At 57.7% G+C, this 57458-nt stretch carries 55 protein-coding genes and 1 riboswitch (2 of these 56 only partly in view); of the genes, 38 read left to right on the top strand and 17 right to left on the bottom strand.

The window, feature by feature from the left end:
- From ybeY to cmk, 7 genes are all read left to right on the top strand, one after another.
- Window positions 1-253: the 3' portion of an rRNA maturation RNase YbeY gene (gene ybeY / locus ACR0I1_RS07345; protein WP_170404552.1), read on the top strand. It extends 242 nt beyond the left edge of the window; the window shows 253 of its 495 coding nt (coding positions 243-495); its start codon lies off the left edge, out of view; the stop codon is at window positions 251-253.
- A gap of 36 nt (window positions 254-289) precedes the next feature.
- Entirely contained in the window at window positions 290-1174 is an 885-nt protein-coding gene (locus ACR0I1_RS07340) for a hemolysin family protein (protein ID WP_480705650.1), read from the top strand.
- The gene (gene lnt / locus ACR0I1_RS07335; RefSeq protein WP_170636459.1) at window positions 1171-2703 is read left to right on the top strand and encodes an apolipoprotein N-acyltransferase; all 1533 of its coding nucleotides are present in this window, start codon (window positions 1171-1173) and stop codon (window positions 2701-2703) included. The genes ACR0I1_RS07340 and lnt overlap by 4 nt, the downstream gene beginning before the upstream one ends.
- Before the next feature lie 15 nt (window positions 2704-2718).
- A riboswitch (SAM-SAH riboswitch) is annotated at window positions 2719-2767 on the top strand.
- Window positions 2768-2772: 5 nt separating this feature from the next.
- Window positions 2773-3954, top strand: coding sequence for a methionine adenosyltransferase (metK, locus tag ACR0I1_RS07330; RefSeq protein WP_480561127.1), 1182 nt, complete (start codon window positions 2773-2775; stop codon window positions 3952-3954).
- Between the two features lie 93 nt (window positions 3955-4047).
- Window positions 4048-4758 (top strand): tRNA (guanosine(46)-N7)-methyltransferase TrmB, encoded by a 711-nt coding sequence (gene trmB / locus ACR0I1_RS07325; protein ID WP_480705648.1) that lies wholly within the window; start codon window positions 4048-4050, stop codon window positions 4756-4758.
- Between the two features lie 69 nt (window positions 4759-4827).
- Window positions 4828-6174, top strand: a complete 1347-nt coding sequence (gene aroA / locus ACR0I1_RS07320; protein ID WP_480705646.1) for a 3-phosphoshikimate 1-carboxyvinyltransferase — start codon at window positions 4828-4830, stop codon at window positions 6172-6174.
- Window positions 6171-6785: a (d)CMP kinase gene (gene cmk / locus ACR0I1_RS07315; RefSeq protein ID WP_480705644.1), complete on the top strand. Its 615-nt coding sequence runs from the start codon at window positions 6171-6173 to the stop codon at window positions 6783-6785. Before aroA ends, cmk begins: the two co-directional genes overlap by 4 nt.
- 26 nt (window positions 6786-6811) lie before the next feature.
- Here cmk and ACR0I1_RS07310 read toward each other — a convergent pair whose 3' ends face one another.
- Window positions 6812-7288, bottom strand: coding sequence for a YHS domain-containing (seleno)protein (locus ACR0I1_RS07310; RefSeq protein ID WP_223117646.1), 477 nt, complete (start codon window positions 7286-7288; stop codon window positions 6812-6814).
- A gap of 219 nt (window positions 7289-7507) precedes the next feature.
- Here ACR0I1_RS07310 and ACR0I1_RS07305 point away from each other — a divergent pair, with 219 nt between their 5' ends.
- The 9 genes from ACR0I1_RS07305 to ACR0I1_RS07265 all read left to right on the top strand — a co-directional run bounded on the left by ACR0I1_RS07305 (window position 7508) and on the right by ACR0I1_RS07265 (window position 15890).
- A complete protein-coding gene (locus tag ACR0I1_RS07305; RefSeq protein ID WP_170404529.1) occupies window positions 7508-8044 on the top strand; it encodes a hypothetical protein in 537 nt (178 codons plus the stop codon).
- Between the two features lie 200 nt (window positions 8045-8244).
- Window positions 8245-9930, top strand: a complete 1686-nt coding sequence (locus ACR0I1_RS07300; RefSeq protein WP_170404526.1) for a tryptophan halogenase family protein — start codon at window positions 8245-8247, stop codon at window positions 9928-9930.
- Window positions 9931-10266: 336 nt separating this feature from the next.
- Window positions 10267-11943: a 30S ribosomal protein S1 gene (gene rpsA / locus ACR0I1_RS07295; RefSeq protein WP_039532111.1), complete on the top strand. Its 1677-nt coding sequence runs from the start codon at window positions 10267-10269 to the stop codon at window positions 11941-11943.
- A gap of 270 nt (window positions 11944-12213) precedes the next feature.
- Window positions 12214-12498 (top strand): integration host factor subunit beta, encoded by a 285-nt coding sequence (gene ihfB / locus ACR0I1_RS07290; protein ID WP_050603110.1) that lies wholly within the window; start codon window positions 12214-12216, stop codon window positions 12496-12498.
- Between the two features lie 7 nt (window positions 12499-12505).
- Window positions 12506-12856: a LapA family protein gene (locus ACR0I1_RS07285; RefSeq protein ID WP_170397774.1), complete on the top strand. Its 351-nt coding sequence runs from the start codon at window positions 12506-12508 to the stop codon at window positions 12854-12856.
- A gap of 9 nt (window positions 12857-12865) precedes the next feature.
- Window positions 12866-13510: a phosphoribosylanthranilate isomerase gene (locus ACR0I1_RS07280; protein WP_170424387.1), complete on the top strand. Its 645-nt coding sequence runs from the start codon at window positions 12866-12868 to the stop codon at window positions 13508-13510.
- Window positions 13511-13543: 33 nt separating this feature from the next.
- Complete coding sequence (locus tag ACR0I1_RS07275; RefSeq protein ID WP_480705641.1) at window positions 13544-13891, top strand: hypothetical protein; 348 nt, start codon at window positions 13544-13546, stop codon at window positions 13889-13891.
- Between the two features lie 67 nt (window positions 13892-13958).
- Window positions 13959-15206, top strand: a complete 1248-nt coding sequence (gene trpB / locus ACR0I1_RS07270; RefSeq protein WP_170397508.1) for a tryptophan synthase subunit beta — start codon at window positions 13959-13961, stop codon at window positions 15204-15206.
- Window positions 15207-15257: 51 nt separating this feature from the next.
- Window positions 15258-15890: a class I SAM-dependent methyltransferase gene (locus ACR0I1_RS07265; protein WP_480705639.1), complete on the top strand. Its 633-nt coding sequence runs from the start codon at window positions 15258-15260 to the stop codon at window positions 15888-15890.
- Here ACR0I1_RS07265 and ACR0I1_RS07260 read toward each other — a convergent pair.
- From ACR0I1_RS07260 to ACR0I1_RS07230, 7 genes are all read right to left on the bottom strand, one after another.
- Window positions 15887-16267 (bottom strand): DUF2237 family protein, encoded by a 381-nt coding sequence (locus tag ACR0I1_RS07260; protein WP_170397502.1) that lies wholly within the window; start codon window positions 16265-16267, stop codon window positions 15887-15889. The genes ACR0I1_RS07265 and ACR0I1_RS07260 overlap by 4 nt on opposite strands.
- A 9-nt stretch (window positions 16268-16276) precedes the next feature.
- Window positions 16277-17440 (bottom strand): serine hydrolase domain-containing protein, encoded by a 1164-nt coding sequence (locus ACR0I1_RS07255; RefSeq protein WP_480705637.1) that lies wholly within the window; start codon window positions 17438-17440, stop codon window positions 16277-16279.
- Window positions 17441-17512: 72 nt separating this feature from the next.
- On the bottom strand, window positions 17513-18196 hold the full coding sequence (gene pth, locus ACR0I1_RS07250) for an aminoacyl-tRNA hydrolase (protein WP_480705635.1): 684 nt from the start codon (window positions 18194-18196) through the stop codon (window positions 17513-17515).
- Window positions 18197-18326: 130 nt separating this feature from the next.
- A complete protein-coding gene (locus ACR0I1_RS07245) occupies window positions 18327-18980 on the bottom strand; it encodes a 50S ribosomal protein L25/general stress protein Ctc (RefSeq protein ID WP_170397494.1) in 654 nt (217 codons plus the stop codon).
- Window positions 18981-19234: 254 nt separating this feature from the next.
- Window positions 19235-20401 carry an alpha-hydroxy acid oxidase gene (locus ACR0I1_RS07240; RefSeq protein ID WP_170397492.1) on the bottom strand — a complete coding sequence of 389 codons (1167 nt, stop codon included), beginning with the start codon at window positions 20399-20401 and terminating at the stop codon, window positions 19235-19237.
- 163 nt (window positions 20402-20564) lie between these two features.
- A complete protein-coding gene (gene trpA, locus ACR0I1_RS07235) occupies window positions 20565-21356 on the bottom strand; it encodes a tryptophan synthase subunit alpha (RefSeq protein ID WP_170397490.1) in 792 nt (263 codons plus the stop codon).
- 79 nt (window positions 21357-21435) lie between these two features.
- Window positions 21436-21921 carry an acyloxyacyl hydrolase gene (locus tag ACR0I1_RS07230; protein WP_170397488.1) on the bottom strand — a complete coding sequence of 162 codons (486 nt, stop codon included), beginning with the start codon at window positions 21919-21921 and terminating at the stop codon, window positions 21436-21438.
- Window positions 21922-22123: 202 nt separating this feature from the next.
- Here ACR0I1_RS07230 and ychF point away from each other — a divergent pair, with 202 nt between their 5' ends.
- Window positions 22124-23221 carry a redox-regulated ATPase YchF gene (ychF, locus tag ACR0I1_RS07225; RefSeq protein ID WP_480705633.1) on the top strand — a complete coding sequence of 366 codons (1098 nt, stop codon included), beginning with the start codon at window positions 22124-22126 and terminating at the stop codon, window positions 23219-23221.
- Window positions 23222-23249: 28 nt separating this feature from the next.
- Here the strand turns inward: ychF and ACR0I1_RS07220 are convergent, their stop codons facing one another.
- Window positions 23250-23678 carry a DUF4275 family protein gene (locus tag ACR0I1_RS07220; protein ID WP_480705631.1) on the bottom strand — a complete coding sequence of 143 codons (429 nt, stop codon included), beginning with the start codon at window positions 23676-23678 and terminating at the stop codon, window positions 23250-23252.
- 269 nt (window positions 23679-23947) lie between these two features.
- On the opposite strand from ACR0I1_RS07220, the gene ACR0I1_RS07215 reads away from it, so the two are divergent.
- The 3 genes from ACR0I1_RS07215 to fdhF all read left to right on the top strand — a co-directional run bounded on the left by ACR0I1_RS07215 (window position 23948) and on the right by fdhF (window position 29416).
- Window positions 23948-24829: a LysR family transcriptional regulator gene (locus ACR0I1_RS07215; RefSeq protein WP_170404498.1), complete on the top strand. Its 882-nt coding sequence runs from the start codon at window positions 23948-23950 to the stop codon at window positions 24827-24829.
- 85 nt (window positions 24830-24914) lie between these two features.
- Complete coding sequence (locus ACR0I1_RS07210; protein WP_480705629.1) at window positions 24915-26618, top strand: NAD(P)H-dependent oxidoreductase subunit E; 1704 nt, start codon at window positions 24915-24917, stop codon at window positions 26616-26618.
- A gap of 11 nt (window positions 26619-26629) precedes the next feature.
- Window positions 26630-29416 (top strand): formate dehydrogenase subunit alpha, encoded by a 2787-nt coding sequence (gene fdhF, locus ACR0I1_RS07205; protein WP_480705627.1) that lies wholly within the window; start codon window positions 26630-26632, stop codon window positions 29414-29416.
- Window positions 29417-29464: 48 nt separating this feature from the next.
- Here the strand turns inward: fdhF and ACR0I1_RS07200 are convergent, their stop codons facing one another.
- The 3 genes from ACR0I1_RS07200 to ACR0I1_RS07190 form a co-directional block, all read right to left on the bottom strand.
- The gene (locus ACR0I1_RS07200) at window positions 29465-33547 is read right to left on the bottom strand and encodes a translocation/assembly module TamB domain-containing protein (RefSeq protein ID WP_480705625.1); all 4083 of its coding nucleotides are present in this window, start codon (window positions 33545-33547) and stop codon (window positions 29465-29467) included.
- On the bottom strand, window positions 33547-35352 hold the full coding sequence (locus ACR0I1_RS07195; protein WP_480705623.1) for an autotransporter assembly complex protein TamA: 1806 nt from the start codon (window positions 35350-35352) through the stop codon (window positions 33547-33549). Before ACR0I1_RS07195 ends, ACR0I1_RS07200 begins: the two co-directional genes overlap by 1 nt.
- 153 nt (window positions 35353-35505) lie before the next feature.
- A complete protein-coding gene (locus ACR0I1_RS07190) occupies window positions 35506-36729 on the bottom strand; it encodes a urate hydroxylase PuuD (protein ID WP_170799770.1) in 1224 nt (407 codons plus the stop codon).
- Window positions 36730-36824: 95 nt separating this feature from the next.
- Here ACR0I1_RS07190 and ACR0I1_RS07185 point away from each other — a divergent pair, with 95 nt between their 5' ends.
- Window positions 36825-37739 carry a LysR family transcriptional regulator gene (locus tag ACR0I1_RS07185; protein ID WP_170511345.1) on the top strand — a complete coding sequence of 305 codons (915 nt, stop codon included), beginning with the start codon at window positions 36825-36827 and terminating at the stop codon, window positions 37737-37739.
- Between the two features lie 2 nt (window positions 37740-37741).
- Here ACR0I1_RS07185 and uraH read toward each other — a convergent pair whose 3' ends face one another.
- On the bottom strand, window positions 37742-38098 hold the full coding sequence (gene uraH / locus ACR0I1_RS07180) for a hydroxyisourate hydrolase (protein WP_480705621.1): 357 nt from the start codon (window positions 38096-38098) through the stop codon (window positions 37742-37744).
- Between the two features lie 163 nt (window positions 38099-38261).
- On the opposite strand from uraH, the gene puuE reads away from it, so the two are divergent.
- From puuE to ACR0I1_RS07165, 3 genes are all read left to right on the top strand, one after another.
- Window positions 38262-39680 (top strand): allantoinase PuuE, encoded by a 1419-nt coding sequence (gene puuE, locus ACR0I1_RS07175; RefSeq protein ID WP_480705619.1) that lies wholly within the window; start codon window positions 38262-38264, stop codon window positions 39678-39680.
- Window positions 39677-40162, top strand: a complete 486-nt coding sequence (locus ACR0I1_RS07170) for an ureidoglycolate lyase (RefSeq protein ID WP_170564627.1) — start codon at window positions 39677-39679, stop codon at window positions 40160-40162. The genes puuE and ACR0I1_RS07170 overlap by 4 nt, the downstream gene beginning before the upstream one ends.
- Before the next feature lie 67 nt (window positions 40163-40229).
- Window positions 40230-41657 (top strand): nucleobase:cation symporter-2 family protein, encoded by a 1428-nt coding sequence (locus tag ACR0I1_RS07165; protein ID WP_170397461.1) that lies wholly within the window; start codon window positions 40230-40232, stop codon window positions 41655-41657.
- Between the two features lie 39 nt (window positions 41658-41696).
- On the opposite strand, the gene ACR0I1_RS07160 is transcribed toward ACR0I1_RS07165, so the two are convergent.
- From ACR0I1_RS07160 to ACR0I1_RS07150, 3 genes are all read right to left on the bottom strand, one after another.
- Window positions 41697-42686, bottom strand: a complete 990-nt coding sequence (locus ACR0I1_RS07160) for a type I glyceraldehyde-3-phosphate dehydrogenase (protein WP_480592099.1) — start codon at window positions 42684-42686, stop codon at window positions 41697-41699.
- A gap of 54 nt (window positions 42687-42740) precedes the next feature.
- Window positions 42741-43064 carry a hypothetical protein gene (locus ACR0I1_RS07155; RefSeq protein ID WP_170397457.1) on the bottom strand — a complete coding sequence of 108 codons (324 nt, stop codon included), beginning with the start codon at window positions 43062-43064 and terminating at the stop codon, window positions 42741-42743.
- A 102-nt stretch (window positions 43065-43166) separates the two neighbouring features.
- The gene (locus ACR0I1_RS07150) at window positions 43167-44000 is read right to left on the bottom strand and encodes a bifunctional allantoicase/(S)-ureidoglycine aminohydrolase (RefSeq protein WP_480705617.1); all 834 of its coding nucleotides are present in this window, start codon (window positions 43998-44000) and stop codon (window positions 43167-43169) included.
- A gap of 176 nt (window positions 44001-44176) precedes the next feature.
- On the opposite strand from ACR0I1_RS07150, the gene ACR0I1_RS07145 reads away from it, so the two are divergent.
- The 5 genes from ACR0I1_RS07145 to ACR0I1_RS07125 all read left to right on the top strand — a co-directional run bounded on the left by ACR0I1_RS07145 (window position 44177) and on the right by ACR0I1_RS07125 (window position 48447).
- Window positions 44177-44533 (top strand): hypothetical protein, encoded by a 357-nt coding sequence (locus ACR0I1_RS07145; RefSeq protein ID WP_170404458.1) that lies wholly within the window; start codon window positions 44177-44179, stop codon window positions 44531-44533.
- Window positions 44534-44755: 222 nt separating this feature from the next.
- Window positions 44756-45991, top strand: a complete 1236-nt coding sequence (locus tag ACR0I1_RS07140; protein WP_480705615.1) for an acyl-CoA dehydrogenase family protein — start codon at window positions 44756-44758, stop codon at window positions 45989-45991.
- Window positions 45992-46006: 15 nt separating this feature from the next.
- Window positions 46007-46807, top strand: a complete 801-nt coding sequence (locus ACR0I1_RS07135) for a thioesterase family protein (protein ID WP_480705613.1) — start codon at window positions 46007-46009, stop codon at window positions 46805-46807.
- A gap of 69 nt (window positions 46808-46876) precedes the next feature.
- Complete coding sequence (locus tag ACR0I1_RS07130) at window positions 46877-47524, top strand: DUF1007 family protein (protein ID WP_480705611.1); 648 nt, start codon at window positions 46877-46879, stop codon at window positions 47522-47524.
- Complete coding sequence (locus tag ACR0I1_RS07125) at window positions 47509-48447, top strand: nickel/cobalt transporter (protein WP_480612719.1); 939 nt, start codon at window positions 47509-47511, stop codon at window positions 48445-48447. Before ACR0I1_RS07130 ends, ACR0I1_RS07125 begins: the two co-directional genes overlap by 16 nt.
- 2 nt (window positions 48448-48449) lie before the next feature.
- On the opposite strand, the gene truA is transcribed toward ACR0I1_RS07125, so the two are convergent.
- On the bottom strand, window positions 48450-49217 hold the full coding sequence (truA, locus tag ACR0I1_RS07120) for a tRNA pseudouridine(38-40) synthase TruA (RefSeq protein ID WP_480705609.1): 768 nt from the start codon (window positions 49215-49217) through the stop codon (window positions 48450-48452).
- A gap of 107 nt (window positions 49218-49324) precedes the next feature.
- On the opposite strand from truA, the gene ACR0I1_RS07115 reads away from it, so the two are divergent.
- From ACR0I1_RS07115 to ileS, 9 genes are all read left to right on the top strand, one after another.
- Entirely contained in the window at window positions 49325-50740 is a 1416-nt protein-coding gene (locus ACR0I1_RS07115; RefSeq protein ID WP_480705762.1) for a YcjX family GTP-binding protein, read from the top strand.
- Window positions 50737-51192 (top strand): N-acetyltransferase family protein, encoded by a 456-nt coding sequence (locus ACR0I1_RS07110; RefSeq protein WP_480705607.1) that lies wholly within the window; start codon window positions 50737-50739, stop codon window positions 51190-51192. Before ACR0I1_RS07115 ends, ACR0I1_RS07110 begins: the two co-directional genes overlap by 4 nt.
- Window positions 51185-52174, top strand: a complete 990-nt coding sequence (locus tag ACR0I1_RS07105) for a YcjF family protein (protein WP_170636443.1) — start codon at window positions 51185-51187, stop codon at window positions 52172-52174. The genes ACR0I1_RS07110 and ACR0I1_RS07105 overlap by 8 nt, the downstream gene beginning before the upstream one ends.
- A 54-nt stretch (window positions 52175-52228) precedes the next feature.
- Complete coding sequence (locus ACR0I1_RS07100) at window positions 52229-52939, top strand: VIT1/CCC1 transporter family protein (RefSeq protein ID WP_480705605.1); 711 nt, start codon at window positions 52229-52231, stop codon at window positions 52937-52939.
- Between the two features lie 86 nt (window positions 52940-53025).
- Window positions 53026-53226 (top strand): NAD-dependent epimerase/dehydratase family protein, encoded by a 201-nt coding sequence (locus tag ACR0I1_RS07095; RefSeq protein ID WP_170397433.1) that lies wholly within the window; start codon window positions 53026-53028, stop codon window positions 53224-53226.
- A complete protein-coding gene (locus ACR0I1_RS07090; protein ID WP_480705603.1) occupies window positions 53223-53519 on the top strand; it encodes a DoxX-like family protein in 297 nt (98 codons plus the stop codon). The genes ACR0I1_RS07095 and ACR0I1_RS07090 overlap by 4 nt, the downstream gene beginning before the upstream one ends.
- Window positions 53519-53998 carry a DUF2269 family protein gene (locus ACR0I1_RS07085; RefSeq protein ID WP_480705601.1) on the top strand — a complete coding sequence of 160 codons (480 nt, stop codon included), beginning with the start codon at window positions 53519-53521 and terminating at the stop codon, window positions 53996-53998. The genes ACR0I1_RS07090 and ACR0I1_RS07085 overlap by 1 nt, the downstream gene beginning before the upstream one ends.
- Window positions 53999-54099: 101 nt before the next feature.
- Window positions 54100-56808 (top strand): DUF2339 domain-containing protein, encoded by a 2709-nt coding sequence (locus tag ACR0I1_RS07080; RefSeq protein WP_480705599.1) that lies wholly within the window; start codon window positions 54100-54102, stop codon window positions 56806-56808.
- A gap of 164 nt (window positions 56809-56972) precedes the next feature.
- On the top strand, window positions 56973-57458 hold the 5' end (the start) of the coding sequence (gene ileS / locus ACR0I1_RS07075; RefSeq protein ID WP_480705597.1) for an isoleucine--tRNA ligase. The gene runs 2424 nt beyond the window's last position; only the first 486 of its 2910 coding nucleotides appear in the window; its start codon is at window positions 56973-56975; its stop codon lies beyond the right edge, outside the window.

The following is a 57458-nucleotide window of genomic DNA, read 5'->3' as shown; positions in this document are numbered from 1 at the left end:
TCCGCCGGCTCCGCAACCTGACTTTACTGGCGAAATCGTGCTGGGCGACATTGCGATCTCTTATGACACCTGCGCGCGCGAAGCAGCTGAAGCCGGCAAAAGCACCGACGATCACGTGACGCATCTGATCGTTCACGGTACACTACATTTGCTGGGGTATGATCACATTCGTGACCTCGACGCCACTTTGATGGAAAGGGTCGAGGTCGAGATACTTGGCAAACTGGGTATAGATGACCCATATAATGTATGACATGGGCACCTTTGCCCGATCATTTGGAACAGGATAATGGGCGAAACAGACGGCAGTTCTAGGGCGGCGCATGGCGCGCATTCTCAGAACAGCAGCAATGACAGCGACGAAAGAGGCGGGCTTTTTTCTCGACTCATCGACGTATTTTCTTCTCAGGGCGAAGAGACCAGCCAGCTAAACGGGGCAGAGGTCGTCAGCGCTCAGCCAAGGGGCATGATCAACCTGCGCAGAATGCGGGTCGAAGATGTTGCGATCCCAACAGCCGAAATCGTATCGGTCCCCTCGACAACCCCGAAAGACGAACTTGTCCAGATTTTCCGCGACAGCGGCTTGTCACGCATTCCGGTTTACGATGGCACTTTGGATACGCCATTGGGGTTTGTGCATCTCAGGGACTTTGCGCTGACTCATGGCTTTAACGGCAACTCTTCCGAGTTCGATCTGAGTTCGATGCTGCGGACATTGCTGTTCGTGCCACCATCGATGCCAATTGGCGTTTTGCTGACCAAGATGCAGACAGAACGTCGCCATATGGCTCTGGTGATCGATGAATACGGTGGAGTCGATGGTTTGCTGACTATCGAAGATCTGATTGAACAGGTTGTCGGAGAAATCGCCGACGAACATGATGCCGACGAAGATCAGCTATGGATACAAGAGAAACCCGGCTGCTACGTGGTTCAGGCGCGTGTACCACTTGAAGAGTTCGAGGCCGAGATTGGCCGCTCTCTGACCAGCCACGAAGATGTAGACGAAGAAGAGATCGACACATTGGGCGGTTTGGTCTTCATGCTCTCGGGGCGGGTTCCGGCGCGTGGTGAGGTTGTATGCCACCCCGAAGGGCCCGAGTTCGAGGTCATTGACGCAGACCCGCGCCGCATAAAACGGTTGCGTGTCATGCTGCCGGATATTGTTGCATGAACCCTGCCGAGGGGTGGCCCTTTTGGCTGCGGTTGGTGCTGGCGGCGCTGTTGGGTGTCGCAGCGGCCAGTGGTCAGGCACCATTGGGATATTGGCCAATAAGCTTGCTGTCGCTGGTGCTGATAGCGCCGTTGTATCTGAGCACTGAGACAAATCGTCGAGCGGTTTTGCTGGGTTGGGTCTTCGCAACGGGCTATTTTGCGCACGCATTAAGCTGGATTATCGAGCCGTTTCTGGTTGATGTCCAACGCCATGCGTGGATGGCCCCTTTTGCTCTGATCTTCTTGTCGGGCGGGTTGGCCTTGTTCTGGGCGTTGGCCTTCGGAGTTTCGAAACGCATCGGTGGAGCGCCCGTCTTGCAGGGGGCATTGCTGTCTGTAACGCTGGCGCTGGTCGAGTTTGCGCGTGGCTACATTCTGACCGGATTTCCTTGGGCAGGCATCGCGCAGATTTGGGTAGATACGCCATTTGCCCAGACTCTGTCACTTGTCGGCCCTTATGGATTGGGAGCGCTGACACTGCTTGCCACAGTGCCATTGGGCGCAGCCTTGTTCAGCAATCGTACCCGAAGCGGCATCGTTGTACCTATCGCGTTGACCGCAGGCTGTGCGGCCTTGGCTTTGCTCTATGCAGCGAACCGACCTCCAGTCATGCCCTCTGGTCATATCGTGCGGCTGATTCAACCCAATGCACCCCAGCACCAGAAATGGGATCCTGCCTATGCGTCAGTGTTTTTCGCACGCCAACTTGAATTCACAGCGGCCGAGCCCCGCCCGGACCTAATCGTCTGGCCGGAAACCTCGGTCCCAGCATGGCTGGGCAGCGCACAGCCCTATCTTTCAGCAATTGGCGAAGCGGCACAGGGCGCCCCGGTAGTCCTGGGCATTCAGCGTGCCGATGGGCAGCAGATCTATAACTCGATGATCTATCTAAATGAGGAGGGTCAGCAAGACGGGCTATACGATAAACATCACCTGGTGCCCTTTGGGGAATACGTGCCATTTGGTGAAGTGATGGCACGGTTCGGTATCTACGGGATGGCCGCAACCACAGGGAATGGCTTTAGCGCGGGGCCAGGTGCCGCATTGATGGATGTAGGCGTGCTTGGCAAGGCGCTGCCGCTGATCTGCTACGAGGCGGTATTCACGCAGGATATTTTATCCGCGCCGGATCGTGCGGATTTTCTTTTGCAGATTACAAACGACGCTTGGTTCGGAACGCGTTCCGGCCCGTATCAGCACCTCGCCCAGGCGCAGATGCGTGCAATCGAACAAGGCCTACCGATGTTGCGCTCGGCCAATACCGGAGTTTCGGCAATGATTGGCCCATTGGGGCGGATCACCGAGGCGCTGGCGCTTGGGCAGGCGGGGTTTATCGACGCCGAATTGCCGCGTCCTCATGCCCCTACCGTTTATTCTCGAATTGGAGACAGTCCGGTATTTTTAGCTTTGTTGGTGCTATTTGCGCTGCTATGTCGGTACGCCCGGCGCGTAAACGACCAATTTCCGATTGACCCTGTCAAACGCTAAGCGTATTCGATCACACGCCTGCCACAACGGCTTCCTGACGTGGTGGGGAAATCTTAATGGAGCACTTTCATGTCCCGACAGAATTATATTTTTACTTCGGAATCCGTTTCCGAAGGGCACCCGGATAAGGTCTGCGATCGTATTTCCGATGCAGTACTAGACGCATTCCTGCGCGAAGAACCCGAGGCCCGCGTGGCCTGTGAAACATTTGCCACTACCGATCGTGTGGTTATTGGCGGCGAAGTGGGTCTGTCGGATCAGGACAAGCTGCATGATTATATGGCGCATATCGACGATATCGCGCGGGCATGTATCAAAGATATCGGCTACGAGCAGGACAAGTTTCACCACGAAACCGTCGAAGTGACGAACCTGTTGCACGAGCAGTCGGCTCATATCGCGCAAGGCGTGGATGCTGCCGATAACAAAGACGAAGGTGCAGGCGATCAGGGCATCATGTTCGGCTATGCCACGACCGAGACGCCAGCGCTTATGCCTGCACCGATCCAATACTCGCATGCTATCCTTCGCCGTCTCGCTGAAGTTCGCAAAAATGGCAGTGAACCCGCCCTTGGCCCGGATGCAAAATCACAGTTGTCTGTTATCTATCGCGACGGCACGCCAGTCGGTGTCAGCTCAATCGTGCTGTCGACGCAGCACATGGATGAGGCGCTGACCTCGGGTGATATTCGCGCCATTGTCGAGCCCTATATCCGTGAAACCCTCCCTGACGGCTGGCTGACCGCCGAAACCGAATGGCACGTGAATCCCACCGGCAAGTTCGTCATCGGCGGTCCGGATGGTGATGCGGGTCTGACCGGTCGCAAGATCATCGTCGACACTTATGGCGGTGCAGCACCTCACGGTGGTGGCGCATTCTCGGGCAAAGATCCAACCAAGGTGGACCGCTCGGCGGCTTATGCAGCGCGTTATCTGGCCAAGAATGTCGTTGCTGCAGGGATGGCAGAGCGCTGCACCATTCAGTTGAGTTATGCGATTGGGGTGTCAAAGCCCCTATCGATCTATGCCGACACGCATGGAACTGGCCAGATTGCCGATGCAGTGATCGAAAAAGCAGTTGGGCAGGTGATGGACCTGACTCCGCGCGGAATTCGCCAACATCTGCAACTCAACAAGCCGATTTATCAGAGGACCGCTGCTTATGGCCACTTTGGTCGTGAACCCGATGCGGACGGCGGATTCAGCTGGGAGCGCACCGATCTAGTGGACGCGCTGAAACAGGCGGTCTGATCAAAAAATTAGAAAAACGCGCCGGTTTCGGCGCGTTTTTTGCAAGCGGGCGACCACTTGCAACAATTTCAGCCCCGCAGTATGGGCTGCGCCATGAGTACAAAGAGCCCAAAACGCCCGCGCAGAAATTTTTATGGCCGCTTTAAGGGCAAAACCCTGAAGCCCAGTCAAAAGGCTTATCTGTCGGAAGACCTTGCTGCCTTGTCCCCCGGTGCGGTGGATTGGGACGGTAATCCTGAACGCGATCCGCTTGATCTCGACGGTCTATTCAGAGGCAAGCCTGTTTGGCTTGAGGTCGGCTTTGGCGGCGGTGAGCATCTGGTGCATCAGGCTCAGCAAAACCCGGATATCGGCATCATCGGAGCCGAACCCTATATAAATGGTGTTGCGATGCTGTTGGGTAAAATCCGTCAGGCCGGTGTTGAAAACCTTGCCGTACATCCCGGGGACGCGCGAGACTTGTTCGACGTTTTGCCAGAAGCCAGCATATCGCGCGCTTTTCTGCTCTATCCCGATCCATGGCCCAAAACACGGCATCACCGCCGTCGGTTTGTCACACCTGAACATCTGGAGCCTTTAGCGCGCGCGTTAAAGCCAGGCTCAATCTTTCGCGTTGCCACAGACATCCCTGACTATGTGCGCCAAACGCTGGAAGAGGTGCCGCGGGCAGGCTTCGAATGGCTGGCCGAGCGCCCCGCCGACTGGCGGGAGCCGTGGGATGACTGGATTTCCACGCGCTACGAACAGAAGGCGCTGCGCGAAGGCCGTACACCCCATTACCTGACCTTCCGCCGCAAAAACTGATTGTCGCTGGACCAACCGGCCCCAATTCGCTAATCGGCCTGAGGACTGATAGCGAAAACAGGAGCCCCCATGTCCGGACACGGCACGCCCATCCCGATGACTTCGCAGCCTTGCGGCCCGCTGACAGGCACCGCAGAGGTGCCCGGGGACAAGTCGATCTCGCACCGGTCCCTGATCCTGGGGGCAATGGCTGTGGGAGAAACCAAGATATCGGGCCTGCTGGAAGGCGAGGACGTATTGGACACCGCTAAGGCCATGCGTGCCTTTGGGGCCGAAGTAACGGATCATGGCGGTGGTGAATGGTCGGTGCATGGCGTGGGCGTTGGTGGTTTTTCCGAACCAGATCAGATAATCGATTGTGGCAATTCGGGCACTGGCGTGCGCCTGATCATGGGGGCGATGGCGACTTCTCCGATCACAGCGACCTTCACCGGAGATGCGAGCCTGAACAAACGTCCGATGGCGCGCGTCACCGATCCGCTGGCGCTGTTCGGAACCCAATCTGCCGGCCGAGACGGTGGACGTCTGCCGATGACCATTATCGGTGCTGCGGACCCCACCCCGGTGCGCTATGAGGTGCCTGTGCCGTCGGCGCAGGTGAAATCCGCCGTCCTGCTGGCAGGGCTTAACGCCCCCGGCAAGACCATCGTGATTGAGAAAGAAGCGACTCGCGATCATTCCGAACGGATGCTTGCGGGCTTCGGCGCAGAAATCACGGTCGAGGACACGGATGAAGGGCGCGTCATTACGCTGACCGGTCGGCCCGAGCTGAAGCCACAAGTCATCGCCGTGCCGCGCGACCCGTCCAGTGCGGCCTTCCCCGTCTGTGCCGCACTGATCACACCGGGCTCGGACGTGTTGGTCCCCGGTATCGGCCTGAACCCGACCCGCGCAGGCCTGTTCACCACGCTGCGCGAAATGGGTGCCGATCTGACCTACGAAAACGAGCGCGAAGAGGGGGGTGAACCGGTTGCCGATCTGCGTGCAAAATACTCGCCCAACATGAAGGGGATCAACGTCCCGCCCGAACGCGCGGCGTCGATGATCGATGAATACCCGGTGCTGTCTGTTGTGGCCGCAAATGCGACCGGCACAACAATGATGGGCGGCGTGAAAGAACTGCGCGTCAAGGAAAGCGATCGGATTGACGCGATGGCCCGTGGCCTGCGCGCCAACGGTGTGACCGTGGACGAGGGTGACGAATGGTGGTCAGTCGACGGTCTCGGCATCGGCGGTGTGCCCGGTGGTGGGACCTGCGAAAGCTTCTTGGACCACCGCATTGCCATGTCGTTCATGGTCATGGGGATGGGGGCTAAAAAGGCGGTTTCGGTGGATGACGGCGGACCGATCGCAACGTCGTTCCCGATTTTTGAGCCTTTGATGGCCGCGCTCGGTGCCAAGGTCGAGCGTACATGAGATTCACCGTAGCTATCGACGGCCCTGCGGCGGCGGGCAAGGGGACGATTTCCAAGGGCGTTGCCGCGCATTTCGGGTTTGCGCATCTGGATACCGGTCTTCTCTATCGCGCGGTGGGGCGTCGTATGCTGCAAGGTGACGAACCGGTTGCAGCGGCAGGGTCCCTGACAGCAGAAGAATTGCAGCAGGGTGATCTGCGTACGGCTGAGATCGCACAGGCGGCCTCGAAAGTTGCGGTCATTCCTGAAGTCCGAAGTGCACTCGTTGATTTTCAACGGGGGTTTGCCCGTCGCGCCGGAGGCGCCGTGCTGGACGGGCGCGATATTGGAACCGTGATTTGCCCAGACGCTGAGGTCAAACTGTTTGTCACCGCCAGCCCCGAAGTGCGGGCGGAACGGCGATATCTTGAGCTTTCGGCCAAAGGTGCGGACGTGTCACGCGAACAGGTGCTCGCGGATGTCAAAGAGCGTGACGCACGTGACGCGGATCGCAGCACCGCACCGATGAAACCTGCAGATGACGCCGTGCAGCTTGATACGTCAAACCTGAGCATTGAGGCCGCGCTGGCACGGGCGCTCGAAACAATTGAACAGAACCTGCCCGCAGCCTGAAGTGGATGCGGACAGGTGTCCGTTAACTACAATTCACCAACTGCGATGCTCTTGATGTTGGTCCACTGGTCATCTGCGGTTTTAGCGGTGCCGGTGACGTCTTTCAGGAAAGCAGCGCGGGTATCAGCATTCAGGAACAGATACAGCTTGCCGTCTGCGAACAGGTACTGATCCGGGTCGCCGTCGAACTTTTTGCCAACAGACACCCCGAACGAACAATAGCCACCGTGCTGGGGCAAGTAAGCCGCCGGATTGGCCTCGAACGCTTCAAGGTTTTCCGCGCTGGTGAAGTAATAGGATGCGCCGTCATAAGTCGCCGAATGATTGGCGAAGCCTTCTACCGGATTGCCATTGTTGACAAGCGCGACCAGATCGACGCCATGGGCTGCCAGGGGTGCACCAGCCGCCGACAGGCCTTTGGAGACGTTGATTTCGTCTGCGGCAAAAGCCGGAGCTGCCAGGGCCAGAGTTGCGGCTAATGCAGTAAGTGCGAGCGATTTCATAGTAGGGGTCCTTTCCCTTTTTGGTTCAAGGCTCGGGTCCGCCCCAAGCCGATGTAACTAAGTTAGAAAAGGTTATTCGGACGGGTAATCGCAGATAGGTCATGAGATTTTGCAGATCGTCCAAAGATCAGTGCGTTTTGCAAAAACTGTTCACATAGCTTTGTTTGGCCACCTGTCCGATGGCCGCCTAAGCTTGCTGGACAACCGTAGGAGTGGCCCATGATCAGACTAGCCCTGTTTTTGTTCTTTCTTGCAGGTAGCGTAGCTGCGCAGCAATCAGATACGCCGGTGCCCGAGGCCGAACCTCCGATGACTTACGAGCGTCTGGGAAAAATCATCTTTGCGCTAGATCCCGAGGCGCAACCGATCGGGCCGGGGTTTGAGTTGACGATATCTGATGTGACGGTGCTGGTTGTCACCGATACCAATGCTGATCGCATGCGGGCGATGGTCGCGATCGGCAGTGCTGCGGATTTGTCGCCAGCCGATTTGCAACGGATGATGCAGGCAAATTTCGACAGCACGCTGGATGCGCGCTATGCGATCGCAAATGGCACCTTATGGGCTGCGTTCATTCACCCGCTTTCGCTGTTGCAAAGGGATCAGTTGATCTCGGGGCTGGCCCAGACTGTGAATATCGCCAACACCTATGGCACATTGTACACCGGTGGTGCGGCGGAATTCGGAGGGGGCGACAGCCATGATCTGCAGCGTGAGCTGATCGAAGAACTTCTGAAGAAGGGTGAGGAAATCTGACACTTGTCCAAAGTAGGCGCACAGCCTGAATTCTGATGACGAATGTGCCAGCGACCATGGGTGTCATAGGCTCTAGCTGGATGCTTGAAAGCTGTTATAGTCTTCCCACAGCTAAATAAGGGAAAGCTGCTGTTAAATCCCCATCACTCAAAAAAAAGGGGAGGCAGCTACAAAATCCCAAGCCAACAGGGACAAAAAATATGAATAATCGTTTGCGTAAGATCACCATCGTGGGTGGTGGTACGGCGGGTTGGATGACTGCGCTGATCCTGGACATGGTGTTCTCCCGCACGTCAGCACCCAAGGATCGCCCACGCATTTGCTTGATCGAAAGCCCCAACATCTCGACTGTGGGTGTCGGTGAAGCGACGGTGCCGCGTATGCCGGTCACGCTCCGTCAGGCGGGCATATCAGAGCGGGATTTCTTCCGCGAAACCAACGCATCGTTCAAGTTGGGAGTTAAGTTCTGCAATTGGAACAACGACGCCAAGGGCAATCGGATTGACTACGTAAACCCGTTTGCCCATGGTCAATTGCTGGAGGGGTTGGAGGCTGCCGAGTATTTTCTGCGTTTTGGTAACGGGGATCGGGATTTCACGCAGTCAATCTCACCGCATGATGATCTGGCCCGGTTGTGCAAGGGTGCGCGCCCGTTGGGTGCACCTGAGTTCGAACAGCGGTTTGGCTATGCCTATCATCTGGATGCCGTGAAATTTGCGGGCATGCTGACAAAGGTCTGCGCCAAGCGCGGCGTCGAGCATATTCAGGATGAGGTGCAATCGGTCGAACTGGACGAGCAGGGCAATGTCAGCCACCTGATGTTAGAGCGCAAGGGACGCCATGACATTGAGATGGTCATAGATTGCACCGGTTTCCGGGGGTTGATCATCAATCAAGCGTTGGGCGAGCCGTTCATGGATTACTCGGACTACTTGCCCAACGACCGTGCCATGGCCTTGCAGATCGAGCACCCTAACCCCGAAAAGATCGAAAGCGTTACACGCTCGACCGCGCTTGGTGCGGGTTGGACGTGGCGTGTGCCGCTCTACAATCGTGTAGGTACGGGATATGTGTATTCATCCGCGCATCGGACCGATGATCAGGCGGCCGACGAATATCTTGAGTGGTTGGGCGACAGCGGCAAGGGGCTGACACCGCGCGTGATCCCAATGCGTGTTGGTCGTGTACGCAATGCCTGGGTTAAGAACTGCTTGGCGATCGGTTTGTCTGGTGGATTTATCGAACCGCTTGAAAGTACCGCGATCCACATGATCGATCACGCGATCCGCTGGTTTGCCGAGCATCTGCCGACCCGCGATATCGAGCCCGCGCTGCGCAACCGATATAACCGGCAGATGAACAAGCTTTATGACGAGGTACTGGATTTTATCTGCCTGCACTACCGGTTGGGTAACCGCACCGATGATCAATATTGGATCGACGCCCGCACCGAGATGAAGATTCCGGATCGGTTGGCCGAGAACCTTGAGCTGTGGCAGCATCGTCTGCCGATGGAACACGATATCGAGTTTGCGACGCTGTTCAATTTCCGCGTCTATCAGACGGTTCTTCTGGGCAAACAGGTGTATGATACGGGCTATGGCGAAGGTATCCGTGATCGTCTGCGACCGCTGAAGAAACCGATTTGGTTCCAGTGGTGGAAGGGGGCAAAAATGGACCTTGCGCAGATCCTCAAGACCATGCCAGATCACAAAACCCTGCTGCGAGATATCCGGGGCGAGTTGGAGAAGCCTGCCTTTGGCAAGGCCGCAATGGGGCAGCCGACTGTCGCAATGCCGGGCGCGAAACCGGCACCCGTGGTGATCGAGAACATGCCAAACCTCGCTGAGATTCAAAGCGGCAAGAAGGATCTGCAACTGTTCTAGCGCCGCATGGTATCATTCGGCAGAACTGACAAAGAAGGCCGGGGATCGGATCGCGTTTGCTTCGATGCCCGGACCCGATGTTCGGATTTTGTGGGATTGGCCAGTGTTTAAGGGCTTTGCTCTTGCACATGACACGGAATCCGCCTATACGCGCGCTGTCTGAACAAGGGCGGTTAACGTCCGGATGACGTATCTGAGCAGGGCCGGGTTACCTCGGCCCTTTGTGTTTGTTAGCTCGGGCGCGTTCTGGATCACGCATTCAGGCATCATGAAACAAGACCGGCGGAGACAACCGCTCGGCCAGCAAAAACGTTATGTAAAGGAAAACAACGCCACATGGCTAACGCATCCATGGAGGAATTCGAAGCCCTCCTGAATGAAAGCTTCGAAATGGACACACCCGAAGAGGGTTCTGTTGTCAAAGGCAAGGTTCTGGCGATCGAAGCCGGCCAAGCCATCATCGACGTAGGCTACAAAATGGAAGGCCGCGTTGATCTGAAAGAATTCGCAAATCCCGGCGAAGCCCCTGAAATCGCTGTAGGCGACGAGGTCGAAGTGTACCTGCGCGCCGCAGAAAACGCCCGTGGCGAAGCTGTCATCTCGCGCGAGATGGCCCGCCGTGAAGAGGCATGGGACCGTCTGGAAAAAGCATATGCCGACGACCAGCGCGTCGAAGGTGCAATCTTTGGTCGCGTCAAAGGTGGCTTCACCGTCGATCTGGGTGGCGCAGTTGCGTTCCTGCCCGGCTCGCAGGTTGACGTTCGCCCCGTGCGCGACGCTGGCCCGCTGATGGGTCTGAAGCAGCCGTTCCAGATTCTGAAAATGGACCGCCGCCGTGGCAACATCGTTGTTTCGCGTCGCGCTATCCTGGAAGAATCGCGTGCCGAACAGCGTGCCGAAGTTATCGGCAACCTGTCCGAAGGTCAGACCGTCGAGGGTGTTGTCAAGAACATCACCGAATACGGCGCATTCGTTGATCTGGGCGGCGTTGACGGCCTGCTGCACGTCACCGACATGGCATGGCGCCGTGTGAACCACCCGTCCGAGATCCTGACGATCGGCGAAACCATCAAGGTTCAGGTCATCAAGATCAACAAAGAAACCCACCGCATCAGCCTGGGCATGAAGCAGCTGCAGGAAGATCCGTGGGATCTGGTTGCTGCGAAATACCCGCTGGGCTCGGTCCATCAGGGTCGCGTCACCAACATCACCGACTACGGCGCGTTCGTCGAGCTGGAAGCCGGTGTCGAAGGTCTGGTGCACGTGTCCGAGATGTCCTGGACCAAGAAAAACGTCCACCCCGGCAAGATCGTTTCGACCAGCCAGGAAGTCGACGTCATGGTTCTGGAAATCGACGGCGCCAAGCGTCGCGTGTCTCTGGGCCTGAAGCAGACCCAGCGCAACCCATGGGAAGTGTTTGCAGAAACGCACCCCGAGGGCACCGAGGTCGAAGGCGAAGTCAAGAACATCACCGAATTCGGTTTGTTCATTGGCCTCGAAGGCGACATCGACGGCATGGTTCACCTGTCCGACCTGTCCTGGGACGAGCGTGGCGAAGATGCGATCCAGAACTACCGCAAAGGCGACATGGTTTCGGCCGTCGTCTCGGAAGTTGACGTTGAGAAAGAGCGTATCTCGCTGTCGATCAAAGCCCTGGGCGGTGACAAGTTCGCCGAAGCCGTGGGCGGCGTGAAGCGTGGTTCGGTCATCACCGTCGAAGTGACCGCGATCGAAGATGGCGGCATCGAGGTCGAGTACGAAGGCATGAAGTCGTTCATCCGTCGTTCGGACCTGTCGCGTGATCGTGCTGAGCAGCGCCCCGAGCGTTTCTCGGTCGGCGACAAGGTCGACGTCCGCGTCACCAACGTCGACAGCAAGACCCGCCGTCTGGGCCTGTCGATCAAGGCACGTGAGATCGCCGAAGAGAAAGAGGCCGTGGAACAGTACGGTTCTTCCGACTCGGGCGCGTCGCTGGGTGATATCCTGGGTGCAGCACTGAAGTCGGGCGACTAAGTCCGGGGCGTATCCCAAACATGAAATTCGGCCTCGCACCATGGTGCGGGGCCGTTTTTGTTGCGAATCAATATCTTCCAAATAGTCGGTTTAATTTGCCTATCGTTCGCGCATGAAGTGTGGAAATCAGGCCAACGGGCAAAAATTCGCGTGAGATTGTCGCAAAATGCCGCCTTTGCTGGCAGAGTATCCGTTCCCCCGATCCGGGTTTTTTCCTATACTGTCAGAACTATAGGCTTGTCACATCGTCCGCCTGGGAGGGTATTGCGTATGATCCGTTCAGAATTGATTCAGAAAATTGCCGACGAAAACCCGCATCTCTATCAACGCGACGTCGAGCGGATCGTGAATACCGTTTTTGAAGAAGTGACCGACGCCATGGCACGCGGCGACCGTGTAGAGCTGCGCGGTTTCGGCGCGTTTTCGGTGAAAAAGCGTGACGCACGTGTAGGCCGCAATCCTCGCACTGGTGAGACTGTGCAGGTTGAAGAAAAATGTGTTCCATTTTTCAAAACTGGCAAGTTGCTAAGGGACCGTTTGAACGGTAAAGCCTAGCCTCATGATGCGCTACATTCGTTATGCTTTTCTGGCTGCATTGGGGATCGTTCTGGTCTCGGTTTCGCTGGCCAATCGCCAAATTGTTGAACTTAAGCTTATGCCGGATGCTTTGTCCGAGTTGCTGGGGTTCAACCTGTCAACCTCCTTGCCGCTGTTTCTGGTCGTGCTGGGTGGGGTTGTTGCCGGCCTGGTCATCGGCTTCCTGTGGGAATGGCTGCGCGAGCACAAGCACCGCAAGGATGTGACCGTGAAGCAAGGCGAAGTGCGCAAGCTTGAGCGTGAAGTTAAGAAGCTCAAGAAAAAGCAGAATGAAGGTCAGGATGATGTGCTGGCCATTCTGGATGAGGCAAGCTGAGGCCCTAAGATGCCCGCTGATATCCGAGTTAAAATCTGCGGCCTGACCGCCCCTGACCACGTGCGCGCTGCTGTGGATGCGGGCGCGGGTTATGTTGGTTTTGTGTTTTTCCCCAAATCCCCGCGGCATGTTGAGCCCCAGACAGCTGCGACATTGGCACAGGAGGTGCCTGCGGGCGTCGCCAAGGTGGCGCTGACAGTGAATGCGACGGACGAGGATTTGGATCACATTCTTTCGATCGTGCCTCTGGATATGTTGCAACTGCATGGCAAAGAAAGTCCTGAGCGTGTGCAGCAAGTGCGAGACCACTTCGGCCTGCCAGTAATGAAGGCCATTGGTGTGGCCGAGGCCGAAGACCTCGCGGCCATCGATCTCTATTCAGATGTGGCGGATCAGCTGTTGATCGACGCAAAGCCACCGCGAAACGCGGAGCTGCCTGGTGGTAACGGTTTGTCTTTTGATTGGCGCCTGCTGGCAGGTCGTAAATACTGGCGTAGGCCATGGATGCTGGCCGGAGGTCTGACCCCTGACAATGTCGCAGAAGCGGTGCGAATGACCGGCGCTCAGCAGGTGGATGTCTCATCCGGCGTCGAAAGCTCTCCGGGTGTCAAGGATGCCGGGCTGATCCGCGCCTTTATCGACGCGGCAAGTTGATCTGATCTGCACGAACCTGCGTATCTCCTCAAAATGGGGGAGAGCATGCTGGCGGTGATCGGCGGAGTTTCACTTAAACGATGGTATCACGGGCCCGAGTTCTTCTGGCGCGCTCATCAATCCTTGCGGCAGGCACGCGGTGACGCGCTGTGCCTGCATGCCGAGGTATTTGTGCGTCAAGGCTGTTATTTTTCATACACAGTCTGGCATGATGTCGAAGCTATGCTGACATTCGCACATTCCGGCCCTCATCGTCGTGTAGTACGCGCGTCGACCCGTCTGGCAGATATCAATGTGTTCTGTCAATTTCCCTGCATTGCTGTTCCAAGTCGAGTTCAGGCACTTCAGGTATGGGAACAGCGCGCTCAGGCGGCGGAATGATACGTTTTGCGATGGCAAATCACTCCATCACCTCCTATGAACATCGGGTACGACGAGGGAGACTTCCATGGCCAACGATCTTTTTAATTCCTTCATGTCCGGCCCCGATGAACAAGGCCGCTTTGGCATCTTCGGCGGGCGCTTTGTCAGCGAAACGCTGATGCCGCTGATCCTGTCACTGGAAGAGGAATATGACAAAGCCAAGGATGACCCCACATTTTGGGCCGAGATGGACGATCTGTGGGCAAACTACGTGGGTCGCCCTTCGCCGCTCTACTACGCGGAACGCCTGACCGAACATCTGGGCGGCGCAAAGATATACTTGAAACGTGACGAACTGAACCACACCGGCGCGCATAAGATCAACAATGTGCTGGGCCAGATCATTCTGGCGCGGCGCATGGGAAAGACCCGGATCATCGCCGAGACCGGGGCAGGGCAGCACGGCGTGGCCACAGCCACCGTCTGCGCCAAGTTCGGCCTGAAGTGCATTGTCTACATGGGTGCCCATGACGTTCAGCGTCAGGCCCCGAACGTGTTCCGTATGCGCCTGCTGGGAGCCGAAGTGATCCCGGTGACATCCGGCAGGGGTACGCTGAAAGATGCGATGAACGACGCTCTGCGCGACTGGGTGACCAATGTGCGCGATACCTTTTACTGCATCGGCACCGTTGCTGGCCCGCATCCTTACCCGGCGATGGTGCGCGACTTTCAGTCGATCATCGGCAAGGAAGCCAAGGAACAGATGCAAAAGGCCGAGGGCCGTTTGCCCGACACCATCATCGCCGCCATCGGAGGTGGTTCGAATGCGATGGGCCTGTTCTACCCGTTCCTCGACGACAAGGATGTGAATATCATCGGTGTTGAAGCGGGCGGCAAGGGCGTGAACGAGAAGATGGAGCATTGCGCCTCATTGACTGGAGGTCGTCCGGGCGTGCTGCACGGCAACCGCACCTATCTGCTGCAGGATGATGACGGGCAGATTCTCGAAGGCTATTCGATCTCGGCCGGTCTGGACTATCCGGGCATTGGCCCCGAGCATTCCTGGCTGCACGACATCGGTCGCGCGAACTACGTCTCGATCACGGATAAAGAAGCGCTTGAAGCGTTCCAGTTGTGCTGCGCCACCGAGGGTATCATCCCTGCGCTGGAGCCCTGCCATGCGCTGGCGCATGTTATGAAAATCGCGCCGGAATTGCCCAAGGACCACCTGATCTGCATGAATATGTGTGGCCGGGGGGATAAGGATGTGCAGACCGTCGCACGGTACCTGAACTTTGATATGTCGGATACCGAAGGTCGCGCAGCGGACTGATTAGGCCTAACAGGCTTTGCGCCTTTGAGGAACTGTGCCAGTTTACATTGCATGTGCAGTGTTTCCTCAAAGGCCGGACCCGACCGACTTGACCAGAAATACGATCAGGCCGCCCCGGGCTGGGCAGACAAGATGCGTCTGCTGGGGTATTTCGATGCCTATCTGGGTTTTCTGTCCTCGGACCCGCAGGTCGAATTGGGCCGTAACGCACTGGATATCGGGTGCGGTACGGGAGCCTTTGCCGAAGCACGCGCCGTGATCCGGCGCGAAGGGCATGTGACGCTTTTGGAACCTTCGGCCCGAATGCTGCAACTGGCAGGGTCAGCGTTGCAAAGGCGCGGTGGAAACGCCGAGACTGTCCAATCGCGCTTGGAAGAGTTCCATCCGGCATCCCGTTTTGACTGCCTGTTGGCTGCGCATGTTCTGGAGCATTGCGTTGATCCGATAGATGCTTTGCGCCGCATGCGCGATCTGGTTGAACCGGGTGCAACGCTTTGGTTGGTAGTCAGCAAGCCACATTGGTGTAATGCGATCATCTGGTTCCAATGGCGGCACCGAACCTATCGACCGGATATTGTGGCGGAGATGCTCGCGCGTTCGGGCTGGGATCTGCAGGCCGAGCATGGCTTTCCAACCGGGCCGCCGTCGCGCACGTCTCGCGGATATCGGGCGATCGCCATCTAGTGCTCGTCTTCAGCGCGCTGCATTTTTAGAATATGGAGAGGTACGATATCCAGCGCCCTCTGGTGCGTGGCTTCAAGGTGCACCTTGGGCGCGCATCCCTCGTCATGGGCTTGCAAAAAGCGCCCCGCACACAAGCACCAGCGATCACCAGGCTTGAGCCCAGGAAAATCGAATTCAGGCCGGGGTGTGCTCAGGTCATTTCCGACATATTTCGAATATGCCAGAAACTCTGCCGTCATCACGGCGCAGACCGTATGGCTTCCCTGATCCTCGGGGCAGGTGTTGCAGGCACCGTCGCGAAAGAAACCGGTTAGTGGTTTGCGCGAACAGGGCGCGAGCACGCCGCCCAGAACATTGATGCTGTCTTGCTTCTGCATGATGGTATCTTACAGGCTTCGCGCAATTTTGCGGAACATTTCTATGTTCTGCTCACCGACACCTGGATCGCGGAACTTTCGGTCTGCGCCCGTCGTGACAATCAGAACACCACGTGGCTGGTCGAAGTAAATGTACTGCCCATACACGCCCCGCGCCATGAATTCACCTTCATGGGCACCGATCGGAATCCACCATTGATAGCCATACCCTATCTTGCCCGGTTCGGTCGGTGCGCTTGGCCAAGTAGCGGCGTCGATCCAATCCGCGGGTACAATCTGCCGTCCATCGCGTTCGCCATCCTGCAAAATCAACTGCCCGAACCGGGCAAAATCGCGCGTTGTGAAGTTGAGACCACCCAGAACAAATGCAACGCCTGCTCCATCGGTGATGTAGTAGCCTTCTCGCTCCAATCCCAGCGGTGTGATCACTTTCTCGGTCAGTAACTCTGCAACGCTGCGTCCTGTTGCCCCCCGGATGACCATTCCGATCACATGAGTATCGATCGACACATATTGCCACGTTTCACCCGGCGCGACGAAACTGTCCGTCAACGAAGCCGCGAAGTCGTCCAGTTCACCTCCCAGCGCCACGACGCGGCCCATGCGATTGATGTCGGAATTATAGTCCAGATAATCCTCGTCAAAGGTCACGCCGCTGGCCATGTTCAACACGTTGCGGATCGTGGCGGTCTCATAGGCGCTGCCCTTGAGGTCGGGTGCGTATTGCACAACCGGATCGTCGAGCGAATTGATCGCGCCTTCATCCAGCAAAATACCGAACAAGGCAGACAAATAGCTTTTAGCAATTGACCAGGAGATCCTGCGATCATCCGGCCCGGTGTCCAGATAGTATTCTTCGAAACGAATTTCTCCGTCCTGCATCACCAACAGGGATGTTACCGAGCGATCTTCGATCCACTGGTCTGTTACATCGGGAAGATCGAAGCCAGGCCCATACGGCAGCTCCCAAGTCGGGCCATTGCCACGCGGCAGAGTGACCGTCAGAAAGGCTTCGTCCATATGCGAAAAGTTGTGGACGATCTTTTCTTCTGAAAACAGCGAATTCACCGCCATCAGGCGCTGGATTTCCTCGTGTTTCCAAAATCCAACAACCGCCGCTGCCAATGCCAAGGTCAACAGGATACGCAGCAGCCATCTGAGCGCTGTTTTCATTCGACACCTCCCTTTGCCTCTGACATTGGACTTTGGCCTGAGGCTTTGCGCAAGCGCAACGTTGCGGAATGATTATCTGAATTTATCCAGCAGCTTTTGCATGGCCGAACGCTCATCGGGCGCTAAAACGGCTTCGGCGGCAGCTTTGGGGGGCGTTTCAGGTTTAGTGGGCTGCTTCGATGATCTGGGCGGAGCAGTGCGCAGGGCAACGGCATTCATGAATTTCCCGCTTTTGTCATCGGCAAGATAAGTGGCACCGTCCGAGACGCCGCGCAGTACGTCATCCAGCCAGTCCGCATCCGCCTTTGCAAAGTCGCTTAGAACATAAGGCGAGACCATTTCTTTGCGGCCCGGGTGACCGATACCCAGCCGCACGCGATCATAGGCCGGGCTGATATGGTCGTGGATCGACCGCAACCCGTTATGGCCCGCGTGGCCACCGCCTGCTTTAACGCGCACTTTACCGGGTGCCAAGTCCAGCTCATCATGGAAGACGGTCACGTCCGTCGAGTCGAGCTTGTAGAAGCGCATTGCCTCTCCCACTGACTGGCCAGAGCGGTTCATGAAGGTTTGCGGCTTGACTAGCAGCACTTTCTGGCCGCCTAGACGTCCTTCGGCAATTTCAGCCTGGAACTTGGACTTCCATGGACCAAACCCGTGATCTTGGGCAATTCGCTCTAACGCCATGAAACCGATATTGTGCCGGTTGCGAGCGTATTTTGATCCCGGATTTCCCAAACCGACAAACAGTTTCATCGCTTTGTCCCTTACAGTCTCGCGTCGTTATCTCATTGCATGGATCAGGGGATGTTTTCCAGCCCCGTACACGCAAAAGAAAACGGGGCCCCAGAAGGCGCCCCGTTTCAAATCTGGATTTGATCCGGATTTATTCTTCTTCCTGGCCGATGACTTCAACTTCATCTGCAGCCACTTCTTCCTCATCACCCTCTTCGTCGTCGCTGGTCGACAGACCGGTGGGTGCCGAGACGTTGGCGATCACGAAGTCACGATCGATGGTGGGCTTGGTGCCTTCGGGCAGCACAACCGAAGAGATGGTGACAACGTCGTTGATTTCCATGCCAGTAAGATCAACGGTGATCTTCTCAGGAATGTCACCGGCGGTGCAGAGCAGTTCAACCTCGGGGCGGACAACGGTCAGAACGCCACCCTTTTTGATACCGGGGGCTTCTTCTTCGTTGATGAATTCAACGGGGATGAACAGCGCGATCTTGGTGGTCCGACGCAGGCGCATCAGGTCCAGGTGGGTCGGCAGGTCTTTGACAACGTCACGCTGGACATCGCGGCAGATGACGCGCACGTCTTCGTGACCTTCGACTTTCAGGTTCCACAGGGTCGACTTGAACCGGCCTGCTTTCAGGCGCTTGAACAGTACGTTGAACGGGATCTGGATCGGCAGCGGCTCTTTATCGCCACCAAAAACAATGCCCGGAACCATGCCATCGCGGCGTGCTTGACGAGCGGCGCCCTTGCCTGTCCCCGTCCGTTCCAGAGCTACGAGATCAGGAATCTCTCCAGCCATGATAATTCTCCAATGTTAGGGCGGGCATCCTCCAAGGCTGTATGCCCGCGTGAAGCCGCGTCCTTAGCTTGATTCAGTTGGTTTGGAAAGGGCTTTTTGTAGCCCGAGGATTTTTGCGAGGCTCTGCCTCGCGCTCCGAGGTATTTACGGCCAGATGAAGGACGGATCCTCTGCTTCATCTGGCTGCAAGTACCTTGAACGAGACGCTCAATGGGCGGCCATGCGGCGTCTCCATCTACGTGGGAGGCGTAGGATCAAGCCTGCCAGCGACCGCCAAAGTCTTCGGGGACTAGAAGATTGTGGCGCCCAAGATCGGCTACGTTACGTTCACCGCAAAGTGCCATCGTTGTATCGAGCTCTTTCTGGATCACTTCCAATGCCGTTGTCACGCCTTTCTGACCCATTGCACCCAGCCCATAGACAAAGGCGCGACCAATAAAGGTGCCCTTGGCCCCAAGCGCCAGAGCTTTCAGCACGTCTTGCCCTGAACGGATGCCGCTATCCAGATGCACTTCGACATCACTGCCGACGGCATCCATGATCTCGGGCAGAACCCGGATCGAGCTGAGCGCACCATCCAGCTGCCGTCCACCATGGTTTGAGACAACAATTGCATCTGCGCCAAGCTTTGCAGCCATTTTGGCATCTTCGGCATCAAGAATGCCCTTAAGGATCACCTTGCCGCCCCATTGTTCCATCAGTTTCTCGACTTTGCCCCAGTCGAGGCTGGGATCGAATTGCTCGGCGGTCCATGTGCCCAGCGAGCGTGTGTCGGTTATACTGTCGACATGACCGACGATATTCCCGAATTCTCGGCGCTTGGCACCTAGCATCTCGATGCCCCAGGCCCATTTCGTCATCAGGTTGGCGATGGTCTTGGGGGTCAGCTTTGGCGGCGCAGATAGGCCATTCTTCAGGTCCTTGTGTCGTTGGCCAAGGATTTGCAGATCAAGCGTAATGACAAGGGCCGAGCATTTCGCATCCTTCGCGCGCTGGATAAGTCGCCCGACATAATCCTGATCTTTCATAGTGTAGAGCTGAAACCAGAAAGGGGCCGAAGTGTTTTCAGCGACATCTTCGATCGAATTGATCGACATGGTCGACAGTGTGAAGGGTACACCAAAGGCTTCGGCGGCTTTGGCCGCTTTGATCTCGCCATCCGCGTGCTGCATTCCTGTCAGGCCTACCGGAGCCAATGCAACGGGCATGGATACATCCTGCCCGATCATCTGCGATGCGGTCGAGCGCCCTGTCATGTCTACGGCGACCCGTTGGCGCAGGCGGATATCTTCGAAATCCGACGTGTTCTCGCGGAAGGTTTGTTCGGTCCAGCTGCCGCTTTCTGCATAGTCAAAAAACATGCGGGGTACGCGACGCTCATAGATCCGTTTGAGGTCTTCGATATTAGTAATGACTGGCATTGATCAGGTTCTCGCAGGATTGGTTAAGTTTCTTTACCAATTATTTTGAAGCACCGCAATGCCCGCTTTCTGCGGTTGGTTGCCGCGTGGCCAAAACTAAAAACACCGCAGTAGGCGGCGCGCCTGCTGCGGTGAAGAACCATCTGAAAATGGAAAGAAATTGTTAGGCGGAGTGTGCGCCATCTGACAGTGTTTTGACAAAATCCAGAACCTCGGTCACCGGTTTTCCGGAACCGATCTGGCTGACAATGGCAGATCCAACTACCGCGCCATCGGATACACTCGCGATGTTGCGAGACTTTTCTGGCGTATTGATGCCGAAACCGACGATCACGGGCAAATCAGTTGCAGCTTTGATCCGAGCGACCTCGGGCCCAACATCGGTTGCCTGCGCTTCGGCAGCACCGGTTATGCCGGTAATCGATACATAATACACAAAGCCGGATGTGTTTTGCAGTACGCGAGGCAAGCGTTGGTCATCGGTCGTCGGCGTCGCCAAGCGGATGAAGTTCAGCCCGGCAGCTTGCGCGGGCAGACAAAGCTCTTCGTCCTCTTCGGGGGGCAGGTCGACGACGATCAGCCCGTCGATCCCCGCTGATTTTGCATCTGCCAGGAATTTCTCGACACCTCGGCTGTAGATCGGATTGTAATATCCCATCAGCACGATCGGTGTGGTGTCATCGGATTCACGAAAGGCGCGGGCCAGATCCAGAGTGCGTTGCAATGTCATTCCACCATCCAACGCCCGTTGGCCAGCAGCCTGAATGGTCGGGCCATCGGCCATCGGATCGGTAAAGGGCAGGCCCAACTCGATGACGTCGACACCTGCGCCGGGCAAACCCTTCACGACCTCCAGCGATGTGTCGTAGTCGGGATCCCCGGCCATGACATAAGCTACAAATGCCTTTTTGTCCTGTTCCTTCAGGGCGGCGAATTTGGCGTCGATACGGGTCATCGGAAGTCCTTGCACTCGGGTTTGGACCTGATGTGCAGAAACTTTCGCTGAAAATCAATCCCGCTTGGTGGGCTTCCGATCAGAAGGCGTAATGGTATCTCAGCAAAAGTGCATTTACGCCTGGGTTGTCTTCCTGCGTGCTGGCGTTGGATATATGAGTGATAGCGGCAGACAGTTTGTTGCCGCTTTCCAGCGTATAGCCAAGGCCCAGTAAGCTGCGTATCTGAAAGCTGCCGCCCAGATCATTCCGTTCATTGGATTCACTATAGTATCCCGGCATGACACTGCCCTCGATGAACCAACGGTCCGCAAAAGTGTAAAGCCCGATCAGGCCCGCGCCGACATGCGTGTCACCGTCGGTATCAACAGACAGGGACGCACCCCAGGTGGCGCTGAAACGGGTCGCTTCGTAGAAAGAGCGATGCTGGTATTCCAGCGAAACAATCGCCTGATCTTCGCTCTCAGCGCTGGAATAATCTGCGTAGCCTGCTCCGAAAATGATGGATTGGGCCTGTGCTGCAGTAGCGGCTGTCAGCGCAAAAGCCAGAATAACAAGGGATTTCATTTTTACCTACTATGTCCGTCGTTCGTTGGTATTGGTTTTATTGAGGAATGTAGGTGCATGTTTTCAATGGACGCAAGAACACAAATCGATGTCGATTTTGTGATGTGGCAGAATAGACTCGCGGCAGTGTTCAGGCACTTTGCCTTGCGCATTGCACCGGACCTGCCTAGAAGCGGCGCTCGAATGGTATCAGGAGGCCGTCATGGGCTTTAAAATGGGAATCGTGGGTTTGCCGAATGTTGGCAAGTCGACTCTCTTCAACGCACTGACCAAAACTGCGGCAGCTCAGGCGGCGAATTTCCCGTTCTGCACCATCGAACCCAATGTGGGGGATGTCGCCGTTCCTGATGACCGGCTGGATAAACTGGCGGCGATTGCGACCTCGAAACAGATCATTCCAACCCGCATGACCTTTGTGGATATCGCGGGGTTGGTGAAAGGGGCCTCGAAAGGCGAGGGGCTGGGCAACCAGTTCCTGGCAAACATCCGCGAGACCGACGCGATTGCCCATGTGCTGCGTTGTTTCGAAGATGGTGACGTGACCCATGTGGATGGCCGCGTTGATCCGGTGGCCGATGCCGATACGATCGAAACCGAGCTGATGCTGGCCGATCTGGAAAGCATCGAAAAGCGTCGCGCCAATCTGGTGCGCAAGCTGAAGGGCAATGACAAAGAAGCGCAACAGCAGGACCGCCTGCTGGCCGAGGCGCAGGAGATGCTGGAAAACGGCAAGCCAGCGCGTCTGGTTGAAGTGTCTGATGAAGACGCCAAGGCATGGAAAATGCTGCAACTTCTGACCACCAAGCCGGTGCTTTATGTCTGCAACGTGTCCGAAGAAGAGGCCGCCGAAGGCAACGAGTACTCTGCCAAAGTCGCTGAGATGGCTGCCGCGCAAGGTAATGCTCATGTCGTTATCAGTGCCAAGATCGAGGAAGAGATCAGCCTTCTGGAAGACGACGAGGCACAGATGTTCTTAGAGGAAATGGGTCTGGAAGAGCCCGGCCTCGACCGTCTGATCCGTGCCGGTTACGACCTGCTCAAGCTGGAAACCTATTTCACCGTCGGCCCGAAAGAGGCCCGGGCCTGGACCATCCGCACCGGCACCGCCGCACCACAGGCCGCAGGTGTCATCCACGGAGACTTTGAGAAGGGCTTCATCCGCGCCGAGACTATCGCCTATAACGACTACATTGCTGCCAATGGCGAACAAGGTGCCAAAGAGGCGGGTAAGATGCGGGCCGAAGGGAAGGGCTACATCGTCAAGGATGGCGATGTGATGCACTTTTTGTTCAACACCTGAGAAGCCACCAAAGCAGTCACTGCTCAGCTTATAACCTCGGATTTTCTGCGAAGAACGGGCCGATATCGGGTTGCTCGTGTGTGAATGCCATTGTCCACTTCATGTTGTGGTGGGCTACGTAGATATCCGCGCCAAAAGATGTGAAATCTGGATATGATTCTGAGAGGCAGCTATACGACCATTTGATATCTTCATCAAAGATAACATACGCGGCAGGCCACTGGTTCTTATAGGAATTTAAAGCGTCATCGCCCGCCCGCGCGATTTGAAACCCGTAACTGAAACCATGCCAGCGGAAGCGATTGTGAATCCAGGAACCGGTTGATTTCTTTACGTTCCCGGCGAATGTCTGATGCCAGCATTGAACAACCTCACCACCTTCTTTGGAATCGAGAGGATCAAAATCGACGCATTCACGCACCAAGAAGTCCTCAATTTGGTTTCTCGTAAGGTTCATGGAATAATTCGGTTCTATGTTGTTGTTGAACCGGCATATCGCGCGTTAAGGCGAAGTGTCAAAACCGCTCAGGTGGCAAGATGCGATCCTGTTAGTTTCATTTGGGCTGGAGCAGCAGTTCGGCAGGCTCAACCACCCGAGTATTGCATGTATCTGAAGCGCCGATCCTGTGGCAGCCAACAAATTGACGATGCTCGCATCTCGCACATTTCTCTTGTGCAGAAATGTGGTTAGTTTGGTTTTTGACCTGATACTTGAGACAGCTCTAGATGATCGAAATCCGCGACCTGCAATTGCTCAGCGCATTGGCGCGGCATCGTCATTTCGCCAAGGCAGCTGAGGAATGCGGGATTTCACAGCCTGCGTTCTCGATGCGAATCCGAAACCTGGAGGATCGGCTGGGTGTCTCCATCGTTCGCCGCGCAAACCGATTTCAGGGGCTAACCGAAGAGGGCGAGATGATTGTCCAGCGCGCGCGGCGCATTCTCGACGACACCAAGGCTTTGGAACAACAGGTGCTCGCTGCAAAGGGTGAGATCACCGGCACGCTTATTTTGGGTGTGATCCCAACAGCGATTGCCTTCACCGGGCGTCTCACGAAGCGGTTGCGCGATGCGCATCCACGTATCGTGACCCGGATTGAAACAATGTCTGCAACGGCCATTCAGCACCGGTTGGACGAAGGAAGTCTGGATGCTGGCATCACTTATGGCGACAGTATCGGTACCGATCTACGGCAAGTGCAGCGCTTGTACGAAGAAACTTATGTCCTATTGGTCCCCTCGCATATGACCGATGAGACAGGCCCGATCCCATGGGCCCGCGTGGCCGAGTTTCCCCTGAGCCTGCTGGAACCACAGATGCAGAACCGGCGGATTCTGGATCGGATATTCGCCGAACAGGGCTTGCACCCGGATATTGTGGCCGAGACCAGCGGATTCACTGCCTCGATGGTCATGGCACGCGAGGGGCTAGCGGCCACCGTGATTCCACGCGTGCTGGTGCGGGCGCTGGGCGACCTGAAGGACACAAGGGTGCTGTCCCTGATCGAACCCGTGGTGAGCAAGCCGATTTGTCTGGCCACGCTCACTCGTGACCCGGAATTACCCACGGTCGCGGCCTTGCGCACAGTGATGGCGTCTTTGCGGTGATAAACTGTCGTTATCGTGCGATTGAAATATGCGATTTGACGATATGCTAGTCTGATGAGACACGGGGCCTCAATCGGAGGGCATCATGGCACCATTAGACACCAAGCCATCAGGCGCGCCAAAGGGCGTCTGGAAGTCAGGTAAAGGCAAGGGGCGGCACACGCCCAAAGGCCGTCAATTCTCGGACGAGGCACAAGCGGAAATTGCACGACTGTTGGGTGACCGCCCGCGACGTCGCGACCTGCTGATTGAATTTCTGCATTTGATTCAGGACGCACACGGCCATATCAGCGCCGACCACATCGCCGCTCTGGCGGTTGAGATGCGGATCGGGCAGGCTGAGATTTACGAAACCGCAACCTTCTATGCCCATTTCGATGTAGTGAAAGAGGGTGAAACGCCTCCTCCGGCGTTGACGATCCGTGTGTGCGATTCGCTGTCCTGCGAAATGGCCGGTGCCCAGCAGCTGCAAAAAGCGCTGGAAGAGGGTTTGGATGCCTCGCAGGTCCGCGTTGTCCGTGCGCCCTGCATGGGACGCTGCGACACCGCTCCAGTGCTGGAGATCGGTCACAACCACATCGACCACGCGACCCCCGAAAAGGTGCAGGCCGCGATTGCGTCGAATGACACCCACGCCCATCTGCCCGATTACGAAGCCTTTGCGGTTTATGAAGCCAATGGCGGCTACGCCAAACTGAAAGAGCTGCGCGAGGGCGGCGATTGGGAGAAGGTGCAGGAAGACGTCCTGTCCTCGGGCCTGCGTGGTCTGGGCGGCGCTGGCTTCCCGTCGGGCAAGAAATGGGGCTTTGTTCGCATGAATGAAGGCCCGCGTTATCTGGCTGTCAACGGCGATGAGGGCGAGCCCGGCACATTCAAGGACCGCTACTATCTTGAGCGCACGCCGCATGTCTTCCTCGAAGGGATGCTGATCGCCGCTTGGGCCGTCGAGGCAGAGACCTGCTTTATCTATATGCGCGACGAATACCCGGCAGTTCTGGAAATCCTGCGTCGTGAGATTACCGCGCTCGAACAAGCCGGGATCGTCGAAGAAGGCTATATCGACCTGCGCCGTGGTGCTGGCGCTTACATCTGCGGCGAAGAATCCGCGATGATCGAGTCGATCGAAGGTAAGAAAGGCCTGCCGCGTCACCGCCCTCCGTTCGTGGCGCAGGTTGGGGTCTTTAACCGCCCGACCTTGGTGCACAATGTCGAGACGCTCTATTGGGTGACCAAAGTTTGCCGTGAAGGGCCTGAATGCCTTAACAGCACCGAAATGAACGGTCGCAAGGGTTTGCGTAGCTATTCGGTCTCGGGTCGTGTCGCAAAGCCGGGCGTTTACCTTCTGCCCGCTGGCTCGACCATTCTGGACGTGATCGAGGCTGCCGGAGGCATGGCCGGGGGCCAGACCTTCAAGGCTTATCAGCCGGGTGGTCCATCCTCGGGTCTGTTGCCTGCATCGATGGATGACATCCCGCTGGATTTCGACACGTTGCAACCGCACGGCACCTTCATCGGGTCCGCTGCGGTTGTGGTTCTGTCCGATCAGGACACCGCCCGCGATGCGGCACTGAACATGCTGCGCTTCTTCGAAGACGAAAGCTGCGGCCAGTGCACGCCCTGCCGTGCAGGCTGCGAAAAGGCGGTCAAGCTGATGCAAGCCGACAAATGGGATCAGGACCTGCTGAAAGACCTGTGTCAGGTCATGGGCGATGCCTCGATCTGCGGTCTGGGGCAGGCGGCCCCGAACCCGATCCGCCTGGTCATGAAACATTTCGCTGACGAAATCTGAGGGAGACAGCCATGCTTGATGCAAGCCCAAACAAGACCGTCACCTTCAACCTGAATGGCGAAGATGTCACCGTGCCCGAGGGCTGGACCATCTGGGAAGCGGCCAAGGGGCAGGGGTTCACCATCCCTCACCTGTGTCACAAGCCGCAACCCGGTTACAAACCCGACGGCAATTGCCGTGCCTGCATGGTCGAGGTAGAAGGCGAGCGCACGCTGGTCGCCTCATGCATCCGTCCGGCAGCCGACGGCATGGTGGTTAAGACCGACAGCGACCGGGCCGAGAAATCGCGCGCGATGGTCATGGAGCTGTTGGTCGCGGATCAGCCTGAGGAAGCGCACGACGCCTCCAGCCACTTCTGGGATATGGCCAAGCTGAACCATGTCAGCGACAGCCGTTTCCCGGCGAAAGAGGCCGAGAAAATCCCGCTGTTGGATGACAGCCACGTTGCGATGCGCGTCAATCTGGACGCCTGCATCAACTGCAACCTCTGCGTCCGGGCCTGCCGCGACGTGCAGGTCAACGACGTGATTGGTATGGCCGGTCGTGGCCACACAGCGCAGGTGGTGTTCGACCAGAACGACCCGATGGGTGCTTCGACCTGTGTGGCTTGTGGTGAATGCGTGCAGGCCTGCCCGACCGGTGCTTTGATGCCAGCAACCGTACTGGATGACCAGCAGCGAGGCGACAGCAAGGACTACGACTCGGAAACGGAAAGCGTCTGCCCGTTCTGCGGCGTGGGCTGTAAGGTTTCGCTCAAGGTCAAAGACGGTAAGGTGAAGTATGTCGAGGGCATCAACGGCCCCGCAAACGAAGGTCGTCTGTGCGTCAAAGGCCGCTTTGGCTTTGACTACATTCACCATCCGCATCGCCTGACCAAGCCGCTGATCCGTCGCGAGGATGCTCCAGCCAAGGGATTGAACGTCGATCCCGGCAACCTGGATACCCATTTCCGTGAAGCAACGTGGGAAGAGGCGATGGATTTGGCCGCGACCAAGCTGATGGACTTGCGCGACAAAGACCCGCGCAGCGTTGCAGGCTTCGGCTCGGCCAAGTGCACCAACGAAGAAGCCTATCTGTTCCAGAAGTTCATCCGTCAGGGCTTCCGCCACAACAACGTCGACCACTGCACCCGTCTGTGCCACGCGTCATCTGTTGCGGCCCTGATTGAGAATGTGGGCTCGGGCGCTGTGACCGCGACCTTCAACGAGATCGAAAACGCGGATGTGGCGATCATCATCGGGGCCAACCCGATTGAAAACCACCCTGTCGCCGCCACCTATTTCAAGCAGTTCACCAAACGCGGCGGCAAGCTGATTGTGATGGACCCGCGCGGCGTTGGGATGCGCAAGTTCGCTGATGAGATGCTGCAATTCCGTCCCGGCGCGGATGTCTCAATGCTCAACGCGATCATGAATGTGATCGTCGAAGAGGAATTGTATGACAGCCAGTACATCCACCGCTGGACCGAGAACTGGGAAGCCGAGAAAGAACACCTGCGCCAGTTCACGCCTGAGGCTATGTCGCCGATCTGTGGCATCGAACCGGATCAACTGCGCCGAGTGGCGCGCACCTTTGCGCAAGCCAAGGCCGGTCTGATTTTCTGGGGTATGGGTGTCAGCCAGCACATCCATGGCACCGACAACTCGCGCTGCTTGATCTCGTTGGCTCTGATGACCGGCAATGTTGGTAAACCCGGTGCAGGTCTTCACCCTCTGCGCGGGCAGAACAACGTGCAAGGTGCCTCAGACGCAGGCCTGATCCCGATGTTCCTGCCGGACTATCAGTCCGTTACCGACGACGGCATTCGGGCCAAGTTCACCAACGTCTGGAATGACGACCGCGACTTCTCGAACGAGAAGGGGCTGACCGTCACCGAGATCATCGATCAGGCTTATGTGGGCAACATCAAGGGTATGTACATCCAGGGGGAAAACCCCGCCATGTCCGACCCCGATGTGAATCACGCGCGCGACGCGCTGGCCAAGCTGGAACTGATGATCGTGCAGGATATCTTCCTGACCGAAACGGCGAACTATGCCGACATCATTCTGCCCGCCTCAGCGCTCTATGAGAAGAACGGCACCGTGTCGAACACCAACCGTCAGGTACAGCGGGTGCGGCCCGCCGTGACCCCTCCGGGTGAGGCGCGCGAGGATTGGAAGATCACCGTTGAGCTGGCGCAGCGGATCGGTTTGAACTGGGATTATTCCGATGTTTCTCAGGTCTTTGCTGAGATGAAGCTGACGATGAATTCGCTCGACAACATCACGTGGGAACGGCTTGAGACGGAGACGATCACTTACCCGTCACTGTCCGAGACAGACCCAGGTCAGGCGATTGTGTTCGGCGATGGTTTCCCACGTGCGGATGGTCGCGCCCGGTTCACGCCAGCCAGTGTCATCCCACCGGATGAGGCCCCGGATGATGAATACCCGATGATCGCCACTACAGGCCGCCAGCTGGAGCATTGGCATACCGGGTCGATGACGCGCCGGTCCAACGTTCTGGATGCCGTGGAACCTGAAGCGAACTGCTCGATGAACCCGCGTACATTGAAACTGATGGGGATTGAGCCGGGCGATATGATTCGTCTGACTACTCGCCGCGGTTCGATTGAAATCATGGTGCGGGCCGACCGGGCGATTGCCGAAGATATGGTGTTCATCCCGTTCGCTTATGTCGAGGCGGCGGCGAATATCCTGACCAACTCGGCCATCGATCCTTATGGCAAGATCCCCGAGTTCAAGTTCTCGGCAATTCGCGTCGAAAAGATCGCAGACGCCGTCGCGGCGGAATAGTCTTCAATCAACTGAAAAAAAAGGCGGCTCTTTGGGGTCGCCTTTTTTTCAGTAGTCGCGTTCGAAAAAGATACCCAAGCCCGTCTCACCCCGGCCATCCACCGTGCCGCGCACCGTGAAGCTGTCGGTGACGTCGAGGTTCAAGTTCACCTCGGTGTCACCTTCGGTATTGACGGTGAAATCGGTGTAGAGATTGTCGCTTAGATATGCGCCCGCACCAAGGCTGCCCCCACCGCCCTCAGTCGCGCCAAGGTCGATAGTGTCCAGGCCCGTGGCCTCGCGCACCCCTTTGGTAGTATCCCCGCCGGCGCCGCTGAGTTGGGCCAATGAGGCCGCCATCTGCGCAATGACAAACGGTGACAGTTCTGAGAACCGGTTGCCGAACAAGAGCATTGCTAGCGCTTCCTCGGTCGGGCGTTCAGGATCTGAGAATACGTCGACCTCGGGTGAGTCCAGCGGCCCGGCGATCTCGATCGTTGCGGTGCCGTCCGAGGTGCTGGAGGACGATTCAAACTCGATATATGGCGTCAGGTCACCCTGCAGAGTGACCACACCCTTGGTCAGCGCAAGGCGGCGACCAAGGATATCGATATTACCGCGGATAAGCTCAATCTGGCCTGACGGCACAACAGAAGTTGTAGTTCCACCAATCTGTATGCGACCGCCCAGTTCCGCGTTCACGCCGCGTCCTCGGACAAAAACTGCCTTGGGTGCAAGCAATCCGATGTCGAGCGACATGCGCGAGTTGCTTTTAGTCTCATCCTCGGTTTCCACCAGATTGGCGCGTTCCCGCGTTACGAAACCGGCACGGCTTTCGTTCAGGTGTTGGATCGTCGGAATTGGTGCTGCGCCGACTGCTCCTGCGGCGGCTGCAAGATTGATGTTGGTTTCGCCAAAGTTGATCTGCCCGGCCAGCGAACTGTTACCGGCCAATGCCCCGGTCAGGGCGATCTGACCGTTCAATGTGGTCTCATAGAGCAGCTTGTCTGTCAGCACGAGATTGTTGAGCGCTGTGGTTATCTGGGCGTTGAAGGGTGGCGTCAGATCAATCGGGCCGTTGACGGTAAACCCTCCGCCCGCGCGTAACCCACCCTGCAGTGCAATCGTGGCGCGGCTTTGCGCGATGTTTACGGAACCCCCGATGCCAGTGATTGTCTGTCCCACATCGGGCAAGGCCATCGACGCGCCGGATGTTGAAATCGTTCCGCTAAGCGCATCCAGCGCAGGTGCCCCTTTCAGGGCCAGATCGAACCGGGCAGTACCGGCCAGATTGTTGGGAGAGATAAATGCATTGGCGATACCGATGTTGACACCGCCCTGCATCTTCAGATCCGTTTCGCCGCTGGTTTCGTTAAAGGTCCCGGCAACCGTTGTATTGATATCGGCGGGGCCATTAGCCTTTGCGTCGATGGTCCACATCCCGGCGTCGCGGAGGGCGGTACCACTGGCGGCGACGGTTCCGGGGAAATCGGGCACAAAACGTTCGACCCGATTCAGGCGGGCGTCAAAATTTAGATCCGCGGTGCCACCGGTTTCTACGGTTCCGGTTAAATTGGCGTACGAGCTATCAGGTCCCTGCAGGCGCGCATTGCCTTCCAAACCGGACCCTGTAGGGGCGACGTTGCCATCCAGCGTGAGCGGCCCGGACAATGTCGAGGATAGACGGCCGATGTCGTCCAGCATGGCCGAGAAATCGAGGCCACCGGCCTCCCGATCCAATCGGCCCGATGCATCTGCGGTCAGCGCGGTTCCGTTCAGACTGAAAGTGCGGATGTTCAGCCCCTGATCATCGTTGGCGGCATCCACGTTCAGCGTGGTTCGTCCCTGTACCAACGCATCTACGGCTTGGATACCCGTGGCAAGGTCGTCTGCTCTCAGGTTGCCTTTGATATCAAAGGCCTTGCTGCTTTGCGCGGCCCGACCGGTGACGTCGGCATCAATCGACCCGGCCAGATCAAGCCCGGCGAGGCCGGAGAACAAAGACAGGTCGGGGGCGTTCAGCTTGGCGCTTCCATCCACCGCGATGTTTCCGGTGGGGTCATCGATGGTTGCGCCCACCTCGGCAGTAAGAGCAGCACTTTTGATCGTGGCGTTTCGAATAACGATTTGGTTGCCCGAATGCGCACCGTCCAGATTGATTGATGTCCGGCCTTTCAACAGCGGGTCGAACTCGCTCATCCCGGTTTCGATATTTGTTCCGATCACGCTGGCTTGGCCGTCGAATTCCAACGTCTGTACGGTGCCTTTGCCATCCAGCCGGGCCTGTAATGCGCCCGCCAGATCACGCTGTGCGATGCCTGAGAACACCGCCAGATCGGGGGCGTTCACGCTGGCCTGACCGTCAATTGTCAGATTGCCATTTGGCGTCGTGACCGTGCCGCTGGCCTGCGCTGTCAGAGCGTCGCCATTCACGGTGAAATCGCGAATTGTTACCCCATCGGTGTCGCGTTTGGCATCCAGAACGATTTCGGTTTCACCCGTGATCATTGGATCAATATCGTCACGCCCGGTCACCAGATCACGCCCATTCACCGTGACCTTGCCGTCAAAGCTGCGTTCCAGTGGTGAGCCCTTGCCAACCACCTGGATCGAAGCCTCGCCACCAAGCTGAAGCTGTGCCAGGTCCGAGAAACGCGACAGGTCGGTCGCCTGCAGCAGTGCCGTGCCATCAACCTGCAACCCGGTCGCAAGCCCGCTGATCAACGCATCAGCGTCTAGGGTATAGTCGCTGCCGACCAGTTCGACCCCGGACAATTGCAATGTCTGGTCGCTGCCGTACTCGAACTGTCCATCCAGTGTGATCTGATTTCCGACGGCGGCATTCAGTGCGGCATCTGTCAGATCAATGCCATCCAACACAGCCTGCAGATCGCCATCGACCGACAGCCCGCTGGATTGATCTAGCGTGCCTTGCCCGCTGATCCGTGCATGATCGAGGTTCAGGTTGGGGGTTTCAATCTTGTTGGTCGTCAGGCTCAGGTCCCAGAGATTGCCATTCTCGGTATTGTACAAGGCCGAAATCTGAGCCGCGCCGATTGACGTATCGCCGCCGCTGACGGGCAGAACGACCTTGTCACCTTCCGGCGGCGTGATACGACCTTGCAGGGCGACCAGTTTCAGAACACCACCCGAAGCAAGGCTGAGTTCGCTTTTGAGGTCCAGCGCTTCCGAGGTAATCTCGATATCCGATATATCCAGCGCCCCGTCAGAATGGGTGCGCCCATCTACAAACAGCCGTGTGTCGGTACCGAAGAACGTGTCCATCTCTTCGGCCAGAAACGGCGTCAGGTCGCCTCCGACATCGGCAGTAAACGCGATTCCATCGGAGGCGTTGCCACTCTCTTCGGCCGTGCGCAGTCGTACCTGACCGGACACGCGAAGCTGCTGATCGCTGCTTAGACCGATATCAGCATTAAAATCCGTTATCGGCCCCGAGCCTTTTGCAGTCAGCTCAAGCGGCGGGGCATCGGGGATGGACAGGGCCGTTGCGATCAGACCGCCTGATGCTTCGGCTACGGTCAAGTCCAGATCGATCTGGCGGCTGTCGTTCTGAAAGCCTGCTTTCAGATCAATCGTGTCCCCGGCGCGGTCCAGTCGGTCGATATCCAGCGTAGTATCCAGTGTTCCATCAGCCAGCGATAGGTTGCCGTTCACGGCAAGCTCGGCAGCGACGCCGATCAGCGGCTCACCCAGAGACAGGTCATCGACACGCAGCTCTCCGATTTCGATCGAGACCGGAAGTTCAGGCAGTTGGAAGGGTTGGGTTTCGGCTGAAGGGGGCGGCGTGTCCTTTGTTGTTGTACCAGGTGCGCGGGCGATATCGATTTCCTGCGCCGATAGTGTGTTGACCGAGAACCGACCGCGCAGCAGTGCCAATCGGTTCCAGTCCAATTCAGCGTTTTTAATGGTGAGCCAGACGCCGTCGTCATCGGCGACTGTGATTTCCTGAATCGTCGCACGCGAACTCAGAGCTCCTTCAAGGCCGATCACCCGCACATTCTGATCATCACCGGACAGGGTATCTTGCAGTAACTGCTCGATCATGCTGCCGCCCTCGTCCTGAGCGGTCGCCGCGATGGGAACGGTGATCGCTGCTGAACTTAGCAACAGGGGATATACAACGCGACGCATCAAAAGGCTTGCCCGATCCCGAGGTAGAATTGCAGCCCGTCACCCGTATCGCCCTGAACCGGCACCGCAAGGTCAAAGCGCAAGGGCCCGAAGCCGCCCAGATCATAACGGATCCCAAGGCCCGCGCCAGAATGCTCTTCCGCGCCGCTGCCGATGAATGAGGACGTGTCGACCACACCGTAGTCATAAAACCCAACCAACGAGATTGCGTCAGTGACTTTGCCTCGGACCTCGGCTGAGAGCCCCAGAAAAGATTTGCCACCGGCGACACCATCCCCGATGGGGATACCTAGGCTTTCAAATGGCTGACCCCGTACTGTACCGGCACCACCCGAGAAGAACAGGAAATCTGGAGTCACACCATCTGCCGGAGGTCCGAGGACCGATCCCAACTGCACCCGGCCTGCCAACACCAGCCGACCGGCGGTGCCCAGATCGTTATAGGCGCGACCGTCAAAGAACATTCTCAGGCCGGTATCCGATCCGGAGAACCCGACAAAGGGCATGACTTGCGAGTCTAGATAATAGCCGCGCGTCGCGCTGACCTTGCTGTCGCGTTCATCCCATTCTGACCGGAACGGAAGAATGAAGTATCGAAACTTGCGCCCATCGCCATAGGCGTCATCTGCGTCCGACCATTGGAAACCTGCCGAGGCTTCGGCGTAGAGGCGGTCAGAGAATGTGCGGCGTGCACCATATGCAAGCGAGGCGACGGTGACGTTGTAGTTTTCGGTATTGCGCCGCTCCAACAGTGCGCTCCAGAATGTATTGTCGTCAGGGCCCAGACGATCAGGTTGATCCAGCCGCAGACCAATGCGTCCATCGATATCCTCGGCACCGCCGATATTGCGGATTGCCGCCTCGAACCGCAGCCTTTCGGCTCGCCGGAAAACGTTTCGATGGGTCCACGTAGCGGTAAGATCAACCCCGTCGCGCGAGGCAATCTCGGCCCCAAAGGTCAGGCGGCGCGGTGGCAGGTCTTCGAAAGTTGCGTCGAAATCAAGCGTGCCATCCGGGTTGGGTTCTTCATGTTCCTTGAGCGAAACCGTAGCGAATGTGCCGGTGCGCCGCAGGCGGGTGCCAACCTTTTGGACCTGTTCAGGCGAATAAACCTCACCCGACGGGAAGCCTGCGACTTTCTCGATCGATCGATGGCGGACATTTGTATCGCCCTGAATGATCATTTTGCCGAACCGCAACCTTGGCCCCGGAGCCAGATCAATTGTCGCGTCCAGCCGTGCCTGCGCATGGCGCGCTATCACTTTCTGATCTTCCACTTCCGCCTTGGCATGGCCTGTATCGCGCCAGCCCTGCACCCCGGCCGAAGCCGCCTGTTGGATCGCTCCGGTGGTCGCGGTCTTACCCGTGGCGAACTCTTCGGGCAGTTCCGTGCCCGGTGCCAGCGGTTGCACGACAGCCGTTCCGAACTTGAACTTCCGCCCTGGTGTGACAAGGATAGTCGCCCGTTTGAATTGGGCTGGAACGTTCAGCGAATTGATTTTGGCGGCTTCCTGCCCGTCAAGCTTGATGCTGACGACGGGGCTGAAATAGCCTTCATCGTACATGATCTGAACGATGGTGCGGTAGTCGGACAAAGCTGCCGACAGTATTTCCAGTGACGTATCAAGACCACGCGATTCCGAGGTGAAGATGGATGAAGTCTCTTCCAAGCGATCGACCAGATCTTCAGATGCACCAGGGGCGGATAGGGTCGTTTCTAGCGCGGTAGCAAGATTGGGGGACAAGGCCACAAACGCACCAAAAAGCCAGCCTCTCAGATCGCTGCGCGGTCTGCTCCCTGTCATTGTCTGGCTCCAACTGCCCCAAGTCGAAATCGCTATGGCCGCGAAACAAAACGAATGCGGCGTGTTGAATTCATTTAGAGCATCTGACGGCGCTTAGGGGAAGAACTAAACAAAGTTCAGGTGTTTTTATTGGCAAACTCGTGTGCCAATCCGCTACAGACCAGCATTTCGGAACCAGCGAACAATCGCATCCCGGTCTTCAGGTTCCATATAGGTCACGTTCGCGGGAGGCATGGCATGTGTGACGCCGGATTGCAGATAAATCTGCTGCGCGTTCTGAGCAATGTCAGCTTTTGTTTCCAGCAGGACACCTTTGGGTGCCCACATGATGCCTTCCCAGACAGGTTCGCGCGCGTGGCACATAGAACAGCGACCCAGAACTATGTCCTGTGCTTCTTCAAAGCCATCCGCTGATGCGAATTTCTGTTCGTAGGGAGTTAGTTGCCGCGCTTCGGCCTCTTCCAACGGGTCGTTCATCGAAGCGGTCGACAACCACATGATGGTCATGAACAGCAAAGCCGTTACCAGCCAGGTCCAGGTTGGGTTTCCAGCGCGCGCGTGGCGGGTGTTGAAATAGTGCCGGATCGTGACACCCATCAGGAAGACCAGCGCGGCGATGATCCAATTATACTCGGTCGCAAAAGCCAGCGGATAGTGGTTCGACAACATCAGAAACACGACCGGCAATGTCAGATAGTTGTTGTGGGTCGAACGCAGCTTGGCGATTTTGCCGTATTTCGGATCAGGTGTGCGCCCGTTCTTTAGGTCGTCCACCACAATGCGCTGGTTTGGCATGATGATGAAGAACACATTTGCGGTCATGATTGTGGCCGTGAAGGCCCCAAGATGCAGCATCATCGCGCGACCGGTGAATATCTGGTTATAACCCCAGCCCATAATCACCAGCAGCACGAACAGAAGAACCATCAGCAATGTCGGACGCTCGCCCAATCCCGACTTGCAGAGAAAATCGTAGACCAGCCAACCGACAGTCAGCGAGGCAGCCGAGATCAATATGCCTTGCCATAGCGCCAGATCCGCCTTTTGGGCATCGATCAGATAGAGCTCTCCGCCTACCCAGTAGACGATCATCAGTAGCGCGGCACCGCTGAGCCATGTGGCATAGCTTTCCCATTTAAACCAGGTCAGGTGGTCGGGCATACGCTCCGGAGCGACGAGATATTTCTGGATGTGATAGAATCCTCCGCCATGGACTTGCCATTCCTCGCCGTCCGCCGGTCCGGGGATATCGCGGTTCAAACCAAGATCCAGCGCGATGAAGTAGAAGGATGATCCGATCCAGGCAATCGCGGTGATAACGTGCAACCAGCGCACGCCAAAACCAATCCAATCCCAGAACACGGCGAAGTCGTACATGCTTATGTCTCCGATTGCGTTGCGCCACACTAGGCAAACGGGCTTTTCTTCGGTATTCCCGTATATTGTCAAACTGTATCAAAAAAAACGATAAGATGTCCTATCTCGACAACATTCGAACCTTTGTCCGGGTCTATGACTTGGGCAGCATGTCAGCCGCCGGGCGGGATATGAGAATTTCACCTGCGGTGACGTCGGCGCGAATTTCGCAGTTGGAGGATCATCTGGGAGTGCGCCTGTTTCAGCGCACAACCCGGAACCTGACACCAACGGAACAGGGACGGGCGTTCTACCCCGGCGCGGTTGCGGTTCTGGATGCAGTTGATGAGGCAGAGGCCCAAGTCACGCATCTGACCGAAGCCCCCCGCGGGTCTCTGTTTGTTGCTGCGCCCTTGGGCGTCGGGCGCCGGTTATTGGCGCCTCATGTGCCTGATTTTCTGTCAGAATACCCTGAGATTGATGTGCGTTTAAGACTGACAGACCGCTCGGTTGATCTGACCACTGAAGGCTTGGATCTGGCTTTTTTCATCGGTCAGCCCGAAGACAGTACATTGCGCATTCGCAAGATTGCGGATTGCCAGCGTGTGCTATGTGCAGCCCCTGATTACGTGAGCCGATGTGGGATGCCAGAAGCTGGATCCGATCTGATTTCAGGCAAGCATGAATGCTTGAACCTGCGCTTCCCCGGCGCGGCAGAGTTTCAGTGGATGCTGGAAACACCCGATGGCCCGAAACGATTTGCTGTCTCGGGCAGGTATGAATGTGACGATGGTGATGTTTTGACCGATTGGGCGCTGTCCGGGCAAGGTATTGCCATGAAACCCGTTTTTGAGGTGTCAGAGCACTTGAAGGCGGGGAGGCTGATCCCGGTGGCGATGAAGACGCCTCCGGTTCCCGTGCAAATGGCCTGCCTGTATACGCATCGCCGCCATCAGGACCCGAAGGCGCGGCTGTTTATGGATTTCATGATTGACCGGATCGGCAAAGTGGTTCGAAGCGCCGAAGTCTAGGGCTAGCTGCCCCGGTAGGTCGAGTAGCCGTAGGGGGACAACAGCAGCGGAACGTGGTAGTGCGAGTCCGCATCGGACATGCCAAAGCGGATCGGCACCTGATCCAGAAACAGAGGATCATCGCCATCCTGACCCGTCGCGCGCAGGTAATCTCCGGCGAAGAATATCAGCTCATAAGTGCCGGTTTTAAAGTCGTCCTGCGGTAAGATCGGGCTATTGGTTCGGCCATCCGCGTTGGTTTCCATCTCGACCAGTTTACGGTGCGAGTTCCCTGACACTTTGTAGAGCGCGATTTTCAACCCCTCAGCGGGGCAGCCGCGCGCCGTGTCGAGAACGTGGGTTGTCAGATAGCCAGCCAAGGGTCTCTCCTATGTGTTTCTTTTGGTGTGCCACAGTCTGGGCCAAACCGCAAAATGGTTGAAATGCCGAAAGAAGTGGAAACAGTGTTCGGATTGATTTGATAATCAATAGACCGTTTCTGCGGTAAAGCTGTCAAAACACCTAATCGGACTGGAAGACCCTATGCAGCCGCCTCGTTACCCCCGCGATATGATCGGATACGGAGCCAACCCACCTGACGCCGCATGGCCTGGCGGGGCGAAACTGGCTGTGCAGATTGTGTTGAACTACGAAGAAGGCGGCGAGAACTGTGTACTGCACGGGGACGCTGCGTCCGAGGCGTTCTTGTCCGAGATCGTTGGGGCGGCGCAGTGGCCGGACCAGCGTCATTGGAACATGGAATCGATCTATGAATACGGTTCGCGGTCGGGGTTCTGGCGCCTGCATCGCTTGATGAAAGACCTACCGATTACCGTTTATGGTGTGGCTACCGCGTTAGCGCGTTCGCCTGATCAGGTTGCGGCGATGAAGTCGGCCGGGTGGGAGATTGCCAGCCATGGCCTGAAATGGGTCGAGCACAAGGATATGCCCGAGGCGGAAGAACGGGCCCAGATCGCCGAAGCGATCCGTCTGCATGCCGAAGTCGTAGGGGATCGCCCGCGCGGCTGGTACACTGGGCGCTGTTCGGACAACACCGTGCGTCTGGTCGCCGAGGAAGGTGGCTTTGCTTATGTTGCCGATACCTATGCAGACGATCTACCCTACTGGATGCAAACCGGTGGTCGGGATCAGTTGATTGTTCCCTACACGCTGGATTGCAACGACATGCGCTTTGCGACGCCACAGGGGTTCAACGCCGGGGATCAGTTCTATTCATATCTGAAAGACAGTTTCGATGCGCTTTATGCGGAAGGCGAGGCTGGTGCACCCAAGATGCTGTCGATCGGTTTGCACTGTCGCCTGATCGGGCGACCGGGACGCGTCATGGCGCTGAAACGGTTTCTGGATTACGCGCGCGGGTTCTCGGACGTGTGGTTCGCGACGCGATTGCAGATTGCCGAGCATTGGGCCGAAAAGCACCCGGCGGCTGAGCGTCCACAACCCTCGCAAATGGGCCGCGAAGAATTCGTCTCTGAGTATGGAGGTATCTTCGAGCATTCCGCTTGGATCGCCGAGCGCGCCTATGATCTGGAATTGGGCGCGGCGCATGACACGGCAGGCGGATTACACAATGCTTTGACCCGCATGTTTCGGTCCGCCTCAACCGAGGAACGGTTGGGCGTTTTGACGGCCCACCCTGATCTGGCAGGCAAACTGGCGCAGGCTAAGCGGCTGACACAGGAAAGTACGTCCGAGCAAGCCTCGGCAGGGCTTGATGCGCTGACGGATGAGGAACGCGCCACCTTCACCGAACTGAACCAGCGCTATACGGAAAAATTCGGCTTTCCGTTCATCGTTGCCGTGCGGGACCACAACAAGGCTTCGATCCTAAACGCATTCGAACGGCGCATCGAACAGGATCGCGAAACCGAGTTCGCCGAGGCCTGCCGACAGGTCGAGCGGATTGCCGAGTTCCGTCTTCGCGATGTGCTGCCCTCATGACACGGATTGTCGCTGAACCGATCTCGGCCGAAGCTTTCGCACCGTTTGGTGATCTGATTGATGTGTCAGGTGAGGCCGACAAGATCATCAACCAGGGCCAGTGCGGGCGGTATCATGATCGGGCAAGGCTGGATTTCGGTGATGCCCAAGCGGGCATCAGCCTGTTCAATGCAAACCCACGCGAACTGCCTTATCAGCTAGCGATGGTTGAGCGTCATCCCGACGGCAGCCAGGCGTTCATTCCGATGACTCACCAGCCCTTTCTCGTGATCGTCGCCCCGGATGAGGAGGGGCAACCGGGTCGTCCTCGCGCGTTCATTACACAGCCAGGACAGGCGGTGAACTATCACCGGGGAACATGGCACGGAGTCCTGACACCCTTGCATGGACCCGGTCTGTTCGCAGTCGTTGATCGGATCGGGGAAGGCCCGAACTTGGAGGAATACTGGTTCAGCACACCGTACGAGGTGGTCAACCGCTGAAACCAGAACCGAAGCCGCCAGAGAAGCGGTAAGAACCCCATTGGATCTTAGGGAGGACAATGAGATCATGGCTGAAACTTCGATAGGGACGCCCGAACAGCTTCGGGACCCGAACTTCACACCCGCCTTGCACAAGGCGATACCGCTGGGCATTCAGCATGTTTTGGCGATGTTCGTCTCGAACGTGACACCGGCCATCATCGTGGCGGGTGCTGCCGGTTTTGGATTTGGGTCGAACTCCCCGGATTTTCCCGAATTGCTGTACCTGATCCAGATGTCGATGCTGTTCGCTGGGCTGGCGACCCTGCTGCAGACTATCACGATTGGCCCGGTCGGAGCGGCTCTGCCGATTGTACAAGGAACGAGCTTTGCGTTTTTGCCCATCATGATCCCTCTGGTCGCCGGAAAAGGCGTGGATGCCTTAGGGGCGCTGTTTTGCGGTGTCCTGGTTGGCGGCTTGTTTCATGCCTTTCTTGGCCTCTTCATAGGCAAGATACGGTTTGCGCTTCCGCCGCTGGTCACCGGACTTGTCGTAACAATGATCGGTTTGGCGCTGGTCAAGGTCGGTATTCAATACGCCGCTGGTGGTGTGCCTGCGATTGGCACCCCGGAATACGGATCGCTGCTTAACTGGTCGGCAGCTTTGGTTGTGGTTGTTGTGACGCTTGGCCTCAAGTTCTTTGCACGCGGTATGCTGTCGGTGTCTGCCGTACTGGTTGGTTTGGCCATCGGCTACGTCTATGCCCTGATGGTCGGGATGGTGACGTTCGAGGCCATTGGCACAAGTTGGTCACGCGCCTCAGCTTTTGCTCTGCCCGTACCGTTCAAATATGGGTTTGAGTTCTCTCTGGCCGCCGTGATCGGCTTTTGTCTGATGTCTTTTGTCTCGGCCATCGAGACCGTCGGTGACGTATCGGGTATCACCAAGGGGGGTGCGGGTCGTGAAGCGACTGACAAGGAAATCGCCGGTGCCACCTATGCAGATGGTTTCGGTACCGCCGTTGCCGGCATGTTCGGCGGTTTTCCCAACACGTCGTTCAGTCAGAATGTCGGCTTGATTGCGATGACGGGCGTGATGAGCCGCCATGTCGTGACCTGTGGTGCCATCTTCCTGATCCTGTGTGGCCTCGTGCCAAAGGTCGGGGCGATTATCCGCACCGTGCCTATCGAAGTGCTGGGCGGTGGTGTGATCGTCATGTTCGGCATGGTGGTCGCGGCAGGTATCTCGATGCTGTCAGACGTGGATTGGAACCGTCGCAACATGGTGATCTTTGCGATTTCGCTGTCGATCGGTCTTGGGTTGCAGCTGGAACCCGGCGCGGTTCAGCACCTTCCTGATACACTTCGTATTCTGATGACCAGCGGCCTGCTGCCCGCAGCGCTGATCGCCATTGTATTGAATTTGGTCCTGCCAGAAGAACTGGCCGAAGAGTCGACTGAAGAGGTTTCAGGGGGTATGGCCGGTCACGGGGCGGGTAGCCTACCTCACGATTGAAGTCTTGAAGTAATCCGCAGCGTGCTTCAGCGCTGCGGATTACCCGGTGTTTGCCATTAGGCGCGCGACATCCAGCATGCGGGCTGAAAACCCCCATTCATTGTCGTACCAGCCAAAAACCCTGATCTGCCTCTCTCCAATCATGCGCGTCTCGGGCCCCGCCACCACCAGTGACTCAGGGCGGGACCGCAAATCAGATGACACCAAGGGCAGATCGGTCCATCCCAGCACGGCAGAAGCTGCGACCGCGTCGCGAAAGGCTTGGTCGAACTGCTCAGCGCTCATGCCACGTTCAAGCGTGGCGACAAGATCAACGGCAGATACGCTGGCCGTCGGAACACGCACCGCGGCCCCCGACACACGACCGGCCAGGTTTGGCAAGACGATATCAATCAAATGCGTCGCGCTCGAAGTCGTGGGCACCATCGACAATGCCCCGGCGCGCGATCGGGCTAGATCCCCGCGTGGCGCATCGACCATCGGCTGGCTGTTTGTATAGCAGTGGATGGTGGTCATGTGCCCGGACACAAGCCCGCCGATTTCATCAATCAGCTTGACGAGCGGTGCCAGACCATTGGTGGTGCAGGATGCATTTGAAACGATCCGTGCGCTGCCCAATTGATCTTCGTTTGCCCCCAGCACCAGTGTGACTTCGGCAGCGGGTGAAGGGCCGGAAATCAACACTTTATCCGCCCCAGCAGTCAAGCCCCGGCTGGCCACGTCGGATGTTCGCGCGATGCCGGTGCAATCGAGCATGACATCGACGCCGGACAGATCGACCTGTGCCAAATCGGCGCTGTGAGACATCAGAATAACGCGGCCATCGATATTCAGTGCTTCACCTTCGGTCGTGACCGAACCCTGATAGGGGCCAAACGTGCTGTCATATTTGAACAGGTATGCGCATGTTTCCAGCGGTGCGATATCGTTGATCAGCACCAGTTCTACATCCGAATGCTGCGGCAGGCTTAAGACCTGACGCAGAATGGTGCGGCCGATACGGCCGAATCCGTTGATCGCGAGTTTCATGCGCAAGCTATGGCAGGCAGATCAGGCGATCTCAATCAAAGTATTGTACCAATTTCAGTTGCAGCTGACCTGCGAAAAGAACTGGCCCGAAATGTTCTGGTACATGCTGGAATAGATTGCCTTGCAGCCGGTCGCCTTCTGTATCGCGGCCATTGCCTGGATGGTGCGAAGACGCGGCGGCGGGCCAAAGGGGTTCAGATTGTTATTATCCCGCGTCGCCCGATAAACCACAGGCGCGTCCGAGACCTGCGTCACCGCCCATGTGCGGCTCATGACGAAAACGGATTTGGTTTCTTCCTTGGCTGCGACCGGGGCGGCGTTAAACGCCGAAAGGCCAAGGGTGGCAACCAGTGCAATCATCGTACCGCGCAGTAACATCGAACAATCTCCAGTGCTGAAAACTCATTTGATTTCATCAGATTCCAGCGATTCTGTGAACCCCTTTACCAGAACTTGACCCGGTAAAGCCCCGATCGTCAGCTACCTAGACGGTACAGACAACGGCATGTGCCTATTCACATCCTTGTACAACAGATAGCGAAACCGTCCCGGTCCGCCTGCGTAACAGGCCTGCGGGCAGAAAGCGCGCAGCCACATGTAGTCACCGGCCTCGACCTCAACCCAATCCTGATTGAGCCGGTAAACAGCCTTGCCTTCAAGCACATAAAGGCCGTGTTCCATCACATGGGTTTCGGCAAAGGGAATCACACCACCGGGTTCGAAATTGACGATATTGACATGCATGTCGTGACGCAGGTCCTGCGGATCGGTGAAGCGGGTGGTAGACCAGCGGCCTTCGGTGCCGGGCATTTCGTTGGGTACCACGTCGCGTTCATTGGTGATGATCGGGTCAGGGGCGGGCAGGCCGGGCACTGCATCATAAGCCTTGCGCACCCAATGGAACCGGGCAACTGAATCGCCATGGTTGTGCAGCGTCCAGTCGCTGCCCGGGGGGATATAGGCATATCCACCGATCTCAAGAACATGATCCGCTTCGTTCAGGGTCAGCGTGACGCTGCCCTCGACCACGAAGATCACCCCTTGCGCATTTCGGTCGGTTTCTGGCGTATCGCTGCCACCGCCGGGCTGCACCTCCATTATGTATTGCGAGAATGTCTCGGCAAAACCACTCAGAGGCCGGGATAAGACCCAAAGACGTGTATTCTCCCAGAAAGGCAGAAAGCTGGTCACGATGTCGCGCATCGTGCCCTTGGGGATTACCGCATAGGCATCGGTGAACATGGCACGGTCGGTCAACAGTTGCTCTTGCCCCGGATGTCCGCCTGTCGGCGCATAATATTTAGGATGTGTCATCAAATGCCTCTGCTTCGTCTGGGCACAATATGAGGCGATCTCACGGGCGGACCTAGCGCCCGCCTTGCGAAAGGTTTGTTCGGGATAATTTGAAGGTGGCCAAGTGGGGCTTGGCCGCACACGCATAGAGGTATATCTATGGACGTGAAAGTCATTCAAATCGGCGAGGCCCTTTGATGAAAGCCTTTGTTTACACAGCGCTGGTTGCTGCACTTTTTCTGGGGGTGGGTGGAATAGCACAGGCTAAACCACTTTCCCGAATCATCGCGGAAATGGGGTTGAGCCCCGCTGACTTTGAGGTGTTGAACGACACCTCAAACGCGTTGCTGTCGACGGGCACTCCATCCGTGGGGCAGGAGAGGGCTTGGCTCAATCAGGACACCGGCTCGAAGGGGACAATCCGCGTGCAAAGCGTTCAGGGCAATTGTGTGATACTTCAGCACTTTGTGCAGCCTGAAGGCGCTGCACAGGCCCGCGATATCAGAACGCGCCGCTGCAAGACCGCTGATGGGAACTGGATCCTGACACCCTAAAGGCCGTTGCCTTGGCTAGCACCCGAACTAGCACAGCTGCACCCTTGTGATTTGCTCCAGCTAATCTGACTGCAGGCCCCCTGCTGGGCATCGCATTGATGCTGGACCGGGCTCAATTTGCGTGAATGACGTTCCGTCACTTAGCTGGACACGCTCATGGCCACTAAGCCATCCTCGGACCAAAGCCAAAGACCCGCATTGCGCCACAGGGAAGGAATAGACATGACCATGACTTTCGGATTGCGTGAGGAAAACCGCGCCCTGTTACAGCGGGTGAGAGATATGATTCACGCCGAGGTCATGCCGCTTGAAGATGAGTATCAGGCAGAAATCAATAAAGGCGATCGTTGGAAATATACCGAGCGACAGGCCGAGATTCTCGAGGGGCTGAAAGCCAAGGCCAAGGCGGCGGGGCTTTGGAACTTCTGGCTGACAGACAGCGACAAAGGTTTTGGCCTCAGTACAGTTGAATACGCCTATTTCGCCGAGGAGATGGGCAAGACGCCCTTGGGGGCCGAAGTTTTCAACTGCTCCGCGCCCGATACAGGGAATATGGAGGTGTTTGAACGCTACGGGTCAGGCGCGATGAAAGAGCAGTGGCTGAAGCCTTTGCTCGACGGGCAGATTCGCTCGGCTTATCTGATGACCGAACCCGATGTGGCCTCATCAGATGCCACCAACATTTCGATGTCCTGCGTGAGGGACGGGGCCGAATATGTTCTGAACGGCGAGAAATGGTGGTCGTCTGGGGCGGGCGATCCGCGTTGCAAGGTCTATATCGTGATGGTCAAAACCGGCGGGGACGATCTGCCAAAGCACCAGCGCCAGTCGATGATCGTGGTCCCAGCAGACGCGCCGGGTATTGAGGTATTGCGCCCGATGGAGGTCTATGGCCACGACGATGCGCCTCATGGTCACATGCACATCCGTTTCACAGAAGTTCGGGTCCCGGCCGAAAACATTCTACTGGGCGAAGGGCGCGGGTTCGAGATCGCGCAGGGGCGCTTGGGGCCGGGCCGTATTCACCATTGCATGCGCGCGATTGGTCAGGCCGAGTCTGCGCTGGAGCAGATGTGCAAGCGTTCATTACAGCGCCAGGCGTTTGGGAAGAAACTGGCGCAGCTGGGGGCAAACTACGACATCATCGCCGAATGTCGGATGGAGATCGAAATGGCCCGTTTGCTGTGCCTCAAGGCCGCCTGGTACATGGATCAGGGCGATGCAAGGGCGGCGGCCCCATGGATCAGCCAGATCAAGGTCGTTGCCCCCAAGGTCGCGCTGAAGGTGATCGATGAGGCCGTGCAAATGTTCGGCGCACAGGGGATCAGTCAGGATACGCCCTTGGCAAATGCCTGGACCCATGTGCGCACCCTGCGTCTGGCGGATGGGCCGGACGCAGTGCATCGCCGTCAGGTCGCGCGTGCCGAGTTGAAGAAATACACGCAGGAAAAAGTCTGAGGCGACAGAACCACAATGACATCGGATGTGTTGGGGAAGGCGTATTTCCACCAAAATGCGCAGGGTGTGTTTGTCGGAAATGACCCCGCGCGCGGGCCTTGGTCAGCCGATCATTGCCATGCTGGGCCAGTCAGCGGATTGATCGTGCGGGCGGCAGAAACCGAAGTTGGCCCTGAGAAGATGTTGACCCGGTTGACCGTCGATCTGCTGCGTCCATTGCCTCTGGCTGGTTTGCGAGTCGCGGCAGAGACGACACGCCATACCAAGACGCTGGCGACCACACGGGTCACCGTACATGATCTGGACGACACGCTTTGCGCCACCGCCACAACCATGCATATAGTGCGCAAAGACCTTGGGGCCGTGCCCAATGTCGAACTGCCCGGGCCCAGGGTCGAAGATATGGTCGATGGCCCGTTTCCGATAGGTGAGATGCGCCATCAGTTGCCCGGTTTTGCCCATCACTCCCAGATCGGCTATCCCGCTGATGGCAAGCAAGGGGCAGGTCCGAAAACCGTCTGGATGCGTACACCTGCCTTGCTGGAAGGAGAGGACCCATCGCCGATCCAAGCGCTCTGCCCGCTTGCAGATTGCGGCAATGGCATATCGTGGAACGCGCCCACATCTGAGATGGGTTTCATGAATACCGACCTGACTGTGCAAGTCCACCGCGAGCCTGTCTCGGACTGGCTGGCCTCTGACTCGATCTCGCACTGGCAACCCTCGGGGATCGGTATGTCGCAGTCAGTTCTTTTTGATACACAGGGGCCAGTTGGGACGGCTTTGCAGACATTGGTCTTGTTCCCGCCGGAGTAAATGGCGGGATTCTGCAGCCTAGTGTTTAGTCGGATTGCCGATACCCGCTGCGCATTCTATCTTTGCAACATGCGCTGGCTTGCCTTCTCCTTGACCTGCCTTCTGCCGACACCGGCACTGGCTCATCCCCATGTTTTTATCGACACGGGGTTAGAGTTCATGGTCGATGACGCAGGCAACCTGACCCATGTGCGTGTGACCTGGGCCTATGATGAGTTCTATTCATTGCTGGTTCTCGAAGACATGCGACTGGATCAGGATGCTGATGGCGTGCTGACCGAGGCCGAAGAGCAGTTTTTAAGCGGCTTCGACGCGCAGTGGGTCGAAGGTTACAATGGCGATCTGGTCATTCGCCTGGGCGAAACCGTGATCTCGCTATCCGGCCCGCTTGAACCGCAGGCCACGACCGAGGATGCCCGCATCGTGACCACACATCTGCGCGCGATCGAAGGAGACCCCGTTCCCGCGGATGCGCTGTCGATCAAAGCGTTTGATGAGAGCTTTTATACCGCATACGAAGTGACCCGCCCGGTTCTGGTTTCAGGCCCCACGACTTGTAATATCGAACGCAACGATCCGGATATCGACAACGAACTGGCCCAGATGCAGGCTTTTTTGCTGACGCTGGATGCCGAGTATGACCTTGAAGAAAATGATATCCCTCTGGTCGGTGAGAAATTCGCAACCGAGATTCGGCTTTCATGTCCAAATACCTGATCGTTCCCGTTGCCATCGCCTGCGGGGTGCTGCTGTGGTTCTGGGGCAGCGGTGGTTTTGACCATCTGGCCGCTTGGGCTGCCGGAGAGCAGCGCGAATTCCAGAACCAGATCGCCCGCGCCCTGCGCGCAGCACGCGCCGAGCAGCCCGAAGCTGTGGCAACGCTACTGACGGTCTGTTTTGCATATGGGTTTTTTCATGCCATCGGACCGGGCCATGGCAAGGTTCTGATCGGAGGATACGGGCTTGGCCGTCGTGTCGCGTTTTGGCGGTTGTCTGCAATCAGTGTCCTGTCGAGCCTAGGGCAAGCAGTGACGGCGGTTGTGCTGGTTTATGCCGGGGTATTGGTATTCCAGATGTCACGCGAGTCGCTTGTAGGCACGACCGAACAGGTCATGGCACCGATCAGCTACGGCGCAATTGCCGCTATAGGCCTGTGGCTGGTTTTTCGCGCCATCCGCAGTTTTGCGCGGCGTCACAAAAACCAGGCCTCTCAAACGCACGACCACCATCACCATGCGCATGATCACGACCACCATCATCACGACCACGAGGTTTGCGCTGACTGCGGCCACCGCCACGGCCCGACGGCCGAAGAAGTCGCTCAGGTCGGCAGCTTGCGCGAGGCGTTGATCCTGATCGCTGGTATAGCCGCACGCCCCTGTACCGGCGCGTTATTCGTGCTGATCCTGACATGGCAGATGGGTATCGCAATGGTCGGCATCGCGGGCGCATTCGCCATGGCTTTAGGCACCGCAACCGTCACCACTTTGGTCGGTTGGACATCCTTTGGGTTGCGCGGCGGGTTGCTGGCCTCAGCCTCGGCTACGCGCTTTGCATCGGTACTGGCCCCGACCATCGAACTGGTTGCGGGTCTTATCATCGCCGTGATTGCAAGCGGGCTGCTACTGCGGGCCTTGTAGACTTAGCCAAACACCGGTTCGGGATATCCTACCCGTGCCAGATACAATCCTTGCGGCGGGCATACCGGCCCACAGGCCGCTCGGTCAACCGCCTCAAGCGCATCGCGAACGTCCTCAGGCGTCCATGCCCCAGCCCCCACTCGCTCTAACGTGCCAACGAAGCTACGTACCTGATTGTGCAGGAACGATCGGGCGCGAACATGGAAGTGGATTTCGGCCCCCGAGAAGCCCTGAACCTGTTCCAGCCGCAACTCATCCAGTGTTTTGACCGGGCTGGCGGCCTGACAGATGGATGAACGGAAGGTGGTGAAGTCATGTCGCCCGATCAGCATATCCGCCCCGGCCTGCATCGCTGCAACGTCCAGAGAATGATTGATCTGCCAGACCTGCCCCTTGTCGTGGGTTGCAGGTGCGCGACGCATCAGGATACGGAACAGATATTGCCGCTCAAGCGCCGAAAACCGCGCGTGCCAATCATCATCCACTCGTGCAGCTTGCACGATCGCGACAGGCTGCGGTTTGAGGTGATAATTCAACGCCTCGGACAGGCGGAATGGGTCCCATTCTTTGACCAGATCGCAATGCGCCACTTGTCCTAGCGCGTGAACCCCCGCGTCGGTACGACCGGCGGCGGCGATGGTGTGTTCTCCGGGTTCGATCCGCGAAAGCGCTAGTTCGATCGCGCCCTGAACCGAAGGTAGCTCCTTTTGCCGCTGCCATCCGGCAAACGGTTCCCCTTGGTATTCGACTTGCAGCGCGTATCTGGGCATGGGGCGCTGGTATCGCGCCTTGGTCGGACGGGCAAGGGGGCGAAAGCTCTGGCAAGTGCCGCAACCGCTACCTATCTTGGGCAAAACGATAATTGCGGGGCGACAGCTTGGTCATCTCATCTTTGGCAGACAGTCTGGTGCGCGGCGTCGAATCCGTGGGTGACCGTGTGTCCGAGACATTCTTCGAGCCGGTCATCCGGCTGGGCGTCACGGGATTGGCGCGGTCGGGCAAGACGGTGTTCATCACATCACTGGTCGCCAACCTGCTGGATCGGGGCCGCATGACCGGTCTTGTGGCGCAGCAAGAGGGGCGCGTCACCGCCAGCTATCTGCAGCCGCAACCCGACGACACCGTGCCCCGTTTCGATTTCGAATCCCATCTGTCCGTGCTGACCGGACCAGCGCCGCACTGGCCGGACAGCACGCGTGCTGTTTCCGAGTTACGCCTGTCCTTCAAAGTCCAGCCCGCAGGTCTGCTTTCGGGATTGCAGGGCCCTCGAACATTGCATCTGGACATTGTGGACTATCCGGGCGAGTGGCTGCTGGATCTGGCCCTACTGGACAAACCCTATGAAGATTGGTCGCGGGACACGCTGGAACACATATCCAATCGCCCACAAGCAGGGGCATTTCTGGCAAAGGTTCAGGCGACCGACCCAACCGCGCCACATGATGAGCCGCAGGCGCAGGACCTCGCCCGCAGCTTCACCGATTACCTGAATGCCGCGCGTGATGCCGGTTTCTATGACTGCACTCCCGGACGGTTTCTTCTGCCGGGCGATCTGGCCGGGTCTCCTGTGCTGACATTCGCGCCGCTCCCGGTGTCGGGGGCGTCAATTCGGCGTTCACTACACCGCGAGATGGAGCGGCGGTACGAGGCGTACAAATCGCGTGTGGTCAAACCTTTCTTTCGCGACCACTTTGCCCGGATCGACCGGCAGATCGTTCTGGTAGATGCGTTGGGGGCAATCCATAAAGGCCCGCAAGCGGTCGAGGATATGCGCCGCGCGATGGCCGATATCCTGTCGGCCTTCCGCCCCGGTCGCAACGCATGGCTCAACAGGCTGCTGCTTGGCAAGCGGGTCGAGCGTATCCTGTTTGCGGCCACCAAAGCGGACCATCTGCACCATCTGCAGCACCCGCGCCTGACCGCGATCATTGAGGCCCTGACCCGTGAGGCCCGCGACCGCGCCAGCTTTGCCGGGGCTGAAACTGCGGCCTTATCGTTGGCTTCACTTCGGACAACGACGGAAGAGATGCGCAGCCATAACGGCGTAGAACTGCCATGCGTGCGCGGCACTCTGCTAGATAGCGGTAAGCAGGCGGCCTTTTACCCCGGTGATTTGCCAGAGGACCCTGCCCATCTGCTGGGCCCCGCGCGCAATGGGGCCGAGCGATGGCTGGGCGAGGACTATGGCAATATGGCCTTTGCACCCGCACATTTGACCCTGAATCCCGGTGACGGTCCGCCACATATTCGGCTGGACCGGGCTGCGCAGTTTCTGATCGGAGACCGGCTGTGAACGTGACCCTTCGCCCCGCTCGCAGTACCGATGCCGGAACCACAGGCGCTATTCTGCACGGGTTCGCCCGCGAAAACGACTGGATGCCTGAACTGCATTCTGAGGCCGAGACCATTGCGTTTTGCGGCAGGATGATTGATCTCGGCTGGGTCACGGTGGCCGAAAAGCAAGGGCAGGTGGCCGGATTTCTGGCGTTGAATGGGGACGAAGTGCAGTCGCTCTATCTGGCGGCCTCGGCGCGCGGGCAGGGGATCGGGCAGCAATTGCTGGATCGTGCCAAAACGCAGCGTCCCACGCTCAACTTGTATGCGTTTCAGGCCAATCCTTCCGCATGCCGGTTCTATGAGCGCAACGGCTTTGTTGAGGTCGCACGCGGCGATGGGTCCGAAAATGACGAAAACCTGCCCGACATCAGATATGTCTGGACGCGCGAGGAGTTGGTCGATGGCTAAAGGCCCTGTTTTGATTGATCTGGAAGACGATGCCTCGACAGTTGATGTCTCGGCCGCGCCTCCTGTTCCGGACATCGCGCCTCCGCAGGGGCAGGCGATGCAGGCAGCGGTACGGTTTGCAGCGCGGAAACCTTCGGTTTTAGCGCGTTGGTTCTGGGGGCTGACATTAGCCGTTGTGGGGGCGGTGGTCTCGGTCGCCGCATGGGATTTCGCCATCTCTCTGCTGGAACGCGCACCAATTCTGGGTTGGATCGTCACCGGTCTGATCGCTGCGCTGTTGCTGGTCGTCCTGATCATTGCACTGCGCGAGTTGGCCGCAATCAGCCGTCTGTCTCGCGTCGACGGGCTGCGGCGCGCGGCGGACACAGCTTTATCAGACGAGGACTTGTCGCAAGCCCGCGCGGTAACCACGCGGCTGATTGCGTTCTATAAGGGACGCGACGAAACACGCTGGGGTCGCGACCGTTTGACCGAACGCATGGGAGAGCAATTCGATGCGGCAACTCTGCTGAGCTTGGCCGAAGACGAATTGCTGGCCCCGCTGGACGCTGCCGCCAGCCGCGAGGTCGAGGCCGCAGCCCGGCAGGTTGCCACCGTTACCGCTTTGGTTCCGCTCGCGCTGGCCGATGTCGCGACCGCGCTGGCAAGCTCATTGCGAATGATCCGACGCATTGCGGAAATCTATGGCGGTCGCGCCGGTTTCTTGGGCAGTTGGCGCCTAACCCGCGCGGTATTCGTGCATCTGATTGCAACTGGCGCGGTGGCAGTGGGGGATGATCTTCTGGAGCCGATTTTGGGCGGCTCAGTCCTCAGCAAATTGTCGCGCCGGTTCGGTGAGGGGCTGGTCAACGGCGCGCTCACCGCCCGCGTGGGTGTCGCTGCGATGGAGGTCTGTCGACCTTTGCCTTTCTCGAAACGCCACCAGCCCTCGACCCGTGGCATGATCAAACGCGCGCTCAGCGGGTTGTTCTCCAGGACTTGATCTGGCGCAAGGCCATGCCTGAACCTGTCCTGCATAAACAGGACGGAGCCAGCCATGACCGAACACGGCCACAGCCAGCAAGAGGTTTTCGAACGGATCAATGCGCCTCCGGGGCGTGGGCTTCTGCGCGATGTGGTTTATGGCGGCATCGATGGCTCAGTCACGACATTCGCGATCGTTGCCGGAGTGGCCGGGGCAGGTTTGTCACCTTTTGTCATCGTGGCACTTGGGTTGGCCAACGTGCTGGCGGATGGTTTTTCGATGGCGGCGGGCAACTACTCGGGAACCAAGGCCGAGCTCGATAACATCCACCGTATTCGCGCTATCGAGGAACGGCATATCAAGTTGTATCCGGATGGCGAGCGAAAGGAGGTGCGCGAAATCCTCGCACAAAAAGGCCTTTCAGGCAGCGTTCTGGATGACGCGACGGCTGAAATCACTTCGAATCACGACAATTGGGTCGACCTGATGATCGAGGGCGAATACGGGCTGAGCAGCGTCGACCCGCATCCCCTCAAAGCCGCGATGGCGACGTTCTTCGCCTTTCTGATCGCGGGGATGATTCCGTTGTTGCCGTTCCTCTTATCCGTTGCAAATGCGTTCACGGTATCGGCCTGGATGACTGCGGGCGTATTCTTTGCCATTGGCGCGATGAAAAGCCGGTGGTCGCTTGCCCCCTGGTGGCGATCAGGCGGAGAAACCCTGCTGATCGGGGGTGCCGCGGCAGCTATCGCCTTCTGGGTTGGCTCGTTGTTTCACCCCTGAATGGTGCTGTTGTCGCGGGCGGGATGATCAGGCTGGTCCTCAGAATCTGATCCGCTAAGGTGTTGTAAACTAATGCGAGGCACCTCGTGGCTACGGACCGTCCTGAGAAAACTGTTTTGGTGCTGGGCGCTTATGGCTTCATCGGTGCTGCGGTCGTTCGGTCGCTGCATGCGGATGGCGCCTGTGTGAAGGGGCTTGTGCGCAGCCAGAAGACGGCTGAGAGGGTCCTTCCGGATATTGCGCTGATCTCGGGGGATCTACGTGATTTCAAGTCGGCGGCGGATTGACGGGGCTATCGCGGGCAGCCGAGATACTCTCGCGCAATGGTTGGCCCGTTGGGATTGGCAACGCGAGCGTGGTGTTTTGGTCGATGATCAATATCGCGCAGGGGCTGGCAATCTTGTGGCGTCCGTGGGCCGCGCGCGCTTGCCTCGCGCAGCCTGCAATCGCCGCTTTCTATCTGATCGCCGCCACGGTGACGGCGCCTGAACTGTGGCTCGACCCTTTGGGGCCGTTGGTCAAGATAGCGCCGGCTTTGATGCTATCACTGATCACGCGACCCATGTTGGAGAGCCGCTGATGGACCCGGATCTGATCTTGCGTTGGCTTCACGTGATCGGAGCATGCGTTCTATTGGGCACTTGCGCGGGGATCGCCTTTTTCATGCTGATGGCGCACCGCACGGCAGATGCACGGGTGATTGCTCATACGGCGGGAATCGTGGTGCTGGCCGACACAGTTATTACGGCCACCTCAGTCATTTTCCAGCTGATCACCGGCGTGTTGCTGGCCTGGCAACTGGGCTGGTTGCTGTCGGAGGGTCGGATCGCGATATCACTGCTGCTTTACGTACTGACCGGCCTGTTCTGGCTGCCGGTGGTTTGGATTCAGGTGCGTCTGAGGGATTATGCAAGGCAGGCTGATCGGGATGGTACCTCCTTGCCAAGCAGTTACGACGAACTGTTCCGCAGATGGTTCGCTTGCGGTATTCCGGCCTTTGCCGCAGTGCTGGCGATCCCTTGGCTGATGCTGGCACGCCCTCACATCCTGCTTTTATAGGCCGATTACCTGTGCAGCAGGCGGTATCCATGCGCATTTCCAGACTATAAACCAGCCTGTCTGCACGGTACGTTTGGCGCATCGTATCCCGGAGGTTTCGGTTGGAATCCTTGCTTGTCCTCGTTGGTCTGATCGTTCTGGCCATTCCTGTTTCGATCATCGCTTTGCTGATTGGTCAATCGCGGTTGCGTAAGCGCGTCGAACAGCTTGAGCGGCAATTGGCCAGGCAAATACCGGAAAGCGGCGCCGAAACCTCCAAGACATCAAGGCCGGAGCCGACGACGGCGCAAACCAAGCCTGATCCTTGGGCAGCGGCAAAAACTTCATCTGCCACTGACGAAAATCAATCGGATGTGCCGCAGGCCTCTGAGGCTGACGATCCTCCTGCCACCATCGTTTTTCGTGAGGAAAAGATTGCCGTGCTGGGCGCGTGGATGCGTGAAAACTGGTTCTACGCGGTTTCGGCGTTGTCACTGGCGTTGGCGGGGATTTTTCTGGTTCAGTACGGGGTTGAGAACGGGCTGTTGCCACCCACCGCGCGGGTCGCCGCAGCCCTGATCTTTGGCCTTCTGCTGATTGGGTCAGGTGAAGTGATCCGCCGCCGCTTCGGCGATGACGAGGACGCGTCGACCGCTTATCTACCATCGGTCTTCTCGGGCGCGGGTCTGGTGACCTTGTTTGGTGGCGTCCTTGCCGCGCGCCAGCTTTATGATCTGATCGGCCCCGAGGCCGCTCTGGCCGGTCTCGTTATCATCGCTCTGTTTGCGTTGGTCTTGGGATGGTTCCACGGGCCGCTGCTCGCCGCCGTAGGCCTAATCGGAGCCTTTGCCGCGCCCTTTATGGTTGGAGGCGCATCGGACGATCCCAGTTGGCTTTATGGTTATTTCTTTATCATCGCCATTTTGGGTTTGGGTATCGATACCGTCAGGCGTTGGGCATGGATTTCCATTCTGACGCTAGTGGGTGCATACGGGGCGGCGTTTTTGCTGGTGCTGTCTTCCCCCTCCACGGAACCGGGGTATCTGACCTGTGTGACAGTACTGGCGCTGATTGCGATGGCGATACCCGTGCGCAGTATCTGGCCCGACCACACCGGCCCGATGATTGCTGAAGTCATTCGGCGACGGGAAGGGATTCCATGGCCCGTGTTTCCAACCCGAATTGCCTTTGGTGCGGTTCTCATCAGTTCCATCATCCTGTCGCTGCATTGGTCGGATTCAAGCGGTGAGTTTTGGCTGGGCGTTGCTCTGTTTACCGCTTTGATACTGGCGCTGATGCTTTGGACAAAAGCTGCGCGTGCTTTGCAGGATGTGACGGTGCTGCCTGCGTTGGGTCTGATCTGGTTTGTTCTGCTGCACGGGTTGGACGGTGGCTCCGTGTGGCGCGGCTTTGCCGACACATACGTGGAAACGGCCGAGGTCAATTATCCTTGGGTAGTCACGCTATTGGTTGCCCTTGGGGCCTTGACCAGCGTGCTCGCTGCGTGGCGGTCCTTCCACGCCGGGCGCTACGCTGTGGTCTGGGCCGGGGGTGCAGCCCTATATGCCCCGACGCTGGCGATCGCGCTTGAAGTCGGATGGCAGCCTGCAAGCGTGATCGGTGCTTATGCGTGGGCCTTACACGCAATCGCATTAGGCGCGATGATGGTGGTTTTGGCCGAACGGTTTGCGCGGGCCGATGGTGAGAAACGGATGCGGCCTGCCCTGGCGACTCTGTCTGCGCTATCGTGCCTTAGCTTTGCTTGCATCATCGTACTCAGCTCTGCCGCATTGACCGTAGCACTTGTCGCCATGATTGTTGTGGCCGCGGCGCTGGACCGGCGATTTGTTTTGGCTCCGATGAGTTGGTTCATTTGGGCGGGTGTGTTCACGGTGACCGTACGGCTGGTGCTCGACCCGGGGCTCGATTGGGCCGAAACCGCGCCTTTGATCGAAATGACCTTGGTCTATGCAGTGGCGGTTGCCGGGTTCATCATGGGGTGGGCGTTGCTAAGGTCCTTGGACCGCCCGATTGCCTCATTGCTGCTTGAAAGCGCAGCCTGGGCAACGGCGGGAATATTGCTATCGCTCTTGTTGCTGCGCTGGCTGGAAAGCTTCGGAGAAGGCGGCGCTACAGACAGCCACTGGGGGCTGGGGCTGCTTGCAGTGATCTGGCTGCTGCTGGCTTTTGCACAAATACAGCGGTTCGAGCTTGGCGGTAAGCTGAACTACGCGCGTTACGCGCTCGCGGCGTTCTTTGCGGCACACGGCATGATGCGTCTGGTTCAGGCTTTGTCTGAGGCTAACCCGTTGCTCGACCCATTTGCCGATCCCGTGCTCGGCCCGCCGGTGCTGAACACGTTGGCGGTGGCCTATCTGTTGCCTGCGCTGGCCATCGGCTTCTCGGCTTGGCGCGTCGTGACGCAGCCCGTGCTACTGAAGCAGATCAGTTATGGGGTCGCCGGTGCCCTGATCGCGTTTTGGCTGGGGCTTACAATCCGTCATGTCTGGCAGGGGGCGGGTGGCATGTATGAAGGCAACGGCGTCACCCAGCCCGAGCTTTATTCATACACTATCACCTTGTTGGTGGTCGGCGCAGGGTTGTTCTACCAGTCGCTGGCCCGCCGGTCCGATTTGATGCGCAAGGCCGGTTTGGCCGTGATTGGCCTCGCGGTGGCCAAGGTGTTTCTGATCGATATTGCCGGATTGGGCGGGCTGATCCGGGTGTTTTCGCTGTTGGCGCTCGGTCTCGCACTGGCGGGTCTTGCATGGCTCAATCGCTGGGCCAAGCTGCGCCATTCGTCGCAAGACCCGGAACCTCTGGACCATTGAGAGCAGGCGTCCTATAAGCGCGGCCATGTTTGACCGGCTGGCCATCATTATTCGAATTATATCCCCGGCGCTCTGATATCGCGAGACGCCGGGCAAAGGTGCTTGAGTTATCGCACTGACCGCTTCGATCCATACACGACCAGAACATCCTGAGGACGCCCCAAATGTGCGCCGAAACACCTGACTACAAAGACACGCTGAACCTGCCGAAAACCGAATTCCCCATGCGTGCAGGCCTGCCCAAGCGCGAGCCAGCATGGCTGGACCGCTGGGAAAAGATCGGCGTCTATGACCGCCTTCGCGAGAAAGAGGGTCGCAAACCTTTTACCCTGCATGACGGCCCTCCTTACGCGAACGGCCATCTGCATATCGGCCACGCACTGAACAAGACCATCAAGGACATGATTGTTCGGTCCCATCAGATGATGGGCTACGATTCACGCTATGTACCCGGCTGGGACTGCCATGGCCTGCCCATCGAATGGAAGATCGAGGAACAGTACCGCAAGAAGGGCAAGAACAAAGACGAGGTGAACATCGTCGACTTCCGTCAGGAGTGCCGCAAGTTCGCCGAAGGCTGGATCGACATCCAACGTGAAGAGTTCAAGCGTCTGGGCATCACCGGCAACTGGCCCGATCCTTATATCACC

This window comes from Ruegeria sp. B11 (assembly GCF_056539785.1).
The sequence above is the reverse complement of the archived record's forward strand: the minus strand, read 5'-3'. Positions and strand labels throughout refer to the sequence as shown.

Coding starts and splice junctions, on each gene's coding strand:
- ACR0I1_RS07340 (WP_480705650.1), top strand. CDS start 290: ATGGGCGAAACAGACGGCAGTTCTAGGGCGGCGCATGGCGCGCATTCT.
- lnt (WP_170636459.1), top strand. CDS start 1,171: ATGAACCCTGCCGAGGGGTGGCCCTTTTGGCTGCGGTTGGTGCTGGCG.
- metK (WP_480561127.1), top strand. CDS start 2,773: ATGTCCCGACAGAATTATATTTTTACTTCGGAATCCGTTTCCGAAGGG.
- trmB (WP_480705648.1), top strand. CDS start 4,048: ATGAGTACAAAGAGCCCAAAACGCCCGCGCAGAAATTTTTATGGCCGC.
- aroA (WP_480705646.1), top strand. CDS start 4,828: ATGTCCGGACACGGCACGCCCATCCCGATGACTTCGCAGCCTTGCGGC.
- cmk (WP_480705644.1), top strand. CDS start 6,171: ATGAGATTCACCGTAGCTATCGACGGCCCTGCGGCGGCGGGCAAGGGG.
- ACR0I1_RS07310 (WP_223117646.1), bottom strand. CDS start 7,288: ATGAAATCGCTCGCACTTACTGCATTAGCCGCAACTCTGGCCCTGGCA.
- ACR0I1_RS07305 (WP_170404529.1), top strand. CDS start 7,508: ATGATCAGACTAGCCCTGTTTTTGTTCTTTCTTGCAGGTAGCGTAGCT.
- ACR0I1_RS07300 (WP_170404526.1), top strand. CDS start 8,245: ATGAATAATCGTTTGCGTAAGATCACCATCGTGGGTGGTGGTACGGCG.
- rpsA (WP_039532111.1), top strand. CDS start 10,267: ATGGCTAACGCATCCATGGAGGAATTCGAAGCCCTCCTGAATGAAAGC.
- ihfB (WP_050603110.1), top strand. CDS start 12,214: ATGATCCGTTCAGAATTGATTCAGAAAATTGCCGACGAAAACCCGCAT.
- ACR0I1_RS07285 (WP_170397774.1), top strand. CDS start 12,506: ATGCGCTACATTCGTTATGCTTTTCTGGCTGCATTGGGGATCGTTCTG.
- ACR0I1_RS07280 (WP_170424387.1), top strand. CDS start 12,866: ATGCCCGCTGATATCCGAGTTAAAATCTGCGGCCTGACCGCCCCTGAC.
- ACR0I1_RS07275 (WP_480705641.1), top strand. CDS start 13,544: ATGGGGGAGAGCATGCTGGCGGTGATCGGCGGAGTTTCACTTAAACGA.
- trpB (WP_170397508.1), top strand. CDS start 13,959: ATGGCCAACGATCTTTTTAATTCCTTCATGTCCGGCCCCGATGAACAA.
- ACR0I1_RS07265 (WP_480705639.1), top strand. CDS start 15,258: ATGTGCAGTGTTTCCTCAAAGGCCGGACCCGACCGACTTGACCAGAAA.
- ACR0I1_RS07260 (WP_170397502.1), bottom strand. CDS start 16,267: ATGCAGAAGCAAGACAGCATCAATGTTCTGGGCGGCGTGCTCGCGCCC.
- ACR0I1_RS07255 (WP_480705637.1), bottom strand. CDS start 17,440: ATGAAAACAGCGCTCAGATGGCTGCTGCGTATCCTGTTGACCTTGGCA.
- pth (WP_480705635.1), bottom strand. CDS start 18,196: ATGAAACTGTTTGTCGGTTTGGGAAATCCGGGATCAAAATACGCTCGC.
- ACR0I1_RS07245 (WP_170397494.1), bottom strand. CDS start 18,980: ATGGCTGGAGAGATTCCTGATCTCGTAGCTCTGGAACGGACGGGGACA.
- ACR0I1_RS07240 (WP_170397492.1), bottom strand. CDS start 20,401: ATGCCAGTCATTACTAATATCGAAGACCTCAAACGGATCTATGAGCGT.
- trpA (WP_170397490.1), bottom strand. CDS start 21,356: ATGACCCGTATCGACGCCAAATTCGCCGCCCTGAAGGAACAGGACAAA.
- ACR0I1_RS07230 (WP_170397488.1), bottom strand. CDS start 21,921: ATGAAATCCCTTGTTATTCTGGCTTTTGCGCTGACAGCCGCTACTGCA.
- ychF (WP_480705633.1), top strand. CDS start 22,124: ATGGGCTTTAAAATGGGAATCGTGGGTTTGCCGAATGTTGGCAAGTCG.
- ACR0I1_RS07220 (WP_480705631.1), bottom strand. CDS start 23,678: ATGAACCTTACGAGAAACCAAATTGAGGACTTCTTGGTGCGTGAATGC.
- ACR0I1_RS07215 (WP_170404498.1), top strand. CDS start 23,948: ATGATCGAAATCCGCGACCTGCAATTGCTCAGCGCATTGGCGCGGCAT.
- ACR0I1_RS07210 (WP_480705629.1), top strand. CDS start 24,915: ATGGCACCATTAGACACCAAGCCATCAGGCGCGCCAAAGGGCGTCTGG.
- fdhF (WP_480705627.1), top strand. CDS start 26,630: ATGCTTGATGCAAGCCCAAACAAGACCGTCACCTTCAACCTGAATGGC.
- ACR0I1_RS07200 (WP_480705625.1), bottom strand. CDS start 33,547: ATGCGTCGCGTTGTATATCCCCTGTTGCTAAGTTCAGCAGCGATCACC.
- ACR0I1_RS07195 (WP_480705623.1), bottom strand. CDS start 35,352: ATGACAGGGAGCAGACCGCGCAGCGATCTGAGAGGCTGGCTTTTTGGT.
- ACR0I1_RS07190 (WP_170799770.1), bottom strand. CDS start 36,729: ATGTACGACTTCGCCGTGTTCTGGGATTGGATTGGTTTTGGCGTGCGC.
- ACR0I1_RS07185 (WP_170511345.1), top strand. CDS start 36,825: ATGTCCTATCTCGACAACATTCGAACCTTTGTCCGGGTCTATGACTTG.
- puuE (WP_480705619.1), top strand. CDS start 38,262: ATGCAGCCGCCTCGTTACCCCCGCGATATGATCGGATACGGAGCCAAC.
- ACR0I1_RS07170 (WP_170564627.1), top strand. CDS start 39,677: ATGACACGGATTGTCGCTGAACCGATCTCGGCCGAAGCTTTCGCACCG.
- ACR0I1_RS07165 (WP_170397461.1), top strand. CDS start 40,230: ATGGCTGAAACTTCGATAGGGACGCCCGAACAGCTTCGGGACCCGAAC.
- ACR0I1_RS07160 (WP_480592099.1), bottom strand. CDS start 42,686: ATGAAACTCGCGATCAACGGATTCGGCCGTATCGGCCGCACCATTCTG.
- ACR0I1_RS07155 (WP_170397457.1), bottom strand. CDS start 43,064: ATGTTACTGCGCGGTACGATGATTGCACTGGTTGCCACCCTTGGCCTT.
- ACR0I1_RS07150 (WP_480705617.1), bottom strand. CDS start 44,000: ATGACACATCCTAAATATTATGCGCCGACAGGCGGACATCCGGGGCAA.
- ACR0I1_RS07145 (WP_170404458.1), top strand. CDS start 44,177: ATGAAAGCCTTTGTTTACACAGCGCTGGTTGCTGCACTTTTTCTGGGG.
- ACR0I1_RS07140 (WP_480705615.1), top strand. CDS start 44,756: ATGACCATGACTTTCGGATTGCGTGAGGAAAACCGCGCCCTGTTACAG.
- ACR0I1_RS07135 (WP_480705613.1), top strand. CDS start 46,007: ATGACATCGGATGTGTTGGGGAAGGCGTATTTCCACCAAAATGCGCAG.
- ACR0I1_RS07130 (WP_480705611.1), top strand. CDS start 46,877: ATGCGCTGGCTTGCCTTCTCCTTGACCTGCCTTCTGCCGACACCGGCA.
- ACR0I1_RS07125 (WP_480612719.1), top strand. CDS start 47,509: ATGTCCAAATACCTGATCGTTCCCGTTGCCATCGCCTGCGGGGTGCTG.
- truA (WP_480705609.1), bottom strand. CDS start 49,217: ATGCCCAGATACGCGCTGCAAGTCGAATACCAAGGGGAACCGTTTGCC.
- ACR0I1_RS07105 (WP_170636443.1), top strand. CDS start 51,185: ATGGCTAAAGGCCCTGTTTTGATTGATCTGGAAGACGATGCCTCGACA.
- ACR0I1_RS07100 (WP_480705605.1), top strand. CDS start 52,229: ATGACCGAACACGGCCACAGCCAGCAAGAGGTTTTCGAACGGATCAAT.
- ACR0I1_RS07085 (WP_480705601.1), top strand. CDS start 53,519: ATGGACCCGGATCTGATCTTGCGTTGGCTTCACGTGATCGGAGCATGC.